This is a genomic window from Aeromonas sp. A04 (genome assembly GCF_047780465.1).
In the GTDB taxonomy this organism is placed as follows: domain Bacteria; phylum Pseudomonadota; class Gammaproteobacteria; order Enterobacterales; family Aeromonadaceae; genus Aeromonas; species Aeromonas bestiarum.
The window spans coordinates 744219-799940 of record NZ_JBLNHP010000001.1 but is presented as its reverse complement, the minus strand read 5'-3'; the positions used below and the strand labels follow the sequence as shown (position 1 = coordinate 799940).

The window sequence follows — 55722 nt, the reverse complement described above, 5'->3', positions numbered from 1 at the left end:
CAGCGCTCGCCTCGCTCCAGGGTGGCGATTTGGGCCATCTCGTCGGGGCTGAGCTGCACCTTGAGGGCGGCCAGGTTGGCGGCCTGGTTCTCCCGCTTGGTGGAGCTCGGGATCACCGTCATGCCCTGGGCCAGCAGCCAGGCCAGCGACACCTGGGCCGCCGAGACGCCGTGGTGTTTGCCGATCTCTATCAGGAGCGGCTCGGTGAGCACCTTGCCATAGGCCAGCGGCATATAGGCGGTGATGGCGATGCCCTGCTCGCGGCAGAACGCCACCACCTTGCGGTTTTGCAGCAATGGGTGGATCTCCACCTGCTGGTGGGCGATGGCGCCCGGCCCCAGGATCTCGATGGCCTGTTTGAGCTGGGCCACCGTGAAGTTGGATACCCCTATCTCCCGGGTCAGGCCTTGCGCCCTGGCCTCGGCCAGCTGCTCCAGATAGACCGCCATCGGCACCTCATCCTTGGGGGAGGGCCAGTGAATCAGCGCCAGATCCAGATAATCGGTGCGCAGTTTCGCCAAGCTGGTCTTGAGGCTGGGGATCAGCTTGCCCGGGCCAAACTCGCTGGTCCACACCTTGGTGGTGAGGTAGATATTCGAGCGAGGGACAGCCGTGCTGGCCAGCACCTCGCCCACTTCGCTTTCGTTGTCGTAAATCTGGGCGGTATCGATATGGCGATAGCCGAGCGCCAGGCCGGTATTCAGGGTTGCAAGCAGGGGCTCACCTTTCAGGCGAAAGGTGCCCAGACCCATGGCGGGCATTTTCATCATCTATTTCCTCAAATGGGGTGGTTGGCCCTTGCCCAGAGCAAGGGGGTTGGCTCGGTGCACAGGCCGTGGCGGCGTTGCAAGTTGGCAGCGCCATCGTCAACGAGTCTCGGGATACTCAGGCCGGCAGTCGGCGGTAATTGCGAATAAGGCTGCTGGCAAACCAGGGCTTGGCCCTGGCGACAAACGCGAGGAAGTGAGCTTGCTGCTGGTGGGCTTTGAGCGCGGCTTCGCTTTCCCACTCCTCGTGCAGCATCCAGCCATGGGGGTTGTCCAGGCTCTGGTGCAACTGGTAACGTAGGCAGCCGGCCTCCTGCAGGGTGGCCGCTATCAACGGCTCAAGGGCGGCCCGAAACTGGGCGGAAAATTCGGGTTTGGCTTCAAGTTGGGCAATCACAATCACGGGTGATGACATCTGAACCTCCTTGCGAAAACGAAAGTCAGTATGCCTGCCGCAGGGGGAGGGAAATAGGGCAACAGCCGCAAAACACTATTGAGAGAAGAGCAGCAATGAATGGACAAACGCGATGTGGGGGTGAAGAGGTCAATGAAGCAAATGGAGCAGGGAGCGCCGGGGCACCCCCTTGCCATCAGGTATTGGCGGGCTCAGACCAGACTGCAAATTCATTGCCGCTGGGCTCGACAAAGTGGAAGCGACGGCCACCGGGGAAGTCGAACAGGGGGCGAATGATGGTGCCACCATGCTGGCTCACCTTGGCCTGGGTCGCTTCGATATCGGCGCTGTAGAACACCAGCAGGGCGCCACCTTGAGCCGTGCTGCTGCACAGATCCGCTTTATAGAAACCGCCGTCAAGCCCCTCATCGGCAAAGGCGCAGTAGTCGGGGCCATAATCGACAAACTGCCAGTCAAAGGCGGCCTGAAAGAAGGCCTTGGTGGCCGCGAGATCCCGCGCCGCAAACTCCACATAGTTCAGTTTTTCATGGATTTTCATGCTGCTTTGCTCCCTGCGTGTCCATCTTGTATCAAGAAGAGGCTGATTAAAGAGTGCCTAGTTAACAATACCCCATCAAATCATTTCCCTGAAATTGTGGCGCTGGCAAAATGGAAGGCTATTTGAACTCTTCGCCGTGGTTTTCCAGTCGCTCCAGTCCGCACTGCTGGCACACCACATAGCGGTCTAGCAGCTCAAGTTGGCCACCGACCCCGGAGAAAAATCCGTTGAGAAACGCCCTGAACTGGCCGCTGCGGGTCTTGGGATAAGGGGAAGGCTTCTGCTTTATCCGTTCGCTATGCTCTGTATCCATCCCGCAGCGGGGGCAACACTGTCTGGTCATGCCTGATCCTTGGTGCTGCTGGTACCGACATGTTCTGCCAGCTGCTCCCATGGGGTCAATTTCAGTTGCTTGCAGCGAAACCAGAACCAGCTCGCCATGGTGGGGCCAAAGAAACTGACAAACAGGGCCGTTTGATACAGAGCCGCTGCCGGCGCTATTCCCGTCCCGCGCCAGCTGAAAAACCACATCAACAGACCCCAGAACAGCCCTATGCTGATGCCAAACCCGAGAACGTTGGCGAGCCAGCCCTGATAGTGAGGCGGTTTGACCGGGCAACCCAGCCTGCGCAGCAGTCTGAACAGAGGCGGATTGTAGTTGGCGTGCCATACCCCTTTGCTGGCCAGCTCCTGATGGGCTGCTACCAGCCGCGCTTCGAATGTCATGGTTTCCTTCCTGGTTATATTGTGGCGCCATACGATGCCGTTTTGGCTGCATTGTACCGGCAATGGGCGAGTCTGGTTTGAGCTGGCCATCACGTTATTTATCTGTGCAAACAAAGATGTGGCACCAGAGCTCACTTGCCAATCCACAGCCACTGCGCCTATAAAGGCCCATTACTCTTGTCTGGATAACAGCAATGAAGACCCATTCCGATGAACTGACCCTGTTTGTGGCCGTGGTGGAGGCGGGCAGTTTTCGCCAGGCGGCGGAGAACCTGGGGATGGACAACTCCGTAGTGAGCCGCGGCATCAAACGGCTGGAGGAGAAGCTTGCGACCGTGCTGCTCAACCGTACCACCCGCCGGGTCAGCCTGACCGAGGAGGGGAGCTGGTTCTATCAGCGGGCGGTGAAGATTTTGACCGAGATGAGCGAGGCTGAGGGGCACCTGCTCAGCCGCAAGGAGCAGCCGGAGGGGATTTTGCGGGTCGATGCGGCCACTCCCTTCATCCTTCACCGGCTGGTGCCCATCATAGGCGAGTTTCGCCGCCGCTATCCCGGCATCGAGCTGCAGCTGCACAGCTCGGAGGGTTTCATCAACCTGATGGAGCGGCGGGTGGACATGGCCATCCGCATCGGCGAGCTGACCGACTCTTCCCTGCGCGCCCTGCCGCTCGGCCACTCGCGGCTGCGGTTGCTGGCATCCCCCGCTTACCTGAGCGAGCGCGGCACCCCGCGCCAGCCAGTGGATCTGCTGGCGGGTCACGAGCTGCTGGGCTTTTTGCACCCCGATCACCTCAACCACTGGCCGCTGCTCAGTGCCGAGCAGGGCGATCGCTTTCCCATTACCCCGACCCTGCGCGCCAGCAGCGGCGAGACCTTGCGCCAGCTGGCGCTGGCGGGGCAGGGGATCGTCTGCCTGTCTGACTTCATGACAGGGCCGGATCGGGCGAGCGGCGCCCTGGTGGAGGTGCTGGCCCGCAGCAACAGCGGTGCCTCGCGTCCCGTCAATGCGGTGTTTTACTCCGATGCCCAGCGCGACATCCGGCTGCGGGTCTGGCTCGACTTTATCAAGGAGCAGCTCGGTAGCCATACCCTGTGATGGCGGCATGTTAAGGGCCTACACTCTCCCGGCCAAAGGGGAGGGGATGTTGGCGACCGGCCATGACAACCAGGTTGCATAGGCTGGCGTCTTCCCTTGGCGACAGAAGGGGCGAGGTAGCCTCTGGCAGGTCCGACAAGCGGTAGGGAAGAAAGAGCCGGCCTCCATTCATGACAAGAGAAAGGGTGCCGACCGGCTGTCCGCCAGAGGTGGTGAATGACCACTGTGGATGCTTGACTGAATAAAGAAGAGGCCGACATCGCTGTCGGCCTCTTTGTATTTTCATCTCGGAAAGATGTCGGTTGCCCGATTAATCCTCTTCGGCCCAGCGGCGTGAGCGTTCAACCGCTTTCTGCCAGCCGTGGTAGAGCTTGTTGCGCTCTTCGTGGCTCATCTGCGGGATGAATTCGCGATCCACGCTGAACTTGTCTTCCAGCTCGTCCGAGCTCTTCCAGAAGCCGACGGCTAGACCGGCCAGGAAGGCGGCGCCCATGGCAGTGGTCTCGATGCGGGTCGGACGCACAACCGGGGTGTGCATCATGTCGGACTGGAACTGCATCAGGAAGTCGTTGGCTACCGCGCCACCGTCCACCTTGAGGGCGGCCAGCTTGATGCCGGAGTCCTGCTGCATGGCATCCAGCACATCGCGGCTCTGGTAGGCGATGGATTCCAGTGCGGCACGAATGATGTGGTTGCGGTTGGCGCCACGGGTCAGGCCGACCATGGTGCCGCGAGCATACGGATCCCAGTAGGGCGCGCCCAGACCGACGAAGGCCGGTACCAGGTAAACGCCGTTGGTGTCACCCACCTTGGAGGCGAAGTAGTCGGTATCGCGGGCATCGTGGATGAGCTTCAGCTCGTCACGCAGCCACTGCACTGTGGCGCCGCCCATAAAGACAGCCCCTTCCAGCGCGTAGTTCACTTCCCCTTTCGGGCCGATGGCGACCGTGGTCAGCAGGCCGTTGCTGGAGCGAACCGGCTCTGTGCCCGTGTTCATCAGCAAGAAGCAGCCGGTGCCATAGGTGTTCTTGGCCATCCCTTTTTCGAAGCAGAGCTGGCCGAACAGGGCAGACTGCTGGTCACCGGCAATGCCGGCGATGGGGATGCGGGAACCGCCGCCACGGGTGGTGTAGCCGTAGACTTCGGAAGAGGGTTTGACCTCTGGCAGCATGGACAAGGGGATGCCCAGCTCGTCCAGCATCTTTTCGTCCCACTTCAGGTCGCGGATGTTGTAGAGCATGGTACGGGAGGCGTTGGTCGGGTCGGTGACGTGCACTTCGCCGTTGGTCATCTTCCAGACCAGCCAGGTATCGATGGTGCCGAACAGCAGCTCGCCGTTCATCGCCTTCTCGCGGGCCCCTTCGACGTTGTCGAGGATCCACTTCACCTTGGTGCCGGAGAAGTAGGCGTCCAGCACCAGACCGGTGTTCTCGCGCACGTACTCTTCCAGGCCACGGGCCTTGAGCTCTTCACAGATGGCCGCGGTGCGGCGGCACTGCCAGACGATGGCGTTGTAGATGGGTTTGCCGGTGGCCTTTTCCCACACCACTGTGGTTTCACGCTGGTTGGTGATGCCGATGGCGGCGATCTCTTCGCTGCGCAGGCCTGTCTTGGCCAGCACTTCGGTGAACACGGAGGACTGGGTCGCCCAGATCTCCATGGGGTCGTGCTCTACCCAGCCCGCTTTCGGGTAGTGCTGGGTGAATTCGCGCTGGGAGGTGCCGACGATATTGGCATCCTGGTCAAACACGATGGCGCGGGAAGAGGTAGTACCCTGGTCCAGAGCGACGACATATTTTTTTTCAGCAGACATGATGTTCTCCACGTTTTTATTTTCCACGTTTTTACACGTTGGGGAGGGCCGCTCTTATGCGGCGGCCTCTTCTTTGGCGGTTTGGGCAGCTTGCTCGGTGTCGGCAACACGGTTGCCAGGCACGCAGGGAGCCAACACTTTCACATACAGGGCGGTACCAAGCTGGGCACCGACGATGGGGCCAAGGATGGGGACCCAGAAGTAGGGGTTGTCACGACCACCTGTCATGGCCACGTCACCCCAGCCTGCCAGGAAGGCAAACAGTTTGGGGCCGAAATCACGAGCCGGGTTCATGGCAAAACCGGTTAACGGGCCGAGGGAGGCACCGATCACGGCGATCAGGATACCGATCAGCAGGGCGGCGGCGAAGCCTTTGGGGGCGCCGTTGTTGTTGTCACCCAGCGCCATGATGCCCAGCATCAGGACGGCGGTGATCACCAGCTCGACCGCGAAGGCTTGCATGTTGGAGAGCAGGGCGTTCGGGTAGGTAGAGAAGATGCCGGCGGTGCCGAGGCTCTCGACGCTGCCGCGCACCACGTTGTGGGTCACTTCCCACTGGGTGAACAGGCCGCCGTAGAGGAAGTAGACAAGGGCGGCGAAGCAGAAGGCGCCTGCGACCTGAGCGATGATGTAGGGCACCACTTTACGCTTGTCGAACCCGCAGAAGGTCATCAGCGCCAGGGTCACGGCCGGGTTCAGGTGGGCACCTGAAATACCGCCGGTCACATAGATGGCGATGGCGACACCCAGACCCCAGGTAATGGAGATTTCCCATTGTCCGAAGTTGGCACCGGCCAGCACCAGGGCGGCCACACAACCGACGCCGAAAAATATCAGCAGGCCGGTTCCGATAAACTCGGCAATGCACTCGCCAAGCAGGGTATTGGGTCTTTGTATGCTCATACCGTTATTCCTTATATCCACCCAGAGTAGGTTTGATGTTCCGTTTTGTTGTTTTTTCAGTCCCATTGTTGCGTCCGAAAACGTTTTTTCTTGTTTTTTGAGCTGGCGCAAACGTTATGCTCGTTTGCGCTCGTTCTCGGACGAGAGAGAAAATAAACCTAAATCGAACATTCACCACGCCCTCCCCGCAGGAAATGTGGACAAGATCCCACTCATTGCTAAGAAAATGTGACGGAAAGCAAGTTGCAACAGTGGTTATACCACTTAGTGGGTAGCTGAAAGCCTTGCTATACAAGGGATTGCGGCTGATGAGTGACTACTCACTTGGCACTTTCTTTTGTAATAAAACTGCAATATTTGAGCCTCCATCACAGATTAAATGTTCACATATGAGCACAATAGGCTCGCTTTCGAATCAGGACTCCTCTGGTTGGTCAGCATGGACAGGGCACCCTCAACCGCCCACAACAACAATAAGGAAGCAGAACATGCTTAGTCTCTTCAGGCCTGCACCACATATAGACAGGCTCCCGGCCGACAAGGTCGACCCCTTCTACAAACGCATGCGTTGGCAGGTGTTTTTCGGGATCTTCTTCGGTTATGCCGGTTACTACCTGGTACGGAAAAACTTCAGTCTGGCGATGCCTTATCTGATCGAACAGGGATTCTCCCGCGGCGATCTGGGCCTGGCCCTGTCCGGGGTCTCCATCGCTTATGGTCTGTCCAAGTTCCTGATGGGGAACGTGTCTGACCGCTCCAATGCGCGCTACTTCCTCTCCGCCGGCCTGCTGCTGTCGGCGGGCATCATGTTCATGATGGGGACAGTGCACTGGGCCACCTCCAGCATCGGCATCATGTTTGTGCTGTTGTTCCTGAACGGCTGGGCACAGGGCATGGGCTGGCCGCCCTGCGGTCGCACCATGGTGCACTGGTGGTCACAGAAGGAGCGTGGCGAAGTGGTCGCGGTCTGGAACGTGGCACACAACGTCGGCGGCGGCATGATAGGCCCGCTGTTCATCCTGGGGATGGGTTGGTTCAACGACTGGCGCAGTGCCTTCTATGTGCCGGCGGCGGCGGCGGCGGCCATCGCGGTGATCGCCTTCTTCGTGATGCGCGACACCCCGCAATCCGTGGGTCTGCCTCCCATCGAAGAGCACAAGAACGACTATCCGAAGGACTATAACGAAAGCCACGAGCAGGAGTTTTCCGCCAAGGAGATCTTCGTCAAGTACGTGCTGCACAACAAGCTGCTGTGGTACATCGCCATTGCCAACGCCTTCGTTTACCTCATTCGTTACGGCGTGCTGGACTGGGCTCCGACCTACCTGAAAGAGGCCAAGGACTTCAGCGTCGACAACTCCTCCTGGGCTTACTTCCTGTACGAGTGGGCCGGTATTCCGGGCACCCTACTGTGCGGCTGGATCTCGGACAAGATGTTCCAGGGTCGCCGTGCCCCGGCCGGTATCCTGTTCATGGTGCTGGTGACCCTGGCCGTGCTGGTTTACTGGTTCAACCCGGCTGGCAACCCGACCATCGACATGATGGCGCTGGTGGCCATCGGCTTCCTGATCTACGGTCCCGTCATGCTGATCGGTCTGTATGCGCTGGAGCTGGCACCCAAGAAGGCGGCCGGTACCGCGGCAGGCTTCACCGGGCTGTTCGGTTATCTGGGTGGCGCCGTGGCGGCCAACGCCATGCTGGGCTACACGGTTGACCACTTCGGCTGGGATGGTGGCTTCATGGTGCTGACCGCGTCTTGCGTGCTCTCCATCATCTTGCTGGCCATGACCCTCAAGCACGAGAACATTGCCGTCGCGGCCAAGAAAGCGGCTGCCGATAAGGCATAAAACGTGATCCTGCCCTTATCGATCCGAAAAGGGATCAGGTAAACTGCCAAAGGCCCCGCATCTGCCGGGGCCTTTTTTCGTCTCATCATCGGAGTTCAAGCGTGAAGCAAACCCAACGACATCTGGAGATCCTGGACGTCCTGACGCGGCAGGGCTTTGTCTCGACCGAGGATCTGGTGACCCACTTTGACGTCAGCCCCCAGACCATTCGCCGCGATCTGAATGATCTCGCCGAACAGAACAAGATCCGGCGCCATCATGGCGGTGCCTCCCTGCATTCGAGTACCGTCAATACCGCCTACAGCGCCCGTAAAGTGATGCAGCTCAAGGAGAAAGAGCGCATCGCCCGCGAAGTGGCCGCCAACATTCCCGACGGTTCATCGCTCTTCATCGACATAGGCACCACCACAGAAGCCATCGCCCGCGCCCTGCTCGATCACCGCGAGCTGCGCGTGGTCACCAACAACCTCAACGTGGCCAGCATTCTCACCGCCAAGGATGACTTCACCGTCATCATAGCCGGTGGCGAGATCCGCAACCGGGATGGCGGCATAGTGGGGGAGGCGACCCGCGACTTCATCGGCCAGTTTCGCATGGACTACGGTGTCATCGGCATCTCGGGCATCGACAATGACGGCTCTCTGCTCGATTTTGACTACCACGAGGTGAAGATTGCCCAGGCCATCATAGCCCACTCCCGCCAGGTGTTTCTGGCCGCCGACCACACCAAGTTTGGCCGCAATGCCATGGTCAATCTGGGCAACCTCAACCAGATCCACGCCCTGTTCACCGATCAGGAGCCACCCGAGAAGCTGATGCGGCTGATGTCCCAGCACCAGATCGAGTGCCACATCTGCTGAGCCGCCGTTAACCCCTCTCTGGCATCAGGCCGCCGCACTGGCGGCCGCTTCTTTTTCGCTTTCTCCCCTCTGCCTGCACACCTGCCGCGCCCCACTGCTTAGATGTTCCCCGACATGAGCTCGTTCTCGCGCACGTTTTCGGGCCCGGCAGCCCGGTGCTGACGCCCTGATCACCGACTGGCAGCATTTTTAGCATTGCCAAAACAATCGCGATCACATTTTCTCCATAAAATGTTCGTTTATCATTTTTTCATGCTCTAATATGAGCGAAATCAAACATTGCCGTCATGGCAACACAAAATAAGAAAGAGTAGGTGAACATGAGCGAACATTATGATCTGGTCGTCGTTGGCGGCGGCATCAATGGGGTGGGCATTGCGGCTGATGCAGCGGGTCGGGGTCTGAAGGTTGCCCTGTTCGAGGCACAGGATCTCGCCTCTGCCACCTCTTCCAATTCCAGCAAGCTGATCCACGGTGGCTTGCGTTACCTCGAACATTACGAATTCCGGCTGGTGAAAGAGGCGCTGGCGGAGCGGGAAGTGCTGCTCGGCATGGCCCCCCACATCGCCCGTCCCATGCGTTTTCGGCTGCCCCATCGCCCGCACCTGCGCCCGGCCTGGATGATCCGCGCCGGTCTGTTCCTGTATGACAACCTGGCCAAGCGCGACAAGCTCAAGGGCAGCTGCGGCGTGCGCTTCCTGCCGCAAGACGGTCTCAAGAGCGGCATCAACAAGGGCTTCGAATACTCGGATGCCTGGGTCGATGACGCTCGCCTGGTGGTGCTCAATGCCATGATGGCCCGCGACAAGGGCGCCGACGTGCAGACCCGTACCCGCTGCGTCAAGGCGGTGCGCGGCTCCAAACACTGGACCCTGACCCTGGAGCGGGAAGGGGGCGAGCAGTTCACCGTCACCTGCCGCGGTCTGGTCAATGCGGCCGGCCCCTGGGTCAAGACCTTCTATGATGAGAGCCTGCACGAGAAATCTCCCCGTGGCATCCGCCTCATCAAGGGCAGCCACATCATAGTGCCGCGCATCCATGAGCGCGAAGAGGCCTATATCCTGCAAAACGAGGACAACCGCATCGTCTTCGTCATCCCCTATCAGCAGGACTACTCCCTCATCGGCACCACGGACGTGGAGCATCACGGCAGCCCGCGGGAAGCGAAGATCAGCGACGCCGAGATCAGCTACCTGTGCAAGGTGGTCAACGCCCACTTCACCCGCCAGATAGCACCCAAAGAGGTCATCTGGACCTATGCCGGCGTGCGCCCACTGTGCGATGACGAATCCGATTCCCCCCAGGCGGTGACCCGCGACTACACCCTGGAGCTCTCCGGCGAATCCGACGGCGCGCCGCTCCTGTCCGTGTTTGGCGGCAAGCTCACCACCTATCGCAAGCTGGCCCAGGCCGCCTGCAACAAGCTCAAGCCCTGGTTCAGCCAGATGGGCGAAGATTGGACCGCGAGCAGCCGTCTGCCCGGTGGCGAGTTCGACTGCTCCACCACAGAGCTGGCCCGTGCCTACATGCTCGAGTTCGACTGGCTGGATGAGCGCAACGCCCGTCGTATCGCCGAGGCCTATGGCAGTCATGCCCGCCTCTGGTTGCACGAGGAGCGCGGCCAGCACTTTGGCGCCGGCCTGTACGAGTCGGAAGTGCGTTATCTGATGAGCCGCGAGTGGGCCCATTCGATGGAAGACATATTGTGGCGCCGCAGCAAGCTGGGGCTGCGCCTGTCCCAGCCTGAGCAGCAGCAACTGCACGCCTGGTTGGAGCAACACCAGCACGCCCTGCCCAAGGCCAGCTGATGAAGAGGCGGGCGGCCCCTTGGCCGCCCGTCGTTAAAATGCAATAAACCTCTGTTATAACAATAACCTACACCCAATAAACAATAACAAAGAGCACCGCGCATGAAAAAACTCTCTCTCTCCCTGATCGCCCTTGGCCTGGGGGCCGCCCTCGCATTGCCCGTTCTGGCTGCCGATGAAGGTAAAATCGTGATCGCCCACCGTGGCGCTTCCGGCTATCTGCCCGAGCACACCCTGGAATCCAAGGCGCTGGCCTATGGCATGGGGGCCGACTATCTGGAGCAGGATCTGGTGATGACCAGGGATGACCAGCTGGTGGTGATGCACGATCACTTCCTCGACGGCATCACGGACGTGGCCGAGCGCTTCCCCGGCCGGGCCCGTCCGGACGGTCGCTACTATGTGGTGGACTTTACCCTGGCCGAGGTGCGCTCCCTGCGCATGACGGAGCCGTTCCAGCTGGTGGATGGCAAGCAGGTGCCCGTCTATCCGGCCCGCTTCCCGTTGTGGAAGTCCAGCTTCAAGATCCACACCTTCCAGGAAGAGATAGAGATGATCCAGGGGCTCAACAAGAGCACCGGCAAGAACATAGGTATCTACCCGGAGATCAAGGCTCCCTGGCTGTTCCGCCACGAGGGCAAGGACATCTCCAAGGCAGTGCTCAAGGTGCTGAAGGAGTACGGCTACACCAGCAAGAACGACAAGGTCTATCTGCAGTGCTTCGATGCCGACGAGCTCAAGCGCATCAACAGCGAGCTGATGCCAGCCATGGGGATGGACTTGAAACTGGTGCAGCTGATGGCCGAGACCGACTGGAACGAGACCATGGTCTATGATGCCAAGGGCAAGGCAACCCCTTACGACTATGACTGGATGTTCAAGCCGGGCGCCATGAAGACCATAGCCGGCTACGCGGAAGGGATAGGCCCCTGGAAGCCGATGATAGTCACTGAGCCGGGTACCCTGGGCAAACCAGTGTTTACCAATATGGTGAAAGAGGCCCATGCCGCCGGTCTCAAGGTGCATCCTTATACCTTCCGCCAGGATGAGGGGCAGATCCCGGCCTATGCCAAGGACTTCAGCGATCTGCTCAACATCTTCCTCTATCAGGCCGATGTGGACGGGGTGTTCAGCGACTTCCCGGACAAGGCGGTCGAAGCCATCAAGGCACACGGCAAATCATAAAAGAAGAGCAACACGGGAACGCAAGCGGGGCCAGGTGCCCCGCTTTTTTTATAAAATGGAGGCAGGCACTGGGGTGGGATTGTGGTCGAGCAGCGCTGACGGCAGTATTGGGATGTAACAATATGTTTACGATTTTGTCGGGTTAGGGGCTTTTTATCCGCTACTTTCTGGCTGTTTAGAACGCCATGTTGGTCGTTTATCCATCTATTAGACAGTTAATTCGCTAGTTTCACTTGATTGTTTGTTTTTCCTTGGTAAGGTGAGGGCGGTTGCGTAACAAAGTGCTGACTTGTGTAAATAAAATAATACACTCGGTGCAATTGGCTTAAATACTGTAGAGAGAATGAGAAAATGCAAAGAGACCCCCTGAACAACATCCATATCCAGTCCGAACAAGTGATGATCACGCCTGCTCAGCTCAAGGAGAAGCTACCCATCTCCGACCAGGCGCTGGCATTTGTGCAAGGGGCCCGCACTACCATAGCCGACATCATCCACCGTCGCGATCACCGCCTGCTGGTGATCTGTGGACCCTGTTCCATCCACGACATGGACGCCGCCAAAGAGTACGCAACCAGACTCAAAGCGCTGCATGATGCCTACCAGGATTCTCTCTACATTGTCATGCGGGTCTACTTTGAGAAGCCGCGCACCACGGTCGGCTGGAAAGGGTTCATCAATGACCCGAACCTGGATGGCACCTTCGATGTGGAGCTGGGGCTGCATCGTGCCCGCGAGCTGCTCTGCTGGCTGGCGGAGCTGGAATTGCCGCTGGCGACCGAGGCGCTCGACCCCATCAGCCCGCAATACCTGGCGGAGCTCTTCTCCTGGTCGGCCATAGGTGCACGCACCACAGAATCCCAGACCCACAGGGAGATGGCGTCCGGCCTCTCCATGCCGGTGGGCTTCAAGAACGGCACAGACGGCAACCTGGGTACCGCCATCAATGCGCTGCAGGCGGCTTCCAGCCCCCACGCCTTCATGGGGATCAACCAGCAGGGCCAGGTCGCCTTGCTGCAGACCCAGGGCAACCCGGATGGCCACGTGATACTGCGCGGCGGCAAGCACCCGAACTACGACTCGGTCAATGTGTCGCTGGCGGAAGAGGCGTTGGAGAAAGCGGGCCTGCTGCCTGGCCTGGTGGTGGATTGCAGCCACGGCAACTCCAGTAAGGATCACCGCCTGCAGCCCAAGGTGGCCGACAACGTCATCCACCAGATCCAGGAGGGCAACCGCTCCATCATAGGGGTGATGCTCGAATCCAACCTGTTCGAGGGCAATCAGTCCAGCGAGCAGCCCAAGGAGCAGATGCGCTACGGCGTCTCCATCACGGATGCCTGCATCGACTGGGATAGCACCGCCAATCTGCTGGCGCGATGCCATCGCGAGCTAGCGGTGCCGCTCAGGGGCAGAACCGGGCGTTAAGCCGTGGTATCTTGTCGTAACTGATTGAACCATAGAGGTATCACCGCCCATGCAGTGATACCTTGTTGCCTCTTGAATCACAGGGCGCCGCCGCCAGCGGCGCCAGCAGGGACTGGATATGGCTGAAGAGTTGAATGCCCTCAGGGACAAGATAGATGCGGTGGACAGGCAGCTGATCGATCTGCTGGCCGCCCGTCTGGCTCTGGTGGGAGAAGTGGGTGAGGTGAAGAGCCGCCATGGCCTGCCCATCTATGCGCCGGACAGGGAGGCGAGCATGCTGGCCCGCCGCCGAGCCGAGGCCGAGCTGCTGGGGGTGCCCGGCGATCTCATCGAAGACGTGCTGCGCCGGGTGATGCGCGAATCCTACATCCTCGAATCGGCCAGCGAAAAAGAGAACCACTTCAAGTGCATGAAACCGGAGCTTGGCAAGGTGGTCATCATAGGCGGCCAGGGCCAGCTAGGGCGCTTGTTCGGCCAGATGTTCGGCCTCTCCGGCTACCGGGTCGAGACCCTGGAACAAGCCGATTGGCCAAGGGCTGACGCCATCCTGGCCGATGCGGGTCTGGTGATGGTGGCCGTGCCCATCGATATCACCTGCCAGATCATCGACCGGCTCGGCAACTTGCCCGCCGATTGCCTGCTGGTGGATGTCACCAGCGTGAAGGCGGCGCCACTCGAGCACATGCTGGCGGTGCACAAAGGCCCGGTGTTGGGGCTGCACCCCATGTTCGGACCGGATGTGGCGAGCCTCGCCAAGCAGGTGATCGTCTGCTGTCAGGGCCGTGACGCGGCCGCCAGTCAGTGGCTGCTGGATCAGATGACCATCTGGGGCGCCCGTCTGCAACAGGTGGAAGCCAAGGCTCACGACGAGGCCATGACCCTCATCCAGGCGCTGCGCCACTTCGCCACCTTCGCCTACGGCTGGCACCTCTCCCGGGAGCAGGCCAATCTGGATCGCCTGCTGAGCCTGAGCTCCCCCATCTACCGGCTGGAGCTGGCCATGGTGGGGCGGCTGTTTGCCCAGGACCCCGAGCTCTATGCCGACATCATATTGTCGTCCCCGCAGAATCTGGCGATGATCCGCCGCTACTACCAGAACTTTGGCGAGGTGCTGGGGCTGCTGGAGCAGGGGGACAGGGCCGGCTTCATCGATGCCTTCTCGCAGGTGTCCGGTTTCTTCGGCGAACATGCCGACGAGTTCCTGCGTGAGAGCCGCATGCTGCTGGCCCAGGCCAACGACCGCCGCCAGCACGGCTGACGAGATCGCACACAAGCATCATAAAAAAGGGGCCTGTTCGGCCCCTTTTCTGTCTGTGCTATCCGGCCCGAAGTTATTCGAGCTGCGGCAGGCGCAGATCGGCGCCATCCCAACCGAGCGGCAGGGTCAGCAGCTGATCGATCAGCTCCCGGCGATCGGATTTCTCCAGATAGGCGAGGTAGAGCGGACGACTGAGCGGCTGGCCTCCCTCCACCAGATGCAGCCGTCCCTGCTCCAGGAAGGGGCTCACCATGCGCCGTGGCAGATAGGCGGCGCCACCGTTGGCCAGCACGAACTGCAGTGCCATGTTGGCAGAGCTCGAGTGCAGCACCGGGGTCTTTTGCAGGCTCTGCAAGCGGCTGGGCTGCGGCTCGAAGCTGGTGCCCCAATCCAGATGAATGTGGGGCATCTGCATCAGGCTGTCGGCGTTGGCGGCGGCATCCCGGCTCACCAGTTCAAACACCAGCTCGCCTATGGGGTGCAGGGCTATCTCGTCGATCTTGGTCGGCTCGGAGAGCAGGGCAAGATCGAGGGAGCGCTCCAGCAACTGGCGGCACAGGTGCTCGCGGGAAGCCGTTTCGAGCCGCACCGCGAGGCCGGGGGCCAGGGCATAGACATGGTTGAGCCAGTCGTTGAAATCGAGCTCCCAAAACACGGCGGGCGCACCTATGGCGAGCTGCTGGCTGAAACCGGGGGAGAGGGCCACATCCTGCCTGGCGCGGCCCAGGGTATGCAAAATGGCGTCTGCATAGGGCAGCAGACGCTCACCGGAGGCGGTCAGGCGGATGTTGTTGCGATGACGGGCAAACAGACTGACCCCGAGTTGCTGCTCGAGCTGGCGGATCCGAAAGCTCACCGCCGACTGGGTCAGGTAGAGATTCTCAGCAGCCCGGCCAAAGTGCCGGGTCTTGCTGACCTCGATAAAGGTCCGAAGCAGTTCGGTATCCATTAATCGATGGACTCGTCGCTGCCGCCGCCACTGCCACCTTCAAACCCGCCGCCACCGGTTTCCTCGTTGGCGCCACCCGCGACTGTGCACAGACGATGCACGCGCTTGGGACCTATTACCTTCAGATACTTGAACCACACCTTGGCGTGGGGGTTGCTGCCGGCGGCGCCGGATTTGATCTGTTCGAGAAAGGCGCTTTCTATGTCATCGCGCGGCGTCAGGTTGCCCTGATAGAGCGCCAGCATGGCGGTGCCGTATTTTTCCAGACTGTCCGCTTCGGCCACAGTGAATTCGCCACTGCGACGCAGGCCACGGGGAAAATGTTTGAAGTCGTTGAAACGCTTGTCGGATTCGAAGCTCATAGTGCTCTTTTTCTGGTTAGTTTGACCTTTGCGGGCAAGTATCATCAGGCCGTCGCAGAGTGCAAAATCAATTTTTTCACTATATGGATAAATCTCTTTCATCGAAAGTGATTTCGCCATGATCCAGTGGGCATTCAGGGGAAGCAGGAGCAAAAAAGCGAGAAAAAAAGCGGAGTTATGTCAGGTTCTGTAAAGGTTTGGCGCGCGGGGCAGACGATTTCGGGCCAAAAATAAAGCGCCATTCGGCGCTCTATTTTACATCAATCATGAACCAAAGCGGGAGGTTTGGTCTCGATGGAGACTTACTCTATCATGGCTGGCTGGGCCAGGTTGTCGGCACGCCACAGACGGTAGCGCACTTCATACTCCTGCGGGACGTAGAGCACGAACGGCAGCTTGGAGTTGTAGTTCACGAAGAAGCCCTGACCGTAGATCTGGACGAAGGTCTCTTTCTTCTGGCCATCCGGGCAGGCCATCAGGGTGCTGATGGGATCGGACACCTTGCCGAGCATCAGGTAGTTGTAGCCCCAGCCCTTGACACTGTGCTGCTCCAGATTGCCCGCGAAGCGCGGCACATTGCAATCGACCATCATTTTCTTGCCGACCTGCAGCTCGACCATCATGTCGGCTTCGTTCTCGACTTCCGGCAGGCGGATCACGACACGTTCCTGGTTTACTTCGGCGGCCGGGAACATGCTGATATCAAATTTTTTCGGTTCGGCGGCGAAGGCATGGCCGCCCAGCAACAAGGCGCCCAGCAGGCTAAAACGCAATACGGTTTTCATCTGTACCTCATGGGGTTGGTTCAACGCCGCTAGACTAACCGCTCTGCCCGTTTCATGCCAGCGATCTGCGGTGCAAATCATGCCGGATCCGGCACAGGATGACGTGTTCTGGCTGTTTTCTGACAGGGCGCACACTCCTTGTACGCCTCACCGGCAAGGGGCTGGGGTGGCCGGAAGCGGATCCTGTTTTCAGCAGTACCCCCGGCTCCCCCTGCGCACTCAGCGCACCAGGAGCAGCTGCTTGGCCCAGGCACCGGGCGCCCGCATGCCAACGGAGCCACTGGTGATATCCAGATAGGCGACGCTCTTGCTGGCCGGCACCGGGGTCGAGGACCAGAGATAGACGTAACCGTCGTTGACCTCTTTCCCTTCCCCGGCCATGGCGCGGGGGAATATGGTCTCGTTCAGCGCAGGCTTGTAGCAGGCGGATTCCAGCACGCTGGTCAGCTCCTTGATGGTAGGCAGGCGCCAATCCCGGTAACCGCCAAAGCCGTACAGGGCATGACTGGGCTCGGTGCGGATCCGCTCTGCCGTCAGCAGGGCCTGCTGCCAGTAAAGCCGGGTCGGCTCGCCGCTGCAGCTCTGGTCGCGCCAGGTCTGGCCGAGCTGGCAGCGCATCCAGGTCAGGCCCGTGCTCCTGTCCGTGACTGTGCCGTTGCCGCGATCGATGAAGCGGGCGGTGGGGCTGGTTCTTGGCATGGTGTCGTCGCAGATGGCGGTGGCCAGGGCGAGGGGGCTGCCGAGGGTCAGCAGCAGGGTCAGCATCAATCGGTTCATCGGGTTACCTCCGCCACCAGTCGCAGTTGCAGACCGTTGGCATCATCGCTGTTTTGAACTGTGGTGGCGTAGTCGGTGCCGGCGTCATCGCCGAGGAAGATATGGGCGATAGCGCTCAGGGGGGCGCTCTCCAGCCGACGGGATGGGGTCAGGGTCTGGCTCCAGTAGTAGCCGCTGAAATCCTTGGTCGTGGTGCCGACATCGGGGAAGTAGCGCACATCCAGGGTGACCAGCTGGCCATACTGGCGGGCGAGCGAGCCGTAGTGTTGCAGGCTCATCAGCTCGCGCGAGTGGGGCATGCGCCAGCTGGTGATGCCGCACAGCTGCTGGGCGTTGAGCCACTGGCGATACTGCTCCGTGGTACAGATGGCCTCGCCTTGCGGGCAGGCGTAGTCGCGTTCCTCCTGGGTGGGGTGATAGTCGCCAAGCTCCCAGGCGAAGGTGCGGTGCAGGTCGCGGGGGCTCTTCGCATCATCCTGCTTTTTCTCCCAGATGAGGCGGGTAGTGAGATCCTCCACACACTCCCAGACGGGGGCGTCATCCGGCAGGGGCTGGCCCTTGCCATCCAGCTTGCGATAGCGCAGGGGGGCCTTGTTCAGGCTGGCTTCCTGGCCCGGGTGGTCGGCGGGCTCCTCTGTGAGCAGGTAGTCGACGCCATCCGTGTAGGTAGTGACGCCGCTGCCAGTGACCAGGGGATGGGAGTATTGCTGTTGCAGCAGGCGGGAGACGCTCTCCTGCCTGCTGGTTAGCTCGCCGTGCTGGGCGAAGTGGCTGGCCAGCTCGGGCAGCAGGCTGCCGAGGGCCGGCCACACCACGGCTTGCACGAGGACGGGCGAAAGGTCCGATATTCCCGGCTCGGCATCGATCACCGCCTGCAGCAGTTGCCCCAGCGCCAGGTTGAAGTCGGCCAGTTGCGACAGGGCGGCCAGCCCCTGACCTGGTTGCAGCGGCGCCAGCGCGCTCAGCATCTGGTCGAGTGCCTGTTTGGGGGGATGTCCCTCGGCGATGCGGCTTTGCAGCAGGGTGCTGAGCAGGCTGGGGGTCAGGGTCTGGCCATCCAGTCGGGCGGCCGGATGCAGCAGCGTCGGCGCCGCCGGATTGGTTGGCAGGAACAGCAGCGGACTGGTCAGCAGGGCGGGGGAGGTGCCGCTCAGCTGACGGGCACCGGCCACGCCGCTGACGCCGGGCTCCCCCTCGTCACAACTGGTGTTCTGGTTGAGATTGACGCACAGGGTGCCACTTTCGGGCAGATTGACGTTCAGGGTATAGGCTGGCGCCGCCAGCGGCGCCTCATCCGAGCCACCGCCACCGCAGGCGGTGAGCAGGGGGGCCAGCAGGCAGGCCAGACGGGAATAGGTTGGGTTCATCTCTTGTCCTTGGGAAGGGGCTCTGGACCCCTTCTTCTTATATATGGGTGGATTACTCAGCCGCGCTGGCGAAGGCGGCGCCAGACTGCCAGCGGCAGCAGCCAGAGCAGGTTGGCGGCGCCACCGCCGCTGCTGTCGGAAACGTTGAAATGGATGATGCCGTCATCCGGCGGGGCGACCGGTTCACCACACTGGGCGCCGATGCGCTGGCTGATGCTCCAGCCATTGATGCGGCCCTGGTGCCCGGGTTTGCTGTCCACCACTTCCAGCGTCCATCTGCCGGCCAGCGGCTCTCCCAGCAAGGGGGTGAAGGGTTGCAGGGACTGCAGCTCGGTGGGGAAGAGCCCCTTCAGCCGTGGCAAGGGGCTGTAGCCCTTGTCCCAGATCTGGATGCGGGTGCCGGAGGGGGAGTTGAGCCAGACCTCCAGCTCATCCAGGGCATCGTGTTGCAGATCCAGGCTCAGTTGCAGCTGCTCACTCACCTTGGCACTGCTCTGCTCCAGCAACAGGCTGGCTTGGCTCAAGCCGCGAACCTCCTCGCTCTGGGCATCGTTGAGGAGCAGCGGCTGACCAGTGGCGCGGCTGATGATGGGCGTGCCTATGGGCAGGCTCAGTGGTTGCTGCCACTGGCGCTCGGTCGGGCTGGTCCCCGTCATGGCGAGGCTCACCGGCAGGCTCACCTCATCGCCGCAGGCCAGCGGGCTCTGGGCCAGCAGCCGCAGCGTGGTGGTGGTGCTGGCACCCGCCGCCAGTGTGGTGGCTTGCCACTGATAGGGATCGGCCTGCAGCCCGGCGGGCAGGGTCAGGGCCAGCTCATTGAGGGTCACAGGTGCCGGACCCTGGTTGGTGAGGGTCAGCTGCACGGATTGGCGCTGCCCCAGCTCGATGGCGCTGCCCTCGGCCAGGGCGATATTGACCGGCGCCAGCAAGAGGCCGTGCTGGCGGAAGGCCTGCTCCAGATGGCTGGCGTAGTGACGGGCCGGGTAGAGCCGCGCCGCCGTGTCCACGGTGATGCGGGCCAGTTGCGGCATGCGAATGGCCGGGCCCAGCCCGAAGTGGGATTCGATGATGACGCGGTCAAACTCGTCCCGGGCCCCTTCGCCATGCTCGGTCACCGACGCCAGCAGGGCCTGGAACAGCGGTGTGCCCCATAACTGATCGCCGTTGCTGCCGTTGATGGTGCGGTGGGCCGGATAGCTGTAGTCCGGGTGGTAGCGGGCCCGCAGATCGTCCAGCTGACGCGGGGTGCGGTCGGTGAAACGGGCATCCCAGTTGAACACCATGGCCGGTTCGAACTGGCGACCCGCCTCGCTGCGCTGGCGGTGGCTGGCGGCCAGGTAGTCGCTGAAACCCTCGCCGATGGCGCCCCAGTCCGCCTCGTCCCCGAGATCAGGCACTATGTGGTGTTGCACCGCGTGGCCGAACTCGTGCCAGATCACCATGGGATCCTCGGCATCGGGTACGCCGCTGCGGCCCAGCTCCAGCCTGCGCTCGAACGGATCATAGAGGGAGTTGTCCTGATAGCCGGCCTCTGTGTCTATGTCGAGGGCCCCCGGGATGAGCCCGCTAAAGCCCAGCTTCTTGATGTGGCGCTGGGCCAAGTCCAGATGGTAATAGGCGTTGATGTCGGCGAAGCCCCGATCGTCCCGGGTCAGCCGGAACGCCTGCGGGGTGTCGCCGCTGAAGGGGGCCGTATCGGGCTCCATGGCATCCACCACCCGGGCGTGGGGGCCGCTCAGCAGATAGTGGCCGCCCGCCAGGGTGACCGGCAGCACCACCTTGTCCTGATAGGCGGCGTCCGCCAGTACCAGCTCGTCGTGCCAGACCAGGCTGGCGTCTTGCAACTGGGTGCGGGGATCCGGGTCGAATACTCGTGCTTCCACCTGGGTGTCGCCGGCGTCGGCGGTGCGGCTGGCCTGGGTGCTGGCCGCATCCATCCAGCGGCCCAGCTCCCGGCTGCCGTCGCAACTGGCGAACAGCTGCACATAGCTGGCCTTGGCGTTGCCCGCCTGGTGCTCGCGCACCCGCTGGCGCAGGGCGGGCACCAGGGTGTCGCCGTCGCGCCAGTACCAGGCTTCGACCGCGCCCAGCGTGTCGATCTCGTTGCCCGCATCGCGCAACTGGCTGAGCAGGGGATCCAGGTTGCCGGCGGCATCGCAGCCGGGCTCACTGCTCTGCAGGGGGCGGCTGTTGTGATAGAGGCGCCAGGGCTTGCCGGCCTTGTCGACGCTGACGGCGGCCTGGATGGTGGCTACCGGCAGGCCGTTGACCAGCTGGCGGAAGCTGTAGTGATGGCCGAGCAGGCTGGCTCTGTCGTAGTCGGGGGCGAGTGTCACGCCGAGACGCTGTTCGAGCCACTGCTGCGGCGTCGTAGTCAGCGGTTGTTCATCGACAAACTGCAGCTCGGCCGCCAGCAGAGGCTGGGAGAGCAAGGTCGCCAGCCAGAGGGCCAGGGAAGAGGGTTTCATGGTTTACTCCAACACAAAAATGAGAAAAGGGATCACTGGCTGACACCCGCCAGGGTGAGCAGGAAGGCATACTCGCGGGCCGCCTGCTGGCGCGCCTTGCCGGCGCTGGCCTGGTGGCCGCTGTCGAGGGCCGTGCTCAGCAGATAGGGGCCCGTGCCTGTGCTGTGCTCCCGCAACCGGGCGACCCACTTGAGCGGCTCCCAGTAGGGCACCTGGCTGTCGTGCAGCCCGGCCGTCACATAGACGGGGGGATAGGGGGCCGCGTGCAGGTTGTCGTAAGGGCTCAGGCGGCGCATGGCGGCATAGTCGGCGGGGATGGCCGGGTTGCCCCACTCGGCGTACTCCTGACGGGTGAGCGGCAGTTCGGGATCGCTCATGGTGCCGAGCAGATCGACGAAGGGCACCTGCAGCACGGCCCCGGCGAAGCGGGTCGGCGCCTGGTTGAGGGCCGCCGCCACCAGCAGGCCGCCGGCACTGCCACCCATGGCGAACAGCCGGGCGGGATCGATGGACGGATCCCGGGCCAGCGCCTCGGCCACGGCCAGGAAGTCGTCCACGCTGTGCTGCTTGTGCCGGCCGCGCCCCGCCAGATACCAGTCGTCCCCCAGCATGCCGCCGCCGCGTACATGAGCGATGGCGTAGACAAAGCCGCGATCCAGCAGGCTCAGCACCTGCGGCTGGTAGTAGGGGCGCATGGGGGTGCCATAGGCGCCGTAGCCGTAGAGCAGCAGCGCCTTGGGCTTGATGATGTCGGTGCGCCACACCAGGGAGACCGGCACCTTGACGCCGTCCTTGCCCACCACCCAGCGGCGTTCGCTCCGGTAGGGGGAGGGGCGCGGTGCCTGCGCATCGGCTTGCCACTGGCCGCTCGCCAGATTGAGCCAGCGCTGGTGCGGCGGCTCGGCCATGCCCTGGCGGCGGATCAGGATCTGCTCGCTGGCGGGGTCGTGGGCACCCTGGATCCAGGCCGTGCCGGCCCCCTCGGTCAGGAGCAGGCTGTGGCTGAGCTTGCCGCCACCGTCCAGCACGTCGAGCCAGTCATCCCCGTGGTGGCGATACTGCAGGACCGTATGGTCGGCAAACAGGCGCCACTTCTCGAGACTCTTGTCCTCGCCGGACCAGAGCGGTTGCCAGCGGCCCTCGGCCACCTGGGCCAGGCTGGCCGCTTGATAGAGACCCAGGGCACCGTCCCGGTTGCTCTTGAGCAGCACCCGCTCCCCCTGGGTATCCAGGTAGTACTCGAGCCCGGCCTGACGGGCCTTGAGCAGAGAGGGTGTCCCCTCGTCCAGCAGGTACTGCTCCGAGCTGTCGTGGTTGTTGCTCTGCAGCAGCAGGTGGCGTTTGTCCGTGGTGCGATAGAGGCTGAGCAGCCAGGCGGGATCGGCCTCCTGGTGTACTAGCCGCTCCTTGCCATCCTGCCAGGCCCACAGCTGCCAGGGGCGCAGGGTGCGGCGCTCGTTGGCCAGGGTGTAGAGGGTCTTGCCATCCAGGCTCCAGAGCAGATCGGCTGCTCGGTGCGCCAGAGTAGCGAGAGTCTTGCCATCGGCCAGATCCAGCAGGCTGATGCGATAATCCCGATCGCCGCGCAGATCTTCGGCCAGCGCCAGCCAGCGCCCGTTCGGGTGCAGGGCCCAGCTGGCCAGCTCGTAATAGCCGCTGGCAGGTTGGCGCGAAGCCAACCGCTGGCGGGGTGGATCCTGGTCGCTGGTCCGCTGCCACAGGCTGCCGTCGGCCTCCATCCGCCACTGGCTGCCCGCCTCGCTTATCCATTCGTCCGGCATGGGCTCGCCGCGCGGCTGCGCCTGCCACTCGGCCTGCAGCGTCTGCTCCAGCGGCCGCTGGCCGGCGAGCTGTTGCTCGGTCCAGCGGTTCTGTTCGCCCAGCATGGCCAGCAGGGCGGGATCCTGGCGACTGTCGTCACGCCAGCCGCCATAGGGATCGCGCCGCGCCGTGTCGCCCTTCATCAGCAGGGGCCGCTTGGCAATGGCGGGTGCGCTTTGTGGCGCCGCGGTGGTGACCGTCATGCCCGCGGCCTCGGTGGGGGAGGCCGCCGCCGGATTGGCCAGCAGAGCCGTCATTATCAAGAGCGCGTGCATCAGATCCCCACGAAGGTGTAGCGCAGGCTGGCGCTCAGGGAGCGGCCCGTCTGGGTGTAGAGGCCCGCATCCGTGCCCGCTTCCAGCCCGGCCACATCCTGATAGCGGGTGTAGCGGGTATCGAGCAGGTTATCGAGCTTGAGGTTGGCCTTGAGGGCGTCTGTGATCTGCCAGTCGGCGGTCAGGGCGAAGCTGAGCCAGCCGGCGGTCTTCATGCACTCACCCTGCTGCTGGGTCAGGCTGTTGCCGCAGGTGGGCACCCGGCTCATGGCGGTGGCGTAGTCGGCCTGCAGTCCCAGGCTCCAGTCGTTGGCCTGATAGCTGAGGCGGGTGTTGCCCTCGAGCGGGGTGAGGGCGCGCGGCGATTCGCCCTGGCTGTCCTTGCCGTCGACCCAGCCAAGCTTGGTGGCCAGTTCCCACTGCTGGGTCAGCCAGTAGCTGGCGGCGATCTCGGCGCCCCAGGTCTCGGACTTGGCCACGTTGCGGTATTGGCGCAGCATGACGCCGTCGCTCAGGCGAAAGCCCACCTCGCGCCAGTCGACGAAGTTGTAGTAGCGGTTGTAGAAGAGCGCCGGCTTGATGCTCCACTCATCCCCTTCGCCGCTCATACCCCACTCGAAGCTGTGGCTGGTCTCCTCCTTGAGAGCCGGGTTGGCGATGATCTCGAACGGCGGCAGGGCAAAGTAGTGGGGAATGTTGCCGTACACCTTGTCGTAGGAGGGGGCACGGAAGCCGTTGGCGTAGCTGAGCCAGCTGCGCCACTGCTCGTTGAAGTGGTAGCTGGTGGCCAGACTCGGGGAGAGGTGCCAGCTGTGGTTGCTCTCGCCCCGGCCATCCTGCGGGCTCAGCCACTGGTGATCCATGCGCAGCGTGGGGGTGAACTGCCACTTGCCCAGGGTCGCCACGTCCCCCAGCCAGATGCCGGCCCGATCGGTGCGGGCGCTGCTGAAGGGGGCGGACTGGCGGGGCTGGGGGATGCCTGCCTCCAGAGTCAGCTTGTCGACCGGTCGCTCGTGGCGGGTACGCTCCAGCTCGACGCCATAACTCAGCTGGTGTGCGACGGCGCCTGTGGTCAGGTCACGGCGGATATCCAGCTCGCTGCCGACCAGATCCTCGGTGAAGGTGGCCAGCTCCCGCTCGCTGCGATAGCGCGGGTAGCCGCTCAGCTCGTCATTTTGCAGCAGGCTGCGCTTGTTGGCCGTGTTCTTGGCCTGGTTGCCGTGCAGGCTCCAGGTGAACTGATCCGCCAGCAGATGATCCAGACTGCGGGCCTCCCAGCTCAGCTTGCCGCCCTGGGTCTGCTGGGCGCCGTTTTCCCGGTACTGGCGCACCTGCCACTTGCCGTCGGGTTGGGGTATTTCGCGTGGGCCCTGATCCCGCTTGGCGTTGTCTTCGAAGTAGTCGAGCTCGAGGCGCAGCAGATGGTGCTCATTCAGGGTGAAACGAGAGCTGGTGGAGGCACTGAGGCCGTCGAGATCCGCCGGGATGCGACTCTGGTCGTAGTTGGCGGTCTCGTGCCCCTGCCAGCCGGAGAGGCGCAGCAGGTGGGCGCTCTCGCCCCAGCGGGCGGCGCCGGTGGCGCTCAGTTTCTGCTTGTAGCTGCTGCCGTCGTGCAGCACCTTGCTGCTGAGGTAGGCATCCTGCCCCTGCAGGTAATCTTCCGGCTGCTTGGTGGTGATGACCACTGTGCCGCCGATGGCGTCCGAGCCGTGCAGGGCGGAGCCAGCCCCCTTGGCCACCTCTATCTGCTTGACGTCATCCAGATCGAAGTTGAAACGGCCCACCTTGTCGTTGAGATCGTCGGCGCCGAAGCCGTCGCTGACTCTGACTCCGTCCTTGATGATCAGCACCCGGTTGCCGCCGATGCCGCGGATGCTGATGTTCTGCGGCCGGCCCGCCGAGCCGGTCACAGAGACGCCGGGTTCGTTCTTGAACACGTCTGTGAGCTCGGTGGCGATCTGGCGCTCCAAGTCCTCTTCGGTGATGACTGTGATGGAGCCCGAGATATCGGACAGTTTCTGTTCGACCCGCTGTCCCTTGACCACTATGGTCTCGCGCGCCTTGGGCGGGGTGGTGCCGGAGGTGTCTATTCCTGCGGGATCGCCGGCGGCCAGCGCTGTACCGGACAGCAGCATGGGCCAGTAGTGAAGTAGTGTTTTCATGTTGAGAATAATTATTATTTGAGCCTGAAGGCCGCGGATTATTGCAGAGAGGTCCAGCCAGATCAACGATTGATAATCATTATCATTTTGTTTTTATGATCCTGATCAGACTGGTGTTTTTGATAGCAAGCTCAGCAAGGGAGGGGCGAACGTTTGCGTTTGTCTGGGAGGCGATCTGGCGTGTCACTGGGGACGAAAGGCACCGATTGGCTATGAGTGCCGAGGTGCTCTCTTCAGGTTGTGTTGACGGAGACGCAATAAAAAGCCCGCTGCGAGAGCGGGCTGTTCAGTGCGAGCGGGCTTGGCCTCAGGGGGCGCGATAGAAGCGGTTCAGCTCGTTCATCACCTGGATCATGACGCCCATGTCGGGGGTGCCGTGCTTGATGGGTCGGTAGCTGTTGCGCTCCAGCAACTCGAAGTCACCCTGCTTGTTGAAGTGGGTGATGGTGTTGCCCTGATAGATGGCAAAGTCGCGCTGATCTCCCGCCAGCAGCCAGTTGCGCGGGCTGGTGTCGAACAGGTTGCGGCCTATGCTGTAGTCCCGCGCCGGATTGCGTACCCCCAGCATGCTTTGCATCAGGGTCGGCACCAGATCCAGGTGACTGCTCACCTGACTCTGCGGCAGGCTGTCATTGCCCGGCCAGGCCAGCACGAAGGGCACCTGCACCTGATAGGGCGAGTAGTTGGTGCCATAGCCCCAGCTGTTGTTCTGGGTTTCGTTGAACTCCTGACCGTGGTTGGAGGTCACCACGACTATGGTCTGCTCATTGAGCCCCTGCTGTTGCAACTGGGTCAGCATCTGTTCCAGCAACTGATCGGTATAGAAGACGGTGTTCTTGTAGCGATTCTCCAGCTTTTGCAGGTTCTCGGCCTGATAGGCGGTGGCCGGATTGAACTTGGTCAGCTCGGGCTGGAAGGGCCCCTTGATGTTGGCCGGCAGCTGGTAATCACCCGGGCTTGACAGATAGACCAACGAGAACCAGGGCCTGTCCGGTGAACGCTTGGCGAGCCATTGCTGCCAGTCGCCGATCAGCTGGTTGTCATCGGTCTGCTCTGAGACGAACACCTGCTTGCGCAGGCCAGAGAGTATGCTCTGGCGATACTTCTGGGCATCTTCCAGCGCGCCGAACAGGCCGAACTGATAGTCCTGGCGCAGCATCTCGTCGAACAGCACAGGCGGCGTCTTGTCGTTGCGAATGTCGTCGTAATAGTGGCCGGGCAGGCCATAGAAGAGGCTGAACATCCCCATCACATCATCGTTGCCGCCACTCATGTGGTTACGGAAGTTGAGGTGCTGATCCGCATAGCGCTGCAGATTGGGCATGTTGATGTTGTTGAGCATGTCGGCCCGCAGCGAGTCCACCACCACGATCAGCAGATTCTTGTGCTCGACGGGGGCATTGACGCTGAGCGGCCGCAGCGGGTAGCGCAAGCGGCTCGCGCTGTCACCGTCCTGGGATTCGGCCTTCTTCTCGTACTGATCCAGATCCAGCCAGCCGTGTTTGGCCAGGAAGCTCTTGGCAGTCATGGGGTAGGAGAGCGGGAAGTTGGCGCGCTGCATTGTGATGGGCTGATACAGGGTGGCATCGGCCCAGCTGTTGACCACGTGGGTCAGAATGAAGCAGACCAGCAGGGCCAGCCCCACCTGATTGCCATACTGGCGGCGTTTGCGCTTGTTGATCTTGCGCCACACATAGGCCGACAGCAGCAGTTGCAGCAGGAAGATGGTCGGCACAGCCACGAAGATGATGCTCCAGATCGAGCCCTCCTCGGTTTGTGCCTGATCCAGCAGCAACTGCCACACCTGACCGTTCAGGTGGAACTTGAACAGCTGGAACACCTGGGTGTCGATGAGCAGCAGCACCAGCGCCAGGGTGGCTATGATGGCCGAAATGAAGCGCAGCGCCTTCTCTTTGGGCAGCACGAAGCTCAGCGGAAATACCGTCAACAGGTAGGTGACAAAGCTCAGAAACGAGAAGTGACCTATCCAGCTGATGATGAGATAGGTCACGCCGAGCGTGGTCGACGGCCAGCTGATCGCCCCCAGATAGCGGGTGGCAATCAGCATGGCCAGTATGATGTTGAAGAAGGAGAACCAATGCCCCCAGGTGATCAGGCGAGAGACATTATCACGATAGGGGTTGCCGGTTTCGACCATAGTGATCCATCTGCTTTGAGAAACGTCAAAAAAAAGCGGCGATTCAGTGTGCGTCGTGGCGATTGTCGACCGAGGAAGTCAGTGCCTGGACAAATTTTTCAGTGATCGCCTGGCGTTGTGCCGGGGCCATGCCGTTAATGATATTGGTTGTCACGTTACCCAGCACCATCAGGCTGAGGTCGACTGGCGCTTTGTGCTTCTCCAGTACTGTGATCAGGTCATTCATCAGGTCATCAAATTGCTGGTTTGTGTACTTTGATACGATGGGCATAATCTTGGGTTCATCTCGGTTCAAAGCGCCTTATAATACTTCACCCTTTCGGCTAACACTATGGCTTTGTGACATGAGTCTCGATATCGACAAGATCATTCTTCACTCCCTGCGCCAGGGCGGCGATGGTCAACCTCACGCCGACACCCGCAGCCAGACCCTGCCTGCCGATGAGGCGGTACAGGGGCTGATGGCGGAGCTGCATCGCATTTACAACGGCAAGGGTGGCAAGGGCTTCGGCTTCTTTGCCGACCCCGAAGCCGCCGTCGCCGAGCTGGCCGACGGTGAGGACGCCCCCAAGCAGCCTTCTCCCGCCTTTCGCATCGCCCTCGAGCAACTGCTCGGCGAACAGACCGAATTCGTGCCCTTTTCGGTCAACATGACCCAGCTGCTGGTGAAAAACCTGGTGGATCACGCCCTCGATGAGCAGGGGGTGCTGCTGTTTGCCAAATACAACTACGTCGGGGTCGATTACCTGATGCTTGCCCTGCTGGAAGGCAAGGAGAGCGTCACCGTCAGCGAGGCGCTGGACTTGCGCCATATCCATTATCTGGATATCGGCAAACTCAATCTGGTGGCCCGCATCGATCTGACCGAATGGAAAACCCAGCCAGACTCTCGCCGATATATCACCTTCAGCAAGGGGCGGGTCGGTCGCAAACTGGGCGACTTCTTCATGGATCTGCTGGGTGCCCGCGAGGGGATGGATGCCAAGGTGCAAAATAAGGGCTTGCTGCAGGCGGTGGACGATTATTGCGACAGCCGTCAGCTGGAGCCGGCCGAGCGCAACGACTACAAGAAGCAGGTCTTCAAATATTGCACCGAGCAGGCCAGCGCCGGTGAAGAGATCGAAATCAAGGAGCTCTCCGCCGAACTCTCTGCAAAAGAAGCGGGCGAGGGCGACCTCGATTTTTACAGCTTCATCGGCCAGGAGTATGAGCTGGAGGATCGCTTCCCCGCCGATCGCTCCACCCTGCGCGGCCTGACCAAGTTCGTCGGATCCGGCGGTGGTCTGACCCTGAGCTTCGAGCAGAAGTTGCTGAACAGCCGGGTGTTTTATGATCCCCAGACCGACACCCTGACCATTCGTGGCGTGCCGCCCAATCTCAAGGATCAGCTGCTGCGCCAGTCGTAATGTGATCTGCTTTCCACTTTTGGCAAAAAGACACCGCACTTCGCTGCGGTGTCTTTTTATTTAAGGGGGTAAGTCGCATCGAAACCAACTCGGTGCTTTGTTAACAAATTAAACAGAATAACCACCATGAAAGGGTTTTCAATGAGGTGAAAACCCTTTCATTCGTGTTTTTTTATTTCCATTTGGTAATTTAATTTCCATTTTTGGCGAGGAATATGCCAATAAATGGCGATAACCCCCTGAAATAAGAAAATGTTTTCAGAACTTTCTGGAAGAAAATACGTAATTGCATTTCAAAAATGCGAGTTGCGTCATGTGAGGCGGTGACGGCTTGGGATAATATTCATCTCGCACACAATGCTCTTACAGCGCGGAACTAATACAAGGAAAGGCTCATGAAAAAGAAATTGCTGTCATCCCTGATCGGTCTGGCTACTCTGGGCGTGGCTTGCTCTGCCACTGCCGCCATTGACGAAGGTCAACTGACCATCTGGATTAACGGTGACAAGGGATACAATGGTCTGGCTGAAGTCGGCAAGAAGTTTGAAGCCGAAACCGGCATCAAGGTGACGGTTGCTCACCCTGATCAGGTGGAAGTGAAATTCCAGCAAGCCGCTGCCACCGGCAACGGTCCGGACATCTTCTTCTGGGCTCACGACCGTTACGGTGAGTGGGTCAAGGCCGGTCTGCTGGTCCCCGTGACCCCGAACGCAGCCACCAAAGCCAAGTTTGAACAGTTCGCCTGGGATGCCATGGCAGTCGATGGCAAGACCTACGGTTATCCGGTTGCGGTGGAAGCCGTCAGCCTGATTTACAACAAGGATCTGCTGCCTGAGCCGCCGAAGACCTTCGAAGAGATCGCCAAGATTGACGAGACTCTGAAGAAGAACGGCAAGCGCGCCATCATGTGGGCCTATGACACCCCCTATTTCAGCTATCCGCTGGTGGCTGCCAACGGTGGCTACGCCTTCAAGAAAACCGCTACCGGTTATGACGTGAAAGATACCGGCGTGAACAACGCAGGCGCCAAGGCCGGTGTGGGCTACATCTCCGAGATGATCAAATCCGGTCACCTGGAAAAAGGCATCGACTACGGTGTGATGGACGCCAAGTTCAACAAGGGCGAAGTGGCCATGATGATCAATGGTCCCTGGGCCTGGAGCAACCTGGACAAGAGCGGCATCAAGTACGGCGTAGCGCCGCTGCCGACCCTGAACGGCAAGCCGGCCAAAGCCTTCGTTGGCGTATTGGGTGCCACCATCAACGCCGCCAGCCCGAACAAGGATCTGGCCATCGAGTTCCTGGAAAACTACCTGCTGACCGACGCCGGTCTGGCTCCGGTGAACGCCGACAAACCGCTGGGCGCCGTGGCACTGAAGTCCTTCCAGAAGACCCTGGAATCCGATGCCAACATCAAGGCGACCATGCAAAACGCCCAGAATGGCGAGCCTATGCCGTCCGTGCCTGAGATGAGCCGTTTCTGGTCTTCCTTCGAAACTGCCCTCAAGAACGTGACCTCCGGCCGTCAGAGCGTTGACGAAGCCCTGGATACCGCTGCCAAGCGTATCGTTCAGTAAGCATGCACTACCCGGGAGGCCGCAATGGCCTCCCACTCTCTCAAATCTCTCTTGGCGTTATAAAGGTTAATTGGCATGGAAGTAGTACCTTCTATTGAATCCTATGCCGGTCCGAAGGATAAGCACACCTGGCTTAAGTGGACCATCGCTGCTCTGGTAGCCATCCTCAACGGTTATGCGGCCGTGATGATGTACGCCAGCGGTGAGTGGGTATTCGCTCTGCTCGATCTGGTGGTGGTCTCCGTCGGTCTGTATGTCTTCATGAACAAGAAGACCTATGCCCACCGCTATATCTTCCCCGGTGTGGCTGGCATGGTTGTGTTTATCATCTTCCCTCTTGCCTACACGATCGGCATCGCCTTCACCAACTATTCGGGATCCAACTTGCTCTCCCTCGAGCAGGCACGGGATTACCATCTGAAAAAAAGCTACAAGGTGGCGGGCGGTGAGTTCGATTTCACCCTGCTGGGTGGTGAGAACAATCAGTTTCAGCTGCTGCTGAAACAGGACGACCAATCCTTTATCAGTCCACCTGTTTCCCTGATGAACAACAAGGCGCGTGAGCTGGCGACCCGTGAGGGCCGAGTGCAAAGCACCCAGCAAGTGGTCGAACTGCAGCCCTTCACTGGCGAAGCGGTCAGCAAGGCCGCCCCGATCCGTGCCATCGTTGAGCATCGTACTCACCTGAGTGACCTGGATCTGGTCCTGCCGGATGGCGGCACCCACCTGACCCTGAGCAGCCTGCGCAAGTTTGCCGCCCAGAAACAGCAATACACCCGTCTGATGGATGGCGCCGTGCTCAAGTCCGGCGTGGTGATCAAGGACAGCAACCTGCTGCGTGACACCCAGACCGGCGAGCTGATGCTGCCCAATGGCGACACCGGCTTCTATCAATACATAGACGAGCAGGGACAGTTTGTCGGCAAGGGCATGGCCCCCGGCTTCGTGGTGAGCGTGGGGTGGAAAAACTTCGTGCGCATCATGACAGACCCGGGTATCCAGGGTCCCTTCATGCAGATCTTCGTCTGGACAGTGATCTTCTCCGCCGGTTCAGTGGCCTTCACCCTGGCCATCGGCATGGTGATGGCGTGCCTGGTGCAGTGGGAGCAGCTCAGAGGTCGTGGCTTCTACCGGGTCATGCTGATTTTGCCCTACGCGATACCTGCCTTCATCTCCATCCTGGTGTTCAAGGGCTTGTTCAACCAGAACTTCGGCGAGATCAACCTGTTCCTGGAAGCGGCGTTCGGCATCAAGCCGGACTGGTACACCACCCCCTTCCTGGCCAAGGTGATGATCCTCATCGTCAATACCTGGCTCGGCTATCCCTACATGATGATCCTCTGCATGGGCCTGCTCAAGGCCATCCCGGAAGATCTCTATGAGGCGTCGGCCATGGACGGTGCGGGTCCGGTGCAGAACTTCTTCAAGATCACGGTTCCGCTCTTGATGAAGCCGCTCACGCCGCTGCTGATCGCATCCTTTGCCTTCAACTTCAACAACTTCGTACTTATCCAGTTGTTGACCAACGGGGCACCGGACATCATAGGCGCCAGTACCCCGGCCGGGACCACGGATCTGTTGGTGAACTACACCTACCGGATCGCGTTCCAGGGCTCGGGTGGTCAGGACTACGGTCTGGCCAGTGCCATTGCCACCGCCATCTTCCTGATCGTCGGCGCGCTTGCACTGCTCAACCTGAAATTGTCCAAAGCCGACAAGCAACAGTAAGGAGGCTTCTCAATGGCTATCGTACAACCCAAATCAGTCAAATACCGGGTGTGGGCAACCCACCTGGTCATGTGGGGCTTCCTGGCGCTGATCATCTTCCCGGTGATCATGGTCATCGCCATCTCGTTTCGTAACGGCAACTTCTCGGTGGGGGAGATCATCCCCTCCAATCCGACCCTGGATCACTGGAAGCTGGCGCTCGGCATGTCCATCACCAACGCCGATGGCAGCATAACGCCGCCGCCGTTCCCCGTGCTGACCTGGCTGTGGAACTCCATCAAGATCGCGTGCATCACGGCGCTGATGATAGTGACGCTGTCGACCACCTGTGCCTATGCGTTTGCCCGCCTGCGTTTTCGTGGCAAGCAGACCATATTGCAAGGCATGCTGATCTTCCAGATGTTCCCGGCCGTGCTGGCGCTGGTGGCCATCTATGCGCTGTTCAACAAGATAGGCGACTATGTGCCCTGGCTGGGTCTCAACACCCACGGCGGCCTGATCCTGGCCTACATGGGCGGCATAGCGCTGCACGTGTGGACCATCAAGGGCTACTTCGAGACCATAGACTCTTCGCTTGAAGAAGCGGCGGCCATCGACGGTGCGACCCCCTGGCAGGCGTTCCGCCTGATCCTGTTGCCCCTGTCGGTGCCCATACTGGCGGTGGTGTTCATTCTGGCCTTCATCGGCACCATCACAGAGGTGCCCGTGGCCTCCATCCTGCTGCAGGATGTGAACAACCTGACCCTGGCGGTCGGTGCCCAGCAATACCTCTATCCGCAGAACTATCTGTGGGGTGACTTCGCCGCGGCCGCCGTGCTGTCTGGCCTGCCCATCACAGTGGTGTTCCTGATGGCGCAGCGCTGGCTGGTCGGTGGCCTCACTGCCGGTGGCGTGAAAGGTTAAGTGTGTTGCCGCATGCGCCACACAGCCAGCACCATGGTGTTCCTGCTGGTTTATCGCAGGGCTGGCTGGTCGGTGGCCTCACTGCCGGTGGCGTGAAAGGTTAAGTGTGTTGCCGCATGCGCCACACAGCCAGCACCAAGGTGTTCCTGCTGGTCTGTCACAGGGCTGGCTGGTCGGTGGCCTCACTGCTGGTGGTGTGAAAGGTTAAGGTTTTAATGGTCGGGGGAGCTGACTCCCCCCGCCGTCACGATTTGCACAGATTTAAGAGCGGAGCTCGTCATGGCTGAAGTAGTACTCAACAACGTTCGCAAGAACTACGATCCGGCTGTCCACAAGGACACGCTGCGCAACATCAACCTGGCCATCAAGGAAGGGGAGTTCATCGTCTTCGTCGGCCCGTCTGGCTGCGGCAAGTCCACCCTGCTGCGCATGATCGCAGGCCTGGAGGACATCACCAGCGGTGAGCTGACCATAGGCGGTCGTTACATGAACGACGTGCCGCCGGTGGAGCGCAACGTGGGCATGGTGTTCCAGTCCTACGCCCTCTACCCGCACATGAACATCTACGAGAACATGGCGTTTGGCCTCAAGCTCAAGAAGATGGACAAGGAAAACATCCACAAGCGGGTGATGCGCGCCGCCGAGATCCTGGGGCTTGAGCCCCTGCTGGACAGAAAGCCCAAGGCCCTCTCCGGCGGTCAGCGCCAGCGGGTGGCCATAGGTCGCTCCATCGTCCAGCAGCCCCAGGTGTTCCTGTTCGACGAACCCCTGTCGAACCTGGATGCCGCCCTGCGGGTCAAGATGCGCATCGAGATCGCCAAGCTGCACAAGGAGCTCAACTCCACCATCATCTACGTGACCCACGATCAGGTGGAGGCCATGACGCTGGCCAACCGCATCGTGGTGCTGAGCCCGCTCAAGGGCGATGCCGAGACCAACCTGGAGCAGTTCGGCACCCCGCTCGATCTCTACCACAACCCGGACAACAAGTTCGTGGCGGGCTTCATCGGCTCCCCCAAGATGAACTTCCTGGCGGGCGAGTTGCTGGAAATCGGCGAGCAGGAGTGCGTGGTCAAGCTGACTTCCGGCGATACGGTGCGGGCGCGGGTGGATGCCCGTCGCGGCGCAGTCGGTGACAAGGTGGAACTGGGCATTCGCCCCGAGCACCTGGTGACCCTGGATCACCCCCATGCGCACAGCAAGGTGACCGGCGTCGTGCAGGTGGCCGAGCATCTGGGCGCCGAGTCCTTCGTCTATATGGATGTGGATGGCCACGACTTCACCGTCAAGGCGCACTCGGATATCGACGTGGCCACGGGTCAGGCGTACAGCGTCGGCATTCCGGCCGAAGCCTGCTACCTGTTCGATGCCAACGAACAAGCCTTCCCGCGCATGGCTCGCTATGTAAGAGCCTGATGGCGCCGAGGTTTTCCACTAAATTCAATGCCTTTTTGCCGGTCGCAAGACCGGCTTTTTATTGCCTGCCGTTCGGGGCCCGTCCGGCAGGCCTGGCTCCCTGGCCTCTGCTCAGGTCTCCAGCGCGGCCGTGATGTCGGGCACGAAGGTCTGGCTGGTCAGGGGCGGGCGCTCATAGCCCTCGGTCTTGATGGGGGGGAGTGTGATGGGCTCGTAGTGGATCGCCTCGTAGGGCACCTTGCTGAGCAGGTGGGCGACGCAGTTGAGGCGGGCCCGGCGCTTGTCGTCCGCCTCCACCACGAACCAGGGACTGTCTTGCGTGTCCGTGTAGGTGAACATGTCATCCTTGGCGCGGGAGTACTCCACCCAGCGCGAACGGGATTGCAGATCCATGGGGCTGAACTTCCAGCGTTTGATGGGGGTGTTAATGCGCTCCTTGAAGCGCTTCTCCTGCTCTTCGTCCGACACAGAGAACCAGTACTTGATCAGGGTGATCCCCGAGCGGATCAGCATGCGTTCGAACTCGGGGCAGGCGCGCAGAAACTCGCGATACTCGTTGTCGCTGCAAAAGCCCATCACCCGCTCGACCCCGGCCCGGTTGTACCAGGAGCGGTCGAACAGCACCATCTCGCCGGCGGCGGGCAGGTGGGCGGCATAGCGCTGAAAATACCACTGGGATCGCTCCCGATCCGAGGGGGCGGGCAGGGCCGTGACCCGGCAGACCCGGGGGTTGAGGGGCTCGGTGATCGCCTTGATGACGCCCCCCTTGCCGGCGGCATCCCGTCCCTCGAACAGCACCACCACTTTCAGTCCCTCCTGCTTGACCCACTCCTGCAGCTTGACCAGCTCCTCCTGCAGGTGGGCGAGGTGGTGCTCGTAGCATTTCTTGTCCAGGCGCGGGCGTTTCTTGCTCTTTTCCTTGGGCATGGCTCTCTCCTTTTTGAGTCCTTTTTGTGCGTCACCCCAGCTTGCACCAGGGAGGCGCCACTGCCAAGGCCGACGTGTTACACTGCCGCCCCGTTAACAGATGGCAACGGAAACAGAAGAAAACATGAGGCGGTGTATGGCGCTTGTGATGGCCGCCTCATCAGCCGCTGGCAATAGAAAAAACATGAAGCCATTTATGGCGATTGATACGGCCGCCTCATCAGCCGCTGGCAATGGAAAAAACATGAAGCCATTTATGGCGATTTGCACTGCCGTCTCATCATCAGCAGCTGGCAACAGGAGAAAACATGAAGCAATTTATGGAGATATCGGGCCGCCAAATGGCCTATCTGGACGAGGGGCAGGGCCCGGTTCTGTTGTTTGGTCACAGCTACCTGTGGGACAGCGCCATGTGGGCGCCGCAAGTCGCCGCGCTCAAGAGCCAGTACCGCTGCATAGTGCCCGAGCTGTGGGGCCACGGTGATTCCGACCTGCTGCCGGAAGGCCCTTGCACCCTGGCGACCCTGGCGCGGGATCACCTGGCCCTGCTCGACGGCCTCGGCATCGACGAGTGCGTGCTGGTGGGCCTCTCCATCGGTGGCATGTGGGGCGTCGAGCTGGCACGCATGGCACCCGCGCGTCTCAAGGGCCTGGTGCTGATGGACAGCTTCGTCGGCCTGGAGCCGCAGATCACCTGCGAACGTTACCTCGGCATGCTGGGCATGATTGGACAGCTCGGCACCATACCGGCCCCCATCGTCGAGCAGGTGGCGCCGCTGTTCTTTGCCAACCAGCCGGATGCGGCCCTGATGGCCGACTTCAAGGGGCGTCTCGCCGCCTGGCCAGGGGAGAAGATCGCCGCCATGGTGGCGGTGGGTCGCAGTTTCGTGACCCGGGAAGATCGCATCGACTGGCTGGAAGAGATGACCATGCCTGCGCTGGTGATGACGGGGTGCGAGGACAAGGCGCGCCCCGTGCTGGAAGGCTACCTGATGGCCGAGGTGCTGGGCTGCCCCTTCAAGGAGATCCCGGCTGCGGGCCATATCTCGTCGCTGGAAAATCCCGCCTTCGTCAATCAGGCTCTGGCGGCGTTTCTGGCCGACCTCTGATACAGCTACGGCCATGTTGCCAGACCAGGAAGGGAGCCATGGGCTCCCTTCCTGCTTGTGATGGCGTGGCGGCGCGGCTTACCAGATATAGCCGATCCCGAAGCCGGCGTAGAGCTCCCCCTGGTGCTGGACCAGGGGGCTGTTGGCAACCTCCTCGTCATAGCGTTCGTAGTTGGCTGCGAACATGCCGATCCAGTTGGGGGTGAAGCGGTAGCTGGTGACTATGGCCACCATGGGTGAGAGGGTTGCCCCCGTGTCCCATGCCGGTCGCTGCGCCGTGGCCTCGCTCTCGGAAACGCCGCCGAAGTAGTAGTTCGCCAGCTTGCTGCTGCGGATCATCATCCCCATGCCGGGCATGATGAGCAGCCGGTCGCGGATGATGGGAAAGTCGGCCCACAGCAGCAGCTCCTGGCCCTGGCTGCGGCCGGTCACGTCCGTGCTGAGGCGGGTGCTGAGCAGGGCGTAGGGGGTGATCAGGCTGGCTCCCATGCCCCCTTCCAGTTCCCACTTGCGCGGTTCCATGCCGTTGAACTGCGCATATTCGTCGGGATCCAGGTTGCCAAAGCGCAGCCGGCCATAGCCGTAGGCGGCCAGGGTCTCATCCTTGTAGAAGTAGTAGCGGGCCCGATCGCCCAGGTACATGAACTGGTCGCCAAAGTAGATGAAGCCGGGAATGACGTAGCCTGCGGCATCTTGCGCCTGATAGCGCGCATCTCCGCCTATGACCGCCGTCCCCAGCACCAGCCCCTTGGGAACAGGACTGGTGGGGCTGTCGTGGGCGAACACGTCGAGGGAGCCCAGATCGATCTCGGCATGGGCCGCGGTACTGAGCAGTGTGAGGGCTGTGAGTGCGCTGGCAAGCCGGCGTGCGCTAGGTAGGGTCATTGTCGCTCGGGCTCCATGAACATGAGGCGTCCATCCTGGTCGGTTGGCACTGTGAGGCTGGATATTAGCGCACTTTATCAGGGTGCTGACAGCGCCAGCTAGCAGATGTTCAAGATGACACAGGGCATGTCCGAAGAGATGCCCTGTGGGGATGCAGCGGGCGTGCGGGAAGTCGCCTCGTCAGGCTCCAGGCTGGGGGGCGTCATCGCGCTTGGGCCAGGCGTTGAGCACGGCCTTGACCAGGGTGGCGAGGGGAATGGCGAAGAAGACACCCCAGAATCCCCAGAGCCCGCCAAACACCAGCACGGCTATGATGATGGCCACCGGATGGAGGTTGAGCGCCTCGGAGAAGAGCACGGGCTCCAGCACGTTGCCGGTGAGCACCTGGATCACCGTATGCACCACTATCAGCCAGGTGAATTCAGGGGTCAGCCCCCACTGGAACAGGGCTACCATGGCGACCGGTACCGTCACGGCGGCGGCCCCTATGTAGGGAATGAGCACGGAGAAGCCGACCGCCACCGCCAGCAGCACAGAATAGCGCAGCCCCAGCATGGCAAAGGCGCCGTAGCTGATGACCCCGACGATGAGGATCTCGATCACCTTGCCGCGAATGTAGTTGAGGATCTGCTCGTTCATCTCCACCCAGACCCGGTTGACCAGGGTGCGGTTGCGCGGCAGGAAGCGGCGCAGGCTGCCCATCAGCACCTGCTTGTCCTTGAGCATGAAGAACGCCATCAAGGGGACCAGTATGAGGTAGATGAGGATGGCCACCACGTTGACCAGCGAGTTCAGGGAGGCGCTCACCAGCTGTTCGCCACCGGTCAGAATGCGCTGGCGAATGTTGTCTATGATGGTCTCGACCAGGGTCACGTTGATGAGCTCGGGATACTGCTCCGGCAGGGTGCGCACATAGTCCTGGGCATGGGCCAGCATGGAGGGGGACTCCTTGGCCAGGTTGATGCCCTGGCTTACAAGCGTCGGGATCAGGCCCAGGAATGCCATGACCGTCAGGGCGATGAACAGCAGCAGGATCAGGCTGGTGCCCAGGGTTCGGGAGAGACCTAGGCGCTGCAGCCGGCTCACCGGCCACTCCAGCAGGTAGGCCATCACCAGCGCCACCAGCAGCGGTGCCAGCAGATCGCCAAACAGCCAGAGCACGGCGAAGCAGGCCACCAGCAACAGGAAGAGGGTGACCGCATCGGGGTCGGAGAAGCGGGTCTGATACCAGCGTTTGAGCACATCTAACATGACAGCATCCTTTCGTTACCGGGGCTCATGATGGTGCTGTGCCCCGACGACCAACTGCAAAGAGAGCGTATTGTCCTGCGCCTGCTGCACAGTGAAGGGGTGACCCTGACGTTGCAGATAGGCCGGAATGTCCTGCCGGGAGCCGGCATCGGCCAGCCGAATGGTCACGGTTTGACCGCTTTTGGCCTCCCTTAGCCAGAGCTTGAGCCGGATCAGCGGCTCGGGGCAGCGCCAGGGGGTCAGATCGAGGTGTTCCATGAGGGCTCCAGCAGGCGTGAGGCGGCTATTATGGCCGTGATGAGAGCACGAAACAACGCTTGTAGCCCTTGAGGGGCAAGGGTATTCTGCCGAGGCCCCTTCTGATGGAGATAGAGATAACGTGGCACGCTTTTCCCCCCTGATGGCATCGCTTCCCCTGCTGGCTTCCCTGATGGGTGCCACCTTCCATGCCCAGGCGAACAACCAGCTTCCCGACATAGGCACAGCCGGGGTGGCCGCCCTGCCCATCGAGCAGGAGGTGCGCTATGGCAACGCCTTCATGCGTTTCGCCCGGGCCGGCCTGCCGATCATAGATGATCCCGTGCTGAGCCAGTACATAGACGATCTCGGCCAGCGGCTGCTCTCCAACGCCGATGGGGTACGTTTCCCGTTTACCTTCTTCCTCATCAATGACCCCAGCATCAACGCGGCCGCCTTCCTGGGCGGGCGGGTCAAGGTGCACACAGGCCTGTTCCTCTACGCCGACAGCGAGAGCGAGCTGGCCTCGGTGCTGGCGCACGAAATCACCCACGTGACCCAGCGCCACATAGCCCGCTACATGGAAGCGCAGGCGAGCAGCTCCGCCATGACCCTGGCCGGGCTGGTGGGCTCCATCGCGCTGGCGGTGATCAACCCCACCGCCGGTATCGCCGCCCTGCAGACCACGCTCGGCCTCTCCATGCAGTCGGCCATCAACTACACCCGCGACAACGAATACGAAGCGGACCGGATCGGCATGAAGACCCTGTATGACGCAGGCTTCGATCCCATGGGCATGGCCAACTTCTTCCAGAAACTGGCGGCCGAGTATCGTTACGCCAGCAAGCCGCCCGAGATGCTGCTGACTCACCCGTTGCCCGAGACCCGGATCTCCGAGGCCCGTGGTCGCGCCTCCAGCTATGCTCGCCGCAATCTGCCCCCCAGCCTCGACTTCTGGCTGGCCAAGGTGCGCATCCAGGTGCGCTATGGCACCGAAAGCCCGCAGGCGCTGCTCAGCTATTTCGACAACCGCCTGCAGAAAGGGGATTACCCGCTCAAGGATGCGGCCACCTACGGCAAGGCGCTGGCGCTGTTGCAGCTCAAGCGCACCGACGAGGCTGACACCCTGATGCAGGAGCTGGCGAGCCGTCACCCGGAAGATCTGTTCGTGGTGGATGCCCTCACCGACATCGATCTCGCCAAGGGGCGCAGCGCCCAGGCCATCGCCCGGCTGGAGAAATTCCGCACCCGCATGCCGGACAACGAAGTGGTGGTGGTCAACCTCGGCAATGCCTATCTGGAAGGGGGCAACTACAAGAAATCCATCGCCATCCTGGATCCCTATGCCCGCGAGCACGAAGAGAACAACCTGGCCTGGAGCCTGCTCTCCGATGCCTATCGCAAGGCGGGACGGATGACGGACCTGCACATGGCGCGGGCCGAGATGCTCTCCCTGCGCGGGGATTATCAGGCCGCCATCGACGAGCTGATCGTGGCCCGTGGCACCACCAGCGACAAGCTGACCCTGGCCAGGCTGGAGGCGCGCATCACTGAGCTGGAGCGGGCGAAGAAGGATCTCGACAGCCTGAAGGGGTGATGCATCAGAGGTGCGGTGAAACGGGGTGTGCCAGCAATGGGACACCCCGTTTCCTTTTCCACCGGTACCCTGGCGTTGTGCAGGTCAATCCCGTCGTCGTGTGTGGGTGTGATGGGCCCCTTACTTGCCAAGGAGAGGGGAGGGATCACTCTAGCGAACCGCCGCAGCCTGCGCCTTGAGGGCGGCAATCTGCGGCGCATCGAGTTCGCCGACGATCGTCTGTTGCAGCTTGCCCTCTGCATCGAGCAGATAGCTGGTGGGCAGCCCGGTGGGGTGGGGGAAAGGCAGCGTTGCCTTGTCATTGGCGATCAACAGCGGCAGGCTGACCTGGTAGCGGCTCGCCAGCGCCGCCAGCTCGGCCGGGGTGGCCGGATCATAGTGGATGGCCACCACGGCGAGGGCGCCCTCCTGCGCCAGCGCCTCCAACAGCGGCAATTCCCGCAGGCAGGGGGCGCACCAGGGGGCGAAGTAGTTGACCAAGAGCGGCTTGCCGGCAAACTGGGCCAGTGCCACCGGCTGGCCCTGGCCGTTGGTGAACTCGGGCGCCGGGGAGCAGGCGCTCAGCAGACCGGCCACAATCAGCCAACAAATTCGTTTCAATTCCTTTCCAGTGCCGCTTACCCTGACCATCAGTTTCCCCTACAATAGCGCCGTTTCTTGTCCCATCTTGCGATCAATCAGGGAGTTACCATGAGCGAGACCCAAATTTACCACAATCCGCGCTGCTCAAAGAGCCGTGAAACCCTGGCCCTGCTGGAGCAGCACGGGATCGCCCCTGATGTGGTGCTCTATCTGGAGCAGGCCCCGAGCGAGGCGCAAATCTGCACCCTGCTGAGCCAGCTAGGCTTCACCGATCCGCGCCAGCTGATGCGCACCAAGGAAGAGCTCTACAAGGAGCTGGGGCTGGGCGAGGTGAACGGCGATGCCCTTATTCGCGCCATGCATCAGCACCCCAAGCTCATCGAGCGCCCCATCGTCATCAAGGATGGTCAGGCCCGCATCGGCCGTCCGCCCGAGCAGGTGCTGGAGATCCTCAAGTGAGCACCCGCTTCGCCCGTCTGCTGACCCTGGTCGGCTTCTTTGGCCTGCTGGGCTGGGTCATCCTCTGGCATCTGTGGCTCTCGCCCCACCCTGAGCTCAACCCCTGGCTGCTGCCGGTGATCTGGACTGTGCCGCTGCTGTTCCCGCTCAAGGGAATCGTGCAGGGCAACCCCTACACCCACGCCTGGGGCAACTTCGTGCTGATGCCCTATTTCCTGCACGCCCTGACCCTGATCACCACGGACGAGGGAGAGCGTTGGCTGGCGGTGGTGGAGCTGGTATTCACCATACTCGCCTTCGTCGGCACCATCTATTACGCCCGCCTGCGTGGCCGTGAGCTGGGGCTCAGCATCCGCAAGAAGAAGGGTGAGCCGTCACAGCAAGAGAAATAAGGCCCGCGTCAGCGCACCTTTATCTGCAAACCGGACCCTGGGTCCGGTTTTTTTATGGATGTGCAGCCTGGCATGACGTGACCGGGGTTGACGTGACAGCGGCTGGGCCAAAAGTCTGCTGGCAACGCAGATGCCAGGTGTATCTCGCTGATCTTGCTGTAACTATGTCGACATGATCACATCTTGGCCGCAGCGAGGTGGGAGCGTGGCGGGCGGCTGACTATCCTCATTAAGCTCCCATACAGCGGTAGCCGTTAGCCTGTCGTTTTCACCAGCCTGAGTGATGCATCCTATGAAACGCCAATCCAGCCCCCTGTTCCAGAAAACCCTGTTGGCATTGACCATGGCCCTGTCGGTCAGCTCGCTGGCCGATGCCTGCACCCGCGCCGTTTATCAGGGCGACGGCGGTCTGGTGGTAACCGGCCGCACCATGGACTGGCGCGCCGCCATGCCGACCAACCTCTGGGCCTTGCCGCGTGGCATCGATCGGAGCGGGGCGGCCGGTCCGCACTCCATGAAGTGGAACGCGCGCTATGGCTCCCTGGTCGCCGCGGGTTTTGACGCGGGTACCGCCGATGGCATGAACGAAAAGGGGCTGGTGGCCAATTTGCTCTATCTGACCGAGTCCGAGTATGTGACTCCGAGCGACAAGGATCCGCGCAAGACGCTCTCCATCTCCCTCTGGGCCCAGTATGTGCTGGACAATTTTGCCACCGTCACTGAGGCGGTTGCCGCCTTGTCGAAGGACGAGTTCTATGTGGTGACCACTCTGACGCCGGATGGCAAGCCGGGCCAGCTGCACCTCTCCATCTCGGATGCCAGCGGTGACTCGGCCATTTTCCAGTACGTGGATGGCAAGTTGCAGATCCACCACGACCGCAGCTATCAGGTGATGACCAACTCCCCCGTTTTCGACAAGCAGCTGGCACTCAACGAGTACTGGGAGGAGATAGGCGGGCTCACCATGCTGCCGGGCACCAACCGTTCGGCGGATCGTTTCGCCCGGGCCTCTTTTTATATCAAGACCCTGCCCAAGACGGATCAGGCCAATGAAGCCGTTGCCGGTGTGATGAGCGTGATGCGCAACGTCTCGGTGCCCATGGGGATCAGTACACAGGATCAACCCAACATCTCCACCACTCTTTGGCGCAGCGTGTCGGATCAACAGCATCGCCGCTACTTCTTCGAGCTGACTCATTTGCCCAACACCTTCTGGGTGAGCATGGATCAGCTGGATCTGAGTGCGGGCGCCCCGGTCAAGAAACTCCCGCTGACTGAGCGTCAACTCTATGCGGGGGAAACGGCGGACAAGTTTGTGCCGGCCAAGGCGTTCACCTTCCTGCCTGCCACGCCAGGGGCCTGATGAAGAGTTGGTAGAAGAAGGCCCCTCACGGGGTCTTTTTTATGGCCGCACGCCGGCGTGACCGCCAGTCTCGCGATAGTGGGTGAGCTGCTGCTCGCTAAAGCGCATCAACTGGGGATAGAAGCGCAGAAATCCCTGCTCGCCATTGTGCCAGCTGGCATCGTCCAGGGTGGCGAGGGCATCGCCCAGCAAGATGGGGCGGCGCAGCCGGTGGCCTATGCCGTTGAGGGCGCGGCCCAGCCCCTCCCTGTGGCGATAGGAGGCGATCCAGTTCTGCTCCGCCATCCGCGTGAGCGCAACGGGCAAGCCATCCGGCAGGCGCCGATGATCCGCCAGCAGCTGCCCATAACTCTGTTGCAGAAAGCGGGGCAGGGGGTCTTCGCCAAATTGTGGCCAGTGCAGGCTGAGCCAGTGGTCGTAGAGCATGTCCACCAGGATGCCGCCGAAGCGGCGCCAGGGCGCCTCGAAACAGGCCACCGCCGCCCTGTGCTCTGGGTGGGCATCGGTGAAGGCATCGATTTTGCGGTGCAGCCAGATCCCCTCATCGAAGGCGGGACCGAGCGTGCTTGGCAAAGGGCCCTTGACGAAATCCCCCAGCAGGTTGCCGGTGAGGGAGCTTCGGGTATGGGCGGCCAGGTGCAGGTGAGCCAGATAGTTCATGACGGTGGATGTCGACCAGCAAACGGGAATTGCTGGTGAGCCTAGCCGATCCCCTCTCCCTTGCCTATGCCGATCATGGCAAACTGGCCGGCAGGCACTGCCGTTACCGAGAGGCCAATGGTGGGCAAATAGCGATTTCTCTCTTTTCCCCGCAGGGGATAGCTTGCAAGGAGTAGCCATTATGTTGACCCTGATCGAGGGCGCCGAGATCTTCAGTCCCACCCACCTCGGCCAGCAGGATCTGCTGGTGGCCGATGGCCGCATCGCCTGGATTGGCAAGGGGTTGACGGCCCCCGCTGATTGGCCGTTGACGCGGGTCGATGGTCGCGGTCGCTATCTGGTGCCCGGGCTGGTGGATCCGCTGGCCCATATCACCGGGGGCGGCGGCGAGGGGGGCTTTGCCTTTCGCACGCCCGAACTCGCCGCGAGTGAGGCCCTCAAGGCGGGGGTGACCACCCTGGTGGCGGCGCTCGGCACCGACAGCCTGACCCGCACGCCGGCCCAGGTGCTCGGCAAGGTGCGTGAGTTTCGCGCCGCCGGGGTGAGCGCCTTCATGTATACCGGCTCCTACCATCTGCCCGTCAAGACACTCACCGGCACGGTGGAGTCCGACATCATGCTCATTCCCGAAGTGCTGGGGGTGGGGGAGCTGGCCATCAGCGATCACAGATCCAGCGCCCCCACCCACGACGAGCTGGCCCGGCTGGTGAGCGAGGCGCGGGTGGCCGGGCTGCTCGCCGGCAAGAGCGGCGTCAGCTTCTTCCATCTGGGGGATGGCCGCGGGGCGCTGGCACCGCTGCGGGCCCTGCGCGATGAAACCGACATTCCGCTGCGCCAGCTCTATCCTACCCACTGCAACCGCAACCCCTGGCTGTTTGCCGAGGCGATCGCCTGGGGCAAGGCGGGAGGCTGGGTCGATCTCACCACTTCCAGCTTCCCCGATCTGGTGGAGGATGGCGAACGGCTGGCCGCCGATGGATTGACCGAATTGTTGGCCGCCGGCGTGCCTGCCGATCGCATCACGTTCAGCTCAGATGCCAACGCCAGCCTGCCGCGCTTCGATGCGGAGGGGCGATTGATCGAAATGCGCTGCGGCCAGATTGCCAGCCTGTGGCAGGAGTGCGTACGTGCCTGCCAGCTCGGGGTGTCGCTCGAGGTGGCGCTGGCGGTAGTGAGTACCCATCCGGCACGAGTGCTGGGATTGGCCGCAAAGGGGAGGATCGCAGTGGGGCAGGATGCGGATCTGCTGCTGATCCATCCTCACTCTTTCGCCATAGAGCGGGTAATGAGCGGCGGTCAGTGGCGCGGATAAACGGCGGATAGCGCGAGAGTGCGGTATATCCAGATGAAAGAAGCCCGACAGCAATGTCGGGCTTCTTTGATTCTGCGGGCGGCAGGTGTGGCCTAGATCGCCAGGAAGCCCAGGATCAGGATGGGGCCGAGCAGGCTCAGGATAAAGCCGGAGACGATGGCCACAGGCACCATCTGGATGCCACCGGATTTTTGAATGACCGGCAGGGTGAAGTCCAGTGCGGTGGCGCCGCCGTAGCCGATGGCGGCGGAGGGGTGACGTCGCATCAGCATGGGAATGATGAGGATGGCGATGAGCTCGCGGCCCAGATCGTTGATGAAGGCGGCGGAGCCGAGCACGGGCCCCAGTTTGTCGGCCACCAGAATGCCCGACAGCGAGTACCAGCCGAAGCTGGAGCTGAGCGCCAGGGCGTGGCTCAGCGGCATGCCCAGCAGCTGGGCCGCCACCACGCTGCCCAGCCAGCTGCTGATGATGACGGTGAAGGCGATCTTCATGCCCCAGGGGTTGAGCAGGATCTGGCGCAGCCGCATACCGGAGTTGCGCATCTGCACCCCGATGAGCAACAGCAGCAGCATCAGGGCCCACTCACCCAAGCGATCGATAGGCAGGGCTTGCAGATCGACCAGCAGCCCCAGCAGCACGCCCCCCAGCACCACGAAGCAGAGCTGGAGGGATTCCCACAGCAGGTGCAGCTTGCTCGGCATCTTGGCGTCGCTGGCCTCGTGGGTCGGCGGGCTGCGCTTGTCCAGCCACCAGAGCGCCAGCAGGTTGCACAGGGTAATGGCGGCCAGCATGACACCGGCCACCTTGAAGATCACCGCCAGATTGCTGCCGAGGTTTTCCACATAGGCCAGTCCCAGCCCCATCAGAAACAGGATGAGATAGACCATCTTGCCGAGGGACTGATTGACCAGCTTGATGAGCCGGGCGGAGGAGAGGGGGATCAGATAGCCGACGCCTAACGGCAGCAGGATCAGCAATACATTGAGCAACATCGGGGCCTCGATCACAAAAACTGATAAAAATGACACCTTATCACTACTTATTGGCTCTGTGTCACATTTCTGTGAGTTTGGATGGCTCATCCGGGGCTTTTTATCAGGTTGTTATGTTTTTGGTGCAAGCAGCTGCACTCATTTGGCTCAAAGGCCCACCTTGGTGCGGTAAGCGTGCCGCCATAAAATCACTCTCATCGCCCATTTTTCAACAAGATGCAAACATCGATGGGGTGAATAAAGTCGCTTTCGCCATCTTGCTGTCATGATGTCGGAATTTTCTTGCCACCCTTGCGATCAGGGTATAAAAAGGCGGTGTCGCTCGACGGGTCCAAACCGAGTTTTATGCAGACAAAGTGCTGAAAAATACCAGTGAGACCAATAAAAATACAGACAAAACACCAAAGACCTCTGTTCTGTATTGTTTTTTAACTATTCGAGTGATATTTTCGCTGAAGGTTGCCATCGGTTAACTTTTTGTTAAATCCATGATGGTGTGAGTCACGCCCCAGCGGCGTCTAGGGACAGACAAGGTTGTAATGGATGAGTGACGTTGCCGCACTGGAAGTTCGTGAACTGCACAAGTATTTCGGCACCCACGAAGTGCTCAAGGGCATCGATATGACAGCCCGCAAGGGGGATGTCATTTCCCTGATCGGCTCCTCCGGCTCGGGGAAGTCGACCTTTCTTCGTTGTATCAATCTGCTGGAAACACCCTCTTCCGGCACAGTTTCACTCCATGGCGAGCTTATTCGCATGAAATCCAACCGGGCCGGTGAGCGGCTGCCAGAGGACATGCGTCAGGTGGAGCGCATTCGCAGCCGGCTGGCCATGGTGTTTCAAAGTTTCAACCTCTGGTCGCACATGACCATAATGCAGAACATCATAGAGGTGCCTATCCAGGTGCTGAAAGTCCCCCGCGCCGAGGCCATCGCCAAGGCGGAACACCTGCTCAACCGGGTGGGTCTGTGGGAGCGGCGCGACTATTATCCCGGTCACCTCTCCGGCGGCCAGCAGCAGCGGGCGGCCATTGCCCGGGCACTGGCGGTGGAGCCCGAGGTGATGCTGTTTGACGAACCCACCTCGGCGCTGGACCCCGAGCTGGTGGGGGAGGTACTCGGCCTGATGCGCGAGCTGGCCGAAGAGGGGCGCACCATGCTGGTGGTGACCCACGAGATGTCGTTTGCCCGTGATGTGTCGAACAAGGTAATGTTTCTGCATCAGGGGCGCGTGGAAGAGGAGGGCAATCCCAAGGAGATCTTCGCCCATCCCAAGTCGGAACGGTTCAAGCAATTCATCTCCTCCATCTATTGATGGGCGGGATCTGTTTTCAACAAGCTGCAACTTCAACAGTCGACGATTTTATCAAGGAGAGATACATGAACAAGCTGATGCTGGCGACTGCCATAGTCACTGCCCTGTCTTCCGGCAGCCTGATGGCCAAGGAGTGGAAAGAGGTGCGGATCGGGGTCGAGGGTGCATACCCTCCCTTCTCTTGGACCGAGCCCAGTGGCGAGGTGAAAGGCTTCGATATCGACATCGCCAACGCCCTGTGCGAAGAGATGAAGGTGAAGTGTACCCTGGTCAAGCAAGACTGGGACGGCATCATTCCGGCGCTGCTGTCGCGCAAATATGACGCCATCATAGCCACCATGGACATCACCGAAGAGCGCAAGAAGAAGGTGGACTTCACCCAGAAGTATCAGCACATTCCGGCCCGCTTCGCCGCCAAGAAGGGCACAGAGGTCAAGCTCGACAAGGCCTTCATGGACGGTAAAACCGTGGCGGTGCAACGCGCCACTTCCATGGATACCTACATCACGGACAACTTCCCGAACGCCACCATCAAGCGTTATGGCACCGCAGATGAAGCCTATCTCGATCTGAAATCCGGTCGGGTTGACTATGTGATGGCCGACTCCGCCGCCATCAGCGACGGTCTGCTGAAGAAGGAAGGGGGCGATGCCTACGAGTTCGTCGGCCCGAAACTGACCGATCCCAAGTGGTTTGGCGAGGGTGCCGGCATAGCGGTACGCAAGGCTGACAAGGATCTGAAAGAGAAATTCAACGCCGCCATCCTGGCGCTGCGCGCCAACGGCAAGTACAAGGCAATCAACGACAAGTACTTCGACTTCGACGTCTACGGCGAGTAACCCCCAGGCGCGCTACACCGAGTAGCAGCCGAAGGGATTGCGGCGAATCATCACGACAGGTTGACCCTCGTCTGTAGTCATCGGGCCCGTTGTCTCTCGCAAGGGAGCGATGGGCCCGCTTAGTTGCAATGGAGCTGCATGTGTTTGGTTTGAAAGGATATTGGGACGGGCTGGCCTGCTCAATGCGTTGCAATGGAGCCGCATATGTTTGATTTGAAAGGATACGAAGCCTCCCTGCTGGAGGGCGCCTGGATCACCCTGGAGGTGGCGCTGGCCTCGCTGCTGCTGGCGTTGCTGCTGGGCATGCTGGGGGCACTCGCCAAGCTCTCCCCCTACAAGTGGGCACGTGGCATCGCCACCGCCTATACCACAGTCATTCGCGGCATTCCCGATCTGGTGCTGATGATGCTGCTGTTCTTCGGCGGCCAGGTGCTGATCAACAACCTCTGCAGCTGGATCAACGAGAGCTACAACAACTACCTGCTGGCGAGCGATCCGAACCAGGAGTGGGTCTCCCTGCTGCCTGACTACATCGACATCAGCCCGTTCGCGGCTGGTGTGGCCACCATAGGCTTCATCTTCGGCGCCTACATGACAGAGACCTTCCGCGGCGCCATTCTGGCGGTGGACAAGGGGGAGCTGGAAGCGGCTCGCGCCTTTGGCATGCGGGCGACCCAGGTGTTTGTGCGGATCCTCTTCCCCCAGATGATGCGCCACGCCCTGCCGGGTTTTGGCAACAACTGGCTGGTGCTGCTGAAAACCACGGCGCTGGTCTCCATCATCGGGCTCGATGACATGGTGCGCAAAGCATCCCTGGCGGCGGGGTCGACCCAGCAGCCCTTCACCTTCTACATGGCGGTGGCCCTGATCTTCCTGGTCTTCACTGCGGTCTCCACCTCGGCACTGAAATGGGCCGAGCGTCACTACGCGATAAAGACGAGGTAAGCCATGGATTTCTCAATCATTCTCAAAGAGTGGCCCACCTACTGGGAGGGGCTTTACACCACAGTGCTGCTGGTGGCGGCTTCTCTGGTGCTCGGCCTGGCTCTGGCGGTGCCCATGGGGATACTGCGCAACAGCCGCAACTGGCTGATCAAGGGGCCGATCTGGGCCTACATCTACTTCTTCCGTGGCACCCCGCTGCTGGTGCAGCTGTTCATCATCTACTACGGCGCCGCCCAGTGGGAGTGGCTGAAAAACAGCGCCGCCTGGGAGCTGTTCGCCCAGGCCTGGTTCTGCGCCCTGCTGGCGTTCACCCTCAATACGGGGGCCTATACCGCCGAGATAGTGCGCGGCGCCGTGCTCAACATGCCCAAGGGGCAGATTGAAGCGGCCAACGCCTTTGGCATGACCCGCTGGCAGACCCTGACCCGTATCATATTACCCAACTCGTTTCGCCGTGCGCTGCCCGCCTACAGCAACGAGGTGATCTTCATGCTGCAGGGCTCGGCGGTGGCCGGCATCATCACCATAGTCGACCTGACAGGTGCGGCGAGGATCATCAACTCCCGCTACTACAGCCCGTTCGAGGCGTTTTTGACCGCAGGCCTGCTCTATATGCTGCTGACCTTCGTCATCGTCTGGCTGTTCAAGAAGTGGGAAGCCCGCTGGCACGCCCACCTGCGTCCCCGCACCGTGTAATCCCCATAAAAAAAGCCCGCAATCGCGGGCTTTTTTGTGTCTCTGTGTTGCTTACAAGGTGGCGATGGGGGTCAGCATCTCTTCGGCCATGAAACCCAGGGCACTGAGCGCGCCGATGGCGCCTATGACGCTGGACGGCGCCAGTGCCTGCTTGCCCTGTTTGACGGGCAGGGCCTGCTCGCTGTGCTGATGGATCTTCTGCATCACTGCCATGGCGCTCAGTTCCAGGTGGCGGTAGAAGCTGGCATTGAGCTGGGTCAGATGGAGCAGGGACTGGCGCATGCGCTCGAAGGTCTCGCTGCAAACCGGGCTCTGCTTGTGCCAGAACTTAGCCAGGGTGCCACGGGTGGTGAGACCCGCCAGATCATACAGGGCTCGCCCCATGCAGAAGGTCGGCACATCGTGCAGCAGGGCGGAGAGGCCAACCGTGCTGTTGATGGTGATGACCCCCTTGAGCAGTGGATAGAGGGTGGGCAGGGGTAACTCGTAGCCATAAAACACCCGTCCCTCCAAGCCAAGCAGCGTCACCAGCCGGTTTATCTGGGACTGGTAGCTGACATAACCCCGGTCCATGGGGTGGTGCTTGAACAGCAACACATCTTCGCTGCGGGCGTGCTCGGCAAAGGAATTCATTACCTGAGAGATAAAGTCCTCAATCCCACTAAGATCAGAATGTTCGCGTAGTTGAAAGTCCTCGGTAACTTGCAGAGGGGCAAAGAAGACATGTCCCTTGTAGCTGCTTATGTGTTTTAAGAGGGCCCGATCGCTCCAGAGGCGCCATAATTTTACCCCTCCACTTTTTATCCACCCCATTGTCTCCTGATACAGGCTCCAGGGTCTGTGGTTGACGAAATGCGGATAACGCCAGCGAAACAGTGTTTTGTTGATGTGGTAGCGGCTGGCATACCAGGCGCGGCGGGCAAAGGTCTTGCCTACCTGCAACGGTGCTTCGTAGGGGGCGGGCCATGTCATCTCGGCCAGCTGGTCGCGTTTGGCATAGATCGGGCTGAAAGCATTGACGCCCTCCTGCTCCAGGGTCACATAGTCCGGGCGCAGATACCCCTCTTCCATGGCCCAGACGGCGATCTTCTTCAGCTTGCAGATGCGAATCGCCTGCAGGTGGTAATAGCGGCAATCGCCGTAGCAGATCAGGCTGTCGATACCATTTCGCTTGATAAAGCGGCGAAAAAAGGTGTTCCAGGTCTCAGGCTTGCCGGTGAAGCGTTCGTTATGGCCTGCGCAGGGCCAGCACTCGTCGCCGCCATTGAAATGGATCTTGTAAACCTCGTGGCCCGCCTCGCTCAGGGTCTGGCTCAGGGTCTGAAAGAAGGGGCCGAGTGGTCCTTGCAACAACAAAATCTTCATGTACGGCTTATCTCATGAACTGGGGGAGGGAGGGGCGCTGCAACAGCGTCTGTGCCAGGTAACTCAGCTTGATTTGCCAGCGTTGCCACAGGCTCGACTTCTGGGTCGATGAGTGCCCTTGCTCTGCCAGCTGGCGGATCAACTGCTCCGGACTTATCCAGAGCCCTGTCTGCCAATCGATGTAGAGCGGATAGGCGACCAGCGTCAGGTAAACCAGCGCCGCCAATGGCAGGCTGCGCTGGCGCCGGGCCGGGGGATGGGCATCTGTCGTCAGTCCCCAGCCGCTGTAGAAGGGCTGGCCCCATGTCGTGACCTTGACCCCCTGCACCAGGGCTTCGAAGCCGCTCAGCGAGGTCATGGTATGCAGCTCGTCCACGTGGGGGTAAAGACTGGTCAGCCCTATGTCCAGCACCTGACTGTCGACACACTCTGCCAGGCAGGCGGCAGAGATGGCACCTGCCCGATTGCCGGCCACCACATCCGGGTGCGGCTTGAACAGGATATGCGCCTCTGGCTTGGCGGCGCGCACGGCCCACAGCAACTGTTCATTGCTGCGAATGGTCGGGCTGCCGGTCAGGATGGAGGCATCCCCATCCACCTGGCCCACCACCAGCACCAGCGGGCGACCATCGGCAGGGGGCGTGTAGCGCTGTGGCGTGCCCACGTTGTACTTGCTGACCCTGTGCTGCAGGAGCAGTTCAATCAGGGCGGCGCCCCGATTGACGTCGACTTCCGTCAGTTGCTGATAGTTGAGCAACTGTTCGAGCCCGCTTGGCATGCGGCTGTCGAAATAGATCCCGACCGGATCGATGGAGAGGGAAGAGGGGCGACACAGGTTGGAGCCCAGCCCTTTGGATCGGATAAAGCCATCCTCCACCCGGATAGCCGAGGTAAGATCCGGGTGGCGGCTGCCCCAGACCAGCACCTGCTCATCACCGGTCAGGCGTTTGGGCGGTCTGCGCACAAAGCGCAGTTCATCGGCCAGGTGGTGGCAGAACGCCTGCATGAAGGCGCGCTTCCACAGGGAGAAGCCGACCAGATAGAGCCTGCGCCAACGAGGGGCGGGCTTTTGCTGGCGCGCTATGATGGCCAGCACCTCCTCCACCTCACAGCGCTGACCCAGTACCGGATCCAGATAGCGCGGATAGAGGATGAGCGCCGCTGCGACCAGCTGAGCCAGCGAGATGTGGGTACTACGTCGCTCGCACTGCTTGCTATCAAAGGTCAGGCCCCAGCCGGCGTAGAACGGCATGCCGAAGCAATATACCGGCTTGCCGAGCAGCAGGGCCTCAAATCCGAGCTGGGAAGAGACGGTATAGACAGCCTCCACCCGGCTGAGCAGGGCATGGGGATGGCAGTGTTCGGCAACCACTTCCACGTCATCCAGCTGCAGTCGGGCCAGCACGCCGCTCTTCTTGCCAAAGCGGGTGTCTGGGTGAGTGCGCAGCAGCAGACGGGCATTGGGGTGATTGCGACGCGCCGCCTCGACCATGGCCACAAAATCGGCTTCACTGGCCAGGGCCCCCGGAATGGAGAGATCGCCGGCCACCTGATCCACCAGCAGCACTCTGGGTCTGGCGTCTTGCAGCAGGCGCTGGGCCAGCGCCGCTGGCAAACCACCATGCTCACCTCGCGCAGAGAGCCGGGCTGAGGAATCGCAAGCGGGATCGGCAGGGCGAGTGGCATAGCAGTTGTATTTGGTCACCCCGAGGCGTACCAGTTCACCCATGAGTCGCTGCGCCCGCTCAAGCAGGGCGTCATCCACAGGAGTGGCAATCAGCTGTTCAAGCTGGCTGGGCTGGCGTGCATCGTAATAGATGCCGATGGGGTCTGCGATAAGTGAGACCGCCTTGCCGCCCTTGGCGGGATGACCGATATAACCGATAAAGCCATCTTCCAGCTGCCAATAGGGCAGGCCCAATGCCTGCGCCTGTTGTTTGATCTGACGGGTATTGGCCTTCTGGCCCCAGCCCGCAAACAGATCACCAGACATCAGTCGTGATTGTGACGTATAACGTGCAACCACCTGACCAAGCAAAGGGGCAATCTGATGGTTGCGGGCATAAATACCCTTGCTGCCGACCCAAATTGTCATTCTGCCGTTACAACCTCAGATTCGAAATGGCGCTGGATACGGGCCAGATCAGCTGGGGTATCTACTCCGTGTGGCGGTGCTTGCTCAACACGGGCAACGGCGATCTTGATGCCATGCCAGAGCGCGCGCAACTGTTCTAGTGATTCCAGCTGTTCCAGAGGAGAGGGCGCCAGATGGCTAAGTGCCATTAGCGTATTGACTCGGTACGCATACAGACCAATATGGCGCAGCCAATGTGGAGCAATAATGCCGTCTTGAACCGCGTGGATGTCGGTAGACTGCAACTGCGTGAATTTATCTCGATCCCATGGGATCGGCGCTCGGGAAAAATAGAGTGCCTGGCCTGCCATATTTGTCACTACTTTGACACATTGAGGGGCCATGACTTGCTCAAAATCCACGATAGGACAACCCAGTGTGGCAATGCCGCTTTCACAATCCGCAGCGAGTGTATCTGCTGCCAGTTGGATAAGATGAGCGGGCAATAACGGTTCATCACCCTGAACATTGACCACAATGTCGCTTTGATCCCATCCCCGTAGCGCAACCACTTCAGCCAGCCTGTCGGTGCCACAGCTGTGGTTAACACTGGTCATGAGTACATTTGCCCCAAATGCGGCAACGGCGTCATAAATGCGCTGATCATCGGTTGCAACCCAGATATCGGTAGCGGGAATACCAGTCTCCAATGCTCGTTGCCAAACATGCCACACCATGGGGCGTCCACTGATCAGTGCAAGTGGTTTTCCTGGTAGACGGCTTGAACCATATCGGGCCGGAATTACAATCTTGTACGACATATGAAATCCAGAAATTCAGTTCGATCAAAAACGAAAAAGGAGCACCCGCAGGTACCCCCTCTTTTTATATAAGATGGAAATAATGTCTGAGTCTAAGCACTTAGACCAGCGTATCTTCCAGAAAACGGTGGGCACGGGTGACCTGATCGAGCTCAGCCAATACGGTCAGCATCTCTTCCATGACAGAGAGAGGCAACATATTGGGGCCATCACTCAGTGCCTTGGCAGGTTCTGGGTGGGTTTCCATAAAAAGACCATCCACACCGACGGCGATGGCTGCACGAGCCAAGACGGGCACGAATTCACGTTGGCCCCCACTGGTGGCACCTTGTCCACCCGGTTGCTGTACTGAGTGAGTCGCATCAAACACGACTTTGCAACCGGTACGGCGCATGATCGGCAAGCCCCGCATATCCGAGATCAGGGTGTTATAGCCAAACGAAGTGCCACGGTCGCACAACCAGATATCCTGGTTACCTACTTCATGGCACTTTTTGACGACCTGTTCCATATCCCAAGGGGCCTGGAACTGGCCCTTTTTGATATTGACCGGCTTGCCGCAGCGAGCCACCCGCTGGATGAAGTTGGTCTGGCGAACCAGGAAGGCTGGTGTTTGCAAGACATCGACGACGCTAGCAACTTCTTCTACCGGAGTATCTTCATGGACGTCGGTGAGTACCCGCAAGCCATAAGTCTCTTTAACTTTCTGCAGTATTTGCAGACCACGCTCCATACCCGGGCCACGGAAACTGCCGGTAGAGCTGCGGTTGGCTTTGTCAAAGCTGGATTTGAAAATATATTCCATACCCAGTTTATCGGTGATTTCTTTAATTCGACCAGCAACATCCATAACCAGTTGCTCGGATTCAATAACACAAGGTCCCGCGATTAAAAACATTTACATCCCTTTTATTTATATGAAAAACCATTGTCGTTAAAATAATTTATTGTGTTTAGTATCGTTTCTTTACTTAGGCAGTCAACAGTATGGCCTTGCCATTTTGTCTTCCTAATCAAGAACAAACCTTCAGAGTCTAATACTGAGGATATAAACTTTCTTGCTGCAAGTTCATCAGCTCTATACTCACCATACTCAATATAAA

Annotated in this window: 52 protein-coding genes (2 of these 52 running past the window's edge); 22 read left to right on the top strand and 30 right to left on the bottom strand. The window is 60.8% G+C overall.

Translation table 11 applies throughout. From position 1 onward, the window contains the following. From dkgB to ACM3N8_RS03500, 5 genes are all read right to left on the bottom strand, one after another. On the bottom strand, nt 1-770 hold the 5' portion of the coding sequence (dkgB, locus tag ACM3N8_RS03520; protein WP_416015464.1) for a 2,5-didehydrogluconate reductase DkgB. The gene continues 34 nt to the left of window position 1, outside the view; the window shows 770 of its 804 coding nt (coding positions 1-770); its start codon is at nt 768-770; its stop codon lies beyond the left edge, outside the window. Between the two features lie 115 nt (nt 771-885). Then, nucleotides 886-1182 (bottom strand): putative quinol monooxygenase, encoded by a 297-nt coding sequence (locus ACM3N8_RS03515; RefSeq protein WP_416015463.1) that lies wholly within the window; start codon nt 1180-1182, stop codon nt 886-888. Between the two features lie 175 nt (nt 1183-1357). Further along, nucleotides 1358-1720, bottom strand: coding sequence for a VOC family protein (locus tag ACM3N8_RS03510; RefSeq protein ID WP_290016963.1), 363 nt, complete (start codon nt 1718-1720; stop codon nt 1358-1360). A 118-nt stretch (nt 1721-1838) separates the two neighbouring features. Then, the gene (locus ACM3N8_RS03505) at nt 1839-2063 is read right to left on the bottom strand and encodes a hypothetical protein (protein ID WP_290016962.1); all 225 of its coding nucleotides are present in this window, start codon (nt 2061-2063) and stop codon (nt 1839-1841) included. After that, entirely contained in the window at nt 2060-2446 is a 387-nt protein-coding gene (locus tag ACM3N8_RS03500; RefSeq protein WP_290016961.1) for a DUF6404 family protein, read from the bottom strand. The genes ACM3N8_RS03505 and ACM3N8_RS03500 overlap by 4 nt, the downstream gene beginning before the upstream one ends. Before the next feature lie 194 nt (nt 2447-2640). Between ACM3N8_RS03500 and ACM3N8_RS03495 the strand changes: the two genes are divergently transcribed. Continuing rightward, entirely contained in the window at nt 2641-3543 is a 903-nt protein-coding gene (locus tag ACM3N8_RS03495; RefSeq protein ID WP_290016960.1) for a LysR substrate-binding domain-containing protein, read from the top strand. Nucleotides 3544-3853: 310 nt separating this feature from the next. Here the strand turns inward: ACM3N8_RS03495 and glpK are convergent, their stop codons facing one another. Together glpK and ACM3N8_RS03485 are read right to left on the bottom strand one after the other, a co-directional pair. After that, nucleotides 3854-5356: a glycerol kinase GlpK gene (glpK, locus tag ACM3N8_RS03490; RefSeq protein WP_005310059.1), complete on the bottom strand. Its 1503-nt coding sequence runs from the start codon at nt 5354-5356 to the stop codon at nt 3854-3856. Between the two features lie 54 nt (nt 5357-5410). Then, nucleotides 5411-6259 (bottom strand): MIP/aquaporin family protein, encoded by an 849-nt coding sequence (locus tag ACM3N8_RS03485; protein ID WP_290064310.1) that lies wholly within the window; start codon nt 6257-6259, stop codon nt 5411-5413. 488 nt (nt 6260-6747) lie between these two features. Between ACM3N8_RS03485 and glpT the strand changes: the two genes are divergently transcribed. From glpT to tyrA, 6 genes are all read left to right on the top strand, one after another. Next, a complete protein-coding gene (gene glpT, locus ACM3N8_RS03480; protein WP_098984429.1) occupies nt 6748-8106 on the top strand; it encodes a glycerol-3-phosphate transporter in 1359 nt (452 codons plus the stop codon). Nucleotides 8107-8207: 101 nt separating this feature from the next. Further along, nucleotides 8208-8966 (top strand): DeoR/GlpR family transcriptional regulator, encoded by a 759-nt coding sequence (locus ACM3N8_RS03475; RefSeq protein WP_005310067.1) that lies wholly within the window; start codon nt 8208-8210, stop codon nt 8964-8966. 320 nt (nt 8967-9286) lie between these two features. Next, nucleotides 9287-10774: a glycerol-3-phosphate dehydrogenase gene (gene glpD / locus ACM3N8_RS03470; RefSeq protein ID WP_043135253.1), complete on the top strand. Its 1488-nt coding sequence runs from the start codon at nt 9287-9289 to the stop codon at nt 10772-10774. 102 nt (nt 10775-10876) lie between these two features. Continuing rightward, the gene (gene glpQ / locus ACM3N8_RS03465; RefSeq protein WP_098984427.1) at nt 10877-11959 is read left to right on the top strand and encodes a glycerophosphodiester phosphodiesterase; all 1083 of its coding nucleotides are present in this window, start codon (nt 10877-10879) and stop codon (nt 11957-11959) included. 351 nt (nt 11960-12310) lie between these two features. After that, on the top strand, nt 12311-13384 hold the full coding sequence (locus ACM3N8_RS03460) for a 3-deoxy-7-phosphoheptulonate synthase (RefSeq protein WP_290016957.1): 1074 nt from the start codon (nt 12311-12313) through the stop codon (nt 13382-13384). Nucleotides 13385-13502: 118 nt separating this feature from the next. Continuing rightward, nucleotides 13503-14642 (top strand): bifunctional chorismate mutase/prephenate dehydrogenase, encoded by a 1140-nt coding sequence (gene tyrA, locus ACM3N8_RS03455; RefSeq protein WP_103471850.1) that lies wholly within the window; start codon nt 13503-13505, stop codon nt 14640-14642. 73 nt (nt 14643-14715) lie between these two features. Here the strand turns inward: tyrA and hdfR are convergent, their stop codons facing one another. The 10 genes from hdfR to ACM3N8_RS03405 all read right to left on the bottom strand — a co-directional run bounded on the left by hdfR (nt 14716) and on the right by ACM3N8_RS03405 (nt 28037). Continuing rightward, entirely contained in the window at nt 14716-15591 is an 876-nt protein-coding gene (hdfR, locus tag ACM3N8_RS03450; RefSeq protein WP_103471849.1) for an HTH-type transcriptional regulator HdfR, read from the bottom strand. Continuing rightward, nucleotides 15591-15953 (bottom strand): DUF413 domain-containing protein, encoded by a 363-nt coding sequence (locus ACM3N8_RS03445; protein WP_042865769.1) that lies wholly within the window; start codon nt 15951-15953, stop codon nt 15591-15593. Before ACM3N8_RS03445 ends, hdfR begins: the two co-directional genes overlap by 1 nt. 302 nt (nt 15954-16255) lie before the next feature. Continuing rightward, a complete protein-coding gene (eco, locus tag ACM3N8_RS03440) occupies nt 16256-16738 on the bottom strand; it encodes a serine protease inhibitor ecotin (RefSeq protein WP_043557129.1) in 483 nt (160 codons plus the stop codon). 219 nt (nt 16739-16957) lie between these two features. After that, nucleotides 16958-17515 (bottom strand): DUF1566 domain-containing protein, encoded by a 558-nt coding sequence (locus ACM3N8_RS03435; protein WP_098984422.1) that lies wholly within the window; start codon nt 17513-17515, stop codon nt 16958-16960. Beyond that, a complete protein-coding gene (locus ACM3N8_RS03430) occupies nt 17512-18882 on the bottom strand; it encodes a DUF1566 domain-containing protein (protein WP_416015462.1) in 1371 nt (456 codons plus the stop codon). The genes ACM3N8_RS03435 and ACM3N8_RS03430 overlap by 4 nt, the downstream gene beginning before the upstream one ends. 56 nt (nt 18883-18938) lie before the next feature. After that, nucleotides 18939-21350, bottom strand: a complete 2412-nt coding sequence (locus ACM3N8_RS03425) for a proprotein convertase P-domain-containing protein (RefSeq protein ID WP_416015461.1) — start codon at nt 21348-21350, stop codon at nt 18939-18941. 32 nt (nt 21351-21382) lie between these two features. Beyond that, nucleotides 21383-23446: a prolyl oligopeptidase family serine peptidase gene (locus tag ACM3N8_RS03420; RefSeq protein WP_416015460.1), complete on the bottom strand. Its 2064-nt coding sequence runs from the start codon at nt 23444-23446 to the stop codon at nt 21383-21385. Further along, nucleotides 23446-25608: a TonB-dependent hemoglobin/transferrin/lactoferrin family receptor gene (locus tag ACM3N8_RS03415; RefSeq protein WP_416015459.1), complete on the bottom strand. Its 2163-nt coding sequence runs from the start codon at nt 25606-25608 to the stop codon at nt 23446-23448. The genes ACM3N8_RS03420 and ACM3N8_RS03415 overlap by 1 nt, the downstream gene beginning before the upstream one ends. 307 nt (nt 25609-25915) lie before the next feature. Beyond that, nucleotides 25916-27766 carry a DUF3413 domain-containing protein gene (locus tag ACM3N8_RS03410; protein WP_103471844.1) on the bottom strand — a complete coding sequence of 617 codons (1851 nt, stop codon included), beginning with the start codon at nt 27764-27766 and terminating at the stop codon, nt 25916-25918. Between the two features lie 43 nt (nt 27767-27809). Beyond that, complete coding sequence (locus ACM3N8_RS03405; RefSeq protein WP_042034515.1) at nt 27810-28037, bottom strand: YejL family protein; 228 nt, start codon at nt 28035-28037, stop codon at nt 27810-27812. A 73-nt stretch (nt 28038-28110) separates the two neighbouring features. Here ACM3N8_RS03405 and yejK point away from each other — a divergent pair, with 73 nt between their 5' ends. From yejK to ACM3N8_RS03380, 5 genes are all read left to right on the top strand, one after another. Beyond that, nucleotides 28111-29172: a nucleoid-associated protein YejK gene (yejK, locus tag ACM3N8_RS03400; RefSeq protein WP_043136962.1), complete on the top strand. Its 1062-nt coding sequence runs from the start codon at nt 28111-28113 to the stop codon at nt 29170-29172. 395 nt (nt 29173-29567) lie between these two features. Then, nucleotides 29568-30749, top strand: a complete 1182-nt coding sequence (gene malE / locus ACM3N8_RS03395; RefSeq protein ID WP_043136959.1) for a maltose/maltodextrin ABC transporter substrate-binding protein MalE — start codon at nt 29568-29570, stop codon at nt 30747-30749. Nucleotides 30750-30824: 75 nt separating this feature from the next. Continuing rightward, nucleotides 30825-32477, top strand: coding sequence for a maltose ABC transporter permease MalF (gene malF, locus ACM3N8_RS03390; protein ID WP_416015458.1), 1653 nt, complete (start codon nt 30825-30827; stop codon nt 32475-32477). Between the two features lie 12 nt (nt 32478-32489). Continuing rightward, nucleotides 32490-33380: a maltose ABC transporter permease MalG gene (malG, locus tag ACM3N8_RS03385; protein WP_043136954.1), complete on the top strand. Its 891-nt coding sequence runs from the start codon at nt 32490-32492 to the stop codon at nt 33378-33380. Between the two features lie 279 nt (nt 33381-33659). Beyond that, entirely contained in the window at nt 33660-34796 is a 1137-nt protein-coding gene (locus ACM3N8_RS03380; protein WP_042865784.1) for an ABC transporter ATP-binding protein, read from the top strand. Nucleotides 34797-34907: 111 nt separating this feature from the next. Here ACM3N8_RS03380 and ppk2 read toward each other — a convergent pair whose 3' ends face one another. After that, entirely contained in the window at nt 34908-35723 is an 816-nt protein-coding gene (gene ppk2 / locus ACM3N8_RS03375) for a polyphosphate kinase 2 (protein ID WP_043136951.1), read from the bottom strand. Between the two features lie 93 nt (nt 35724-35816). Beyond that, entirely contained in the window at nt 35817-35993 is a 177-nt protein-coding gene (locus ACM3N8_RS03370; RefSeq protein ID WP_274452175.1) for a hypothetical protein, read from the bottom strand. Nucleotides 35994-36031: 38 nt separating this feature from the next. Between ACM3N8_RS03370 and ACM3N8_RS03365 the strand changes: the two genes are divergently transcribed. After that, nucleotides 36032-36832 carry an alpha/beta fold hydrolase gene (locus ACM3N8_RS03365; RefSeq protein ID WP_416015457.1) on the top strand — a complete coding sequence of 267 codons (801 nt, stop codon included), beginning with the start codon at nt 36032-36034 and terminating at the stop codon, nt 36830-36832. A gap of 78 nt (nt 36833-36910) precedes the next feature. Here ACM3N8_RS03365 and ACM3N8_RS03360 read toward each other — a convergent pair whose 3' ends face one another. From ACM3N8_RS03360 to ACM3N8_RS03350, 3 genes are all read right to left on the bottom strand, one after another. After that, complete coding sequence (locus ACM3N8_RS03360; protein WP_416015456.1) at nt 36911-37717, bottom strand: MipA/OmpV family protein; 807 nt, start codon at nt 37715-37717, stop codon at nt 36911-36913. A gap of 180 nt (nt 37718-37897) precedes the next feature. Continuing rightward, a complete protein-coding gene (locus ACM3N8_RS03355; RefSeq protein WP_416015455.1) occupies nt 37898-38968 on the bottom strand; it encodes an AI-2E family transporter in 1071 nt (356 codons plus the stop codon). Nucleotides 38969-38983: 15 nt separating this feature from the next. After that, on the bottom strand, nt 38984-39226 hold the full coding sequence (locus ACM3N8_RS03350; RefSeq protein WP_042865789.1) for a sulfurtransferase TusA family protein: 243 nt from the start codon (nt 39224-39226) through the stop codon (nt 38984-38986). 121 nt (nt 39227-39347) lie between these two features. Here ACM3N8_RS03350 and ACM3N8_RS03345 point away from each other — a divergent pair, with 121 nt between their 5' ends. Next, nucleotides 39348-40802 (top strand): M48 family metalloprotease, encoded by a 1455-nt coding sequence (locus tag ACM3N8_RS03345; RefSeq protein ID WP_347005396.1) that lies wholly within the window; start codon nt 39348-39350, stop codon nt 40800-40802. A 150-nt stretch (nt 40803-40952) separates the two neighbouring features. On the opposite strand, the gene ACM3N8_RS03340 is transcribed toward ACM3N8_RS03345, so the two are convergent. Then, nucleotides 40953-41432, bottom strand: coding sequence for a TlpA disulfide reductase family protein (locus ACM3N8_RS03340; RefSeq protein ID WP_416015454.1), 480 nt, complete (start codon nt 41430-41432; stop codon nt 40953-40955). A 60-nt stretch (nt 41433-41492) separates the two neighbouring features. On the opposite strand from ACM3N8_RS03340, the gene arsC reads away from it, so the two are divergent. From arsC to ACM3N8_RS03325, 3 genes are all read left to right on the top strand, one after another. After that, the gene (arsC, locus tag ACM3N8_RS03335; protein ID WP_416015453.1) at nt 41493-41843 is read left to right on the top strand and encodes an arsenate reductase (glutaredoxin); all 351 of its coding nucleotides are present in this window, start codon (nt 41493-41495) and stop codon (nt 41841-41843) included. Then, nucleotides 41840-42235, top strand: a complete 396-nt coding sequence (locus ACM3N8_RS03330) for a DUF2069 domain-containing protein (protein WP_043136923.1) — start codon at nt 41840-41842, stop codon at nt 42233-42235. The genes arsC and ACM3N8_RS03330 overlap by 4 nt, the downstream gene beginning before the upstream one ends. A 292-nt stretch (nt 42236-42527) precedes the next feature. After that, nucleotides 42528-43598: a linear amide C-N hydrolase gene (locus ACM3N8_RS03325; RefSeq protein WP_098984408.1), complete on the top strand. Its 1071-nt coding sequence runs from the start codon at nt 42528-42530 to the stop codon at nt 43596-43598. A gap of 39 nt (nt 43599-43637) precedes the next feature. Here ACM3N8_RS03325 and ACM3N8_RS03320 read toward each other — a convergent pair whose 3' ends face one another. Continuing rightward, on the bottom strand, nt 43638-44258 hold the full coding sequence (locus tag ACM3N8_RS03320) for an ACP phosphodiesterase (RefSeq protein ID WP_416015452.1): 621 nt from the start codon (nt 44256-44258) through the stop codon (nt 43638-43640). A gap of 181 nt (nt 44259-44439) precedes the next feature. Here ACM3N8_RS03320 and iadA point away from each other — a divergent pair, with 181 nt between their 5' ends. Beyond that, a complete protein-coding gene (gene iadA, locus ACM3N8_RS03315) occupies nt 44440-45570 on the top strand; it encodes a beta-aspartyl-peptidase (protein ID WP_416015451.1) in 1131 nt (376 codons plus the stop codon). A 92-nt stretch (nt 45571-45662) separates the two neighbouring features. On the opposite strand, the gene ACM3N8_RS03310 is transcribed toward iadA, so the two are convergent. Then, nucleotides 45663-46565 (bottom strand): lysine exporter LysO family protein, encoded by a 903-nt coding sequence (locus ACM3N8_RS03310; protein WP_416015450.1) that lies wholly within the window; start codon nt 46563-46565, stop codon nt 45663-45665. Between the two features lie 543 nt (nt 46566-47108). Here ACM3N8_RS03310 and ACM3N8_RS03305 point away from each other — a divergent pair. The 4 genes from ACM3N8_RS03305 to ACM3N8_RS03290 all read left to right on the top strand — a co-directional run bounded on the left by ACM3N8_RS03305 (nt 47109) and on the right by ACM3N8_RS03290 (nt 50359). Then, nucleotides 47109-47879: an ABC transporter ATP-binding protein gene (locus ACM3N8_RS03305; RefSeq protein WP_043136913.1), complete on the top strand. Its 771-nt coding sequence runs from the start codon at nt 47109-47111 to the stop codon at nt 47877-47879. Between the two features lie 65 nt (nt 47880-47944). Continuing rightward, complete coding sequence (locus ACM3N8_RS03300) at nt 47945-48718, top strand: ABC transporter substrate-binding protein (protein ID WP_043136911.1); 774 nt, start codon at nt 47945-47947, stop codon at nt 48716-48718. 204 nt (nt 48719-48922) lie between these two features. Next, nucleotides 48923-49663 (top strand): ABC transporter permease, encoded by a 741-nt coding sequence (locus tag ACM3N8_RS03295; RefSeq protein ID WP_416015449.1) that lies wholly within the window; start codon nt 48923-48925, stop codon nt 49661-49663. A gap of 3 nt (nt 49664-49666) precedes the next feature. After that, complete coding sequence (locus ACM3N8_RS03290; RefSeq protein WP_042641721.1) at nt 49667-50359, top strand: ABC transporter permease; 693 nt, start codon at nt 49667-49669, stop codon at nt 50357-50359. A gap of 51 nt (nt 50360-50410) precedes the next feature. Here the strand turns inward: ACM3N8_RS03290 and ACM3N8_RS03285 are convergent, their stop codons facing one another. The 5 genes from ACM3N8_RS03285 to ACM3N8_RS03265 all read right to left on the bottom strand — a co-directional run. Beyond that, entirely contained in the window at nt 50411-51724 is a 1314-nt protein-coding gene (locus tag ACM3N8_RS03285; protein WP_416015448.1) for a capsule biosynthesis protein, read from the bottom strand. A 7-nt stretch (nt 51725-51731) separates the two neighbouring features. Next, complete coding sequence (locus ACM3N8_RS03280) at nt 51732-53717, bottom strand: capsular polysaccharide biosynthesis protein (RefSeq protein WP_416015447.1); 1986 nt, start codon at nt 53715-53717, stop codon at nt 51732-51734. Nucleotides 53718-53815: 98 nt separating this feature from the next. Next, complete coding sequence (kdsB, locus tag ACM3N8_RS03275; protein WP_416015446.1) at nt 53816-54619, bottom strand: 3-deoxy-manno-octulosonate cytidylyltransferase; 804 nt, start codon at nt 54617-54619, stop codon at nt 53816-53818. 100 nt (nt 54620-54719) lie between these two features. Next, entirely contained in the window at nt 54720-55517 is a 798-nt protein-coding gene (gene kdsA / locus ACM3N8_RS03270; protein ID WP_416015445.1) for a 3-deoxy-8-phosphooctulonate synthase, read from the bottom strand. Between the two features lie 11 nt (nt 55518-55528). Further along, nucleotides 55529-55722: the 3' portion of a hypothetical protein gene (locus tag ACM3N8_RS03265; protein WP_416015444.1), read on the bottom strand. It continues 520 nt past the right edge of the window; the window shows 194 of its 714 coding nt (coding positions 521-714); its start codon lies beyond the right edge, outside the window — the gene reads right to left on this strand; its stop codon occupies nt 55529-55531.

Excerpts from the sequence above, each read along its gene's own strand:
- ACM3N8_RS03460 (WP_290016957.1), top strand. The coding sequence starts at position 12,311 with ATGCAAAGAGACCCCCTGAACAACATCCATATCCAGTCCGAACAAGTG.
- malE (WP_043136959.1), top strand. The coding sequence starts at position 29,568 with ATGAAAAAGAAATTGCTGTCATCCCTGATCGGTCTGGCTACTCTGGGC.
- ACM3N8_RS03380 (WP_042865784.1), top strand. The coding sequence starts at position 33,660 with ATGGCTGAAGTAGTACTCAACAACGTTCGCAAGAACTACGATCCGGCT.
- ACM3N8_RS03310 (WP_416015450.1), bottom strand. The coding sequence starts at position 46,565 with ATGTTGCTCAATGTATTGCTGATCCTGCTGCCGTTAGGCGTCGGCTAT.
- ACM3N8_RS03510 (WP_290016963.1), bottom strand. The coding sequence starts at position 1,720 with ATGAAAATCCATGAAAAACTGAACTATGTGGAGTTTGCGGCGCGGGAT.
- eco (WP_043557129.1), bottom strand. The coding sequence starts at position 16,738 with ATGAAAACCGTATTGCGTTTTAGCCTGCTGGGCGCCTTGTTGCTGGGC.
- ACM3N8_RS03410 (WP_103471844.1), bottom strand. The coding sequence starts at position 27,766 with ATGGTCGAAACCGGCAACCCCTATCGTGATAATGTCTCTCGCCTGATC.
- ACM3N8_RS03295 (WP_416015449.1), top strand. The coding sequence starts at position 48,923 with ATGTTTGATTTGAAAGGATACGAAGCCTCCCTGCTGGAGGGCGCCTGG.
- kdsB (WP_416015446.1), bottom strand. The coding sequence starts at position 54,619 with ATGTCGTACAAGATTGTAATTCCGGCCCGATATGGTTCAAGCCGTCTA.
- yejK (WP_043136962.1), top strand. The coding sequence starts at position 28,111 with ATGAGTCTCGATATCGACAAGATCATTCTTCACTCCCTGCGCCAGGGC.
- ACM3N8_RS03405 (WP_042034515.1), bottom strand. The coding sequence starts at position 28,037 with ATGCCCATCGTATCAAAGTACACAAACCAGCAATTTGATGACCTGATG.
- ACM3N8_RS03300 (WP_043136911.1), top strand. The coding sequence starts at position 47,945 with ATGAACAAGCTGATGCTGGCGACTGCCATAGTCACTGCCCTGTCTTCC.
- malF (WP_416015458.1), top strand. The coding sequence starts at position 30,825 with ATGGAAGTAGTACCTTCTATTGAATCCTATGCCGGTCCGAAGGATAAG.
- ACM3N8_RS03505 (WP_290016962.1), bottom strand. The coding sequence starts at position 2,063 with ATGACCAGACAGTGTTGCCCCCGCTGCGGGATGGATACAGAGCATAGC.
- ACM3N8_RS03415 (WP_416015459.1), bottom strand. The coding sequence starts at position 25,608 with ATGAAAACACTACTTCACTACTGGCCCATGCTGCTGTCCGGTACAGCG.
- iadA (WP_416015451.1), top strand. The coding sequence starts at position 44,440 with ATGTTGACCCTGATCGAGGGCGCCGAGATCTTCAGTCCCACCCACCTC.
- ACM3N8_RS03285 (WP_416015448.1), bottom strand. The coding sequence starts at position 51,724 with ATGAAGATTTTGTTGTTGCAAGGACCACTCGGCCCCTTCTTTCAGACC.
- ACM3N8_RS03430 (WP_416015462.1), bottom strand. The coding sequence starts at position 18,882 with ATGAACCCAACCTATTCCCGTCTGGCCTGCCTGCTGGCCCCCCTGCTC.
- glpD (WP_043135253.1), top strand. The coding sequence starts at position 9,287 with ATGAGCGAACATTATGATCTGGTCGTCGTTGGCGGCGGCATCAATGGG.
- ACM3N8_RS03485 (WP_290064310.1), bottom strand. The coding sequence starts at position 6,259 with ATGAGCATACAAAGACCCAATACCCTGCTTGGCGAGTGCATTGCCGAG.
- kdsA (WP_416015445.1), bottom strand. The coding sequence starts at position 55,517 with ATGTTTTTAATCGCGGGACCTTGTGTTATTGAATCCGAGCAACTGGTT.
- glpQ (WP_098984427.1), top strand. The coding sequence starts at position 10,877 with ATGAAAAAACTCTCTCTCTCCCTGATCGCCCTTGGCCTGGGGGCCGCC.
- ACM3N8_RS03495 (WP_290016960.1), top strand. The coding sequence starts at position 2,641 with ATGAAGACCCATTCCGATGAACTGACCCTGTTTGTGGCCGTGGTGGAG.
- ppk2 (WP_043136951.1), bottom strand. The coding sequence starts at position 35,723 with ATGCCCAAGGAAAAGAGCAAGAAACGCCCGCGCCTGGACAAGAAATGC.
- tyrA (WP_103471850.1), top strand. The coding sequence starts at position 13,503 with ATGGCTGAAGAGTTGAATGCCCTCAGGGACAAGATAGATGCGGTGGAC.
- ACM3N8_RS03360 (WP_416015456.1), bottom strand. The coding sequence starts at position 37,717 with ATGACCCTACCTAGCGCACGCCGGCTTGCCAGCGCACTCACAGCCCTC.
- arsC (WP_416015453.1), top strand. The coding sequence starts at position 41,493 with ATGAGCGAGACCCAAATTTACCACAATCCGCGCTGCTCAAAGAGCCGT.
- hdfR (WP_103471849.1), bottom strand. The coding sequence starts at position 15,591 with ATGGATACCGAACTGCTTCGGACCTTTATCGAGGTCAGCAAGACCCGG.
- ACM3N8_RS03425 (WP_416015461.1), bottom strand. The coding sequence starts at position 21,350 with ATGAAACCCTCTTCCCTGGCCCTCTGGCTGGCGACCTTGCTCTCCCAG.
- ACM3N8_RS03355 (WP_416015455.1), bottom strand. The coding sequence starts at position 38,968 with ATGTTAGATGTGCTCAAACGCTGGTATCAGACCCGCTTCTCCGACCCC.
- ACM3N8_RS03365 (WP_416015457.1), top strand. The coding sequence starts at position 36,032 with ATGAAGCAATTTATGGAGATATCGGGCCGCCAAATGGCCTATCTGGAC.
- glpT (WP_098984429.1), top strand. The coding sequence starts at position 6,748 with ATGCTTAGTCTCTTCAGGCCTGCACCACATATAGACAGGCTCCCGGCC.
- ACM3N8_RS03445 (WP_042865769.1), bottom strand. The coding sequence starts at position 15,953 with ATGAGCTTCGAATCCGACAAGCGTTTCAACGACTTCAAACATTTTCCC.
- ACM3N8_RS03280 (WP_416015447.1), bottom strand. The coding sequence starts at position 53,717 with ATGTCTGGTGATCTGTTTGCGGGCTGGGGCCAGAAGGCCAATACCCGT.
- ACM3N8_RS03325 (WP_098984408.1), top strand. The coding sequence starts at position 42,528 with ATGAAACGCCAATCCAGCCCCCTGTTCCAGAAAACCCTGTTGGCATTG.
- ACM3N8_RS03305 (WP_043136913.1), top strand. The coding sequence starts at position 47,109 with ATGAGTGACGTTGCCGCACTGGAAGTTCGTGAACTGCACAAGTATTTC.
- ACM3N8_RS03320 (WP_416015452.1), bottom strand. The coding sequence starts at position 44,258 with ATGAACTATCTGGCTCACCTGCACCTGGCCGCCCATACCCGAAGCTCC.
- malG (WP_043136954.1), top strand. The coding sequence starts at position 32,490 with ATGGCTATCGTACAACCCAAATCAGTCAAATACCGGGTGTGGGCAACC.
- ACM3N8_RS03420 (WP_416015460.1), bottom strand. The coding sequence starts at position 23,446 with ATGCACGCGCTCTTGATAATGACGGCTCTGCTGGCCAATCCGGCGGCG.
- glpK (WP_005310059.1), bottom strand. The coding sequence starts at position 5,356 with ATGTCTGCTGAAAAAAAATATGTCGTCGCTCTGGACCAGGGTACTACC.
- ACM3N8_RS03500 (WP_290016961.1), bottom strand. The coding sequence starts at position 2,446 with ATGACATTCGAAGCGCGGCTGGTAGCAGCCCATCAGGAGCTGGCCAGC.
- ACM3N8_RS03435 (WP_098984422.1), bottom strand. The coding sequence starts at position 17,515 with ATGAACCGATTGATGCTGACCCTGCTGCTGACCCTCGGCAGCCCCCTC.
- ACM3N8_RS03290 (WP_042641721.1), top strand. The coding sequence starts at position 49,667 with ATGGATTTCTCAATCATTCTCAAAGAGTGGCCCACCTACTGGGAGGGG.
- ACM3N8_RS03350 (WP_042865789.1), bottom strand. The coding sequence starts at position 39,226 with ATGGAACACCTCGATCTGACCCCCTGGCGCTGCCCCGAGCCGCTGATC.
- ACM3N8_RS03340 (WP_416015454.1), bottom strand. The coding sequence starts at position 41,432 with ATGGTCAGGGTAAGCGGCACTGGAAAGGAATTGAAACGAATTTGTTGG.
- ACM3N8_RS03515 (WP_416015463.1), bottom strand. The coding sequence starts at position 1,182 with ATGTCATCACCCGTGATTGTGATTGCCCAACTTGAAGCCAAACCCGAA.